This window comes from Pandoraea sp. LA3 (genome assembly GCF_022696215.1).
GTDB classification, from domain to species: domain Bacteria; phylum Pseudomonadota; class Gammaproteobacteria; order Burkholderiales; family Burkholderiaceae; genus Pandoraea; species Pandoraea capi.
The window spans coordinates 1-56,718 of the sequence record NZ_PTPY01000029.1 but is presented as its reverse complement, the minus strand read 5'-3'; the positions used below and the strand labels follow the sequence as shown (position 1 = coordinate 56,718).

Annotated in this window: 49 protein-coding genes, 1 tRNA gene and 1 pseudogene (1 of these 51 only partly in view); 32 read left to right on the top strand and 19 right to left on the bottom strand. The window is 64.5% G+C overall.

Annotated features, from left to right (window positions below; translation table 11 throughout):
* The 8 genes from C5N93_RS09705 to C5N93_RS09670 form a co-directional block, all read left to right on the top strand.
* Positions 1–186, top strand: partial view of a helix-turn-helix transcriptional regulator gene (locus tag C5N93_RS09705; RefSeq protein ID WP_242559103.1) — the final stretch only. The gene continues 597 nt to the left of window position 1, outside the view; 186 of the gene's 783 nt are visible here — the last part of the coding sequence; its start codon lies beyond the left edge, outside the window; it ends in the stop codon at positions 184–186.
* A 131-nt stretch (positions 187–317) separates the two neighbouring features.
* The gene (locus C5N93_RS09700; protein ID WP_069341495.1) at positions 318–782 is read left to right on the top strand and encodes a RidA family protein; all 465 of its coding nucleotides are present in this window, start codon (positions 318–320) and stop codon (positions 780–782) included.
* The gene (locus tag C5N93_RS09695; RefSeq protein ID WP_242559102.1) at positions 779–2,176 is read left to right on the top strand and encodes an adenylosuccinate synthetase; all 1,398 of its coding nucleotides are present in this window, start codon (positions 779–781) and stop codon (positions 2,174–2,176) included. Before C5N93_RS09700 ends, C5N93_RS09695 begins: the two co-directional genes overlap by 4 nt.
* Entirely contained in the window at positions 2,166–2,789 is a 624-nt protein-coding gene (locus C5N93_RS09690) for a pyridoxamine 5'-phosphate oxidase family protein (RefSeq protein ID WP_242559101.1), read from the top strand. The genes C5N93_RS09695 and C5N93_RS09690 overlap by 11 nt, the downstream gene beginning before the upstream one ends.
* Before the next feature lie 231 nt (positions 2,790–3,020).
* Complete coding sequence (locus C5N93_RS09685; RefSeq protein ID WP_242559100.1) at positions 3,021–4,394, top strand: MFS transporter; 1,374 nt, start codon at positions 3,021–3,023, stop codon at positions 4,392–4,394.
* Between the two features lie 94 nt (positions 4,395–4,488).
* The gene (locus C5N93_RS09680; RefSeq protein WP_242559099.1) at positions 4,489–5,511 is read left to right on the top strand and encodes an AraC family transcriptional regulator; all 1,023 of its coding nucleotides are present in this window, start codon (positions 4,489–4,491) and stop codon (positions 5,509–5,511) included.
* Between the two features lie 130 nt (positions 5,512–5,641).
* Positions 5,642–6,859 carry an FAD-dependent oxidoreductase gene (locus C5N93_RS09675; RefSeq protein ID WP_242559098.1) on the top strand — a complete coding sequence of 406 codons (1,218 nt, stop codon included), beginning with the start codon at positions 5,642–5,644 and terminating at the stop codon, positions 6,857–6,859.
* Between the two features lie 68 nt (positions 6,860–6,927).
* Positions 6,928–7,386: a YaiI/YqxD family protein gene (locus tag C5N93_RS09670; RefSeq protein ID WP_242559097.1), complete on the top strand. Its 459-nt coding sequence runs from the start codon at positions 6,928–6,930 to the stop codon at positions 7,384–7,386.
* A gap of 75 nt (positions 7,387–7,461) precedes the next feature.
* Here C5N93_RS09670 and C5N93_RS09665 read toward each other — a convergent pair whose 3' ends face one another.
* Complete coding sequence (locus C5N93_RS09665; protein WP_242559096.1) at positions 7,462–8,115, bottom strand: ankyrin repeat domain-containing protein; 654 nt, start codon at positions 8,113–8,115, stop codon at positions 7,462–7,464.
* A gap of 125 nt (positions 8,116–8,240) precedes the next feature.
* On the bottom strand, positions 8,241–9,113 hold the full coding sequence (locus C5N93_RS09660) for a LysR family transcriptional regulator (RefSeq protein WP_174980670.1): 873 nt from the start codon (positions 9,111–9,113) through the stop codon (positions 8,241–8,243).
* A gap of 314 nt (positions 9,114–9,427) precedes the next feature.
* Between C5N93_RS09660 and C5N93_RS09655 the strand changes: the two genes are divergently transcribed.
* Genes C5N93_RS09655 through C5N93_RS09645 form a run of 3 tightly spaced genes read left to right on the top strand, consistent with a single transcriptional unit; the run spans position 9,428 to position 15,281 of the window.
* Entirely contained in the window at positions 9,428–10,672 is a 1,245-nt protein-coding gene (locus tag C5N93_RS09655; RefSeq protein WP_242559095.1) for an efflux RND transporter periplasmic adaptor subunit, read from the top strand.
* A 2-nt stretch (positions 10,673–10,674) separates the two neighbouring features.
* Positions 10,675–13,821 (top strand): multidrug efflux RND transporter permease subunit, encoded by a 3,147-nt coding sequence (locus C5N93_RS09650; RefSeq protein ID WP_242559094.1) that lies wholly within the window; start codon positions 10,675–10,677, stop codon positions 13,819–13,821.
* 2 nt (positions 13,822–13,823) lie between these two features.
* Positions 13,824–15,281: an efflux transporter outer membrane subunit gene (locus tag C5N93_RS09645; protein ID WP_277990271.1), complete on the top strand. Its 1,458-nt coding sequence runs from the start codon at positions 13,824–13,826 to the stop codon at positions 15,279–15,281.
* Positions 15,282–15,390: 109 nt separating this feature from the next.
* Here the strand turns inward: C5N93_RS09645 and C5N93_RS09640 are convergent, their stop codons facing one another.
* Complete coding sequence (locus tag C5N93_RS09640) at positions 15,391–15,990, bottom strand: nitroreductase family protein (RefSeq protein ID WP_242559164.1); 600 nt, start codon at positions 15,988–15,990, stop codon at positions 15,391–15,393.
* Between the two features lie 190 nt (positions 15,991–16,180).
* Between C5N93_RS09640 and C5N93_RS09635 the strand changes: the two genes are divergently transcribed.
* Positions 16,181–17,134: a LysR family transcriptional regulator gene (locus C5N93_RS09635; protein WP_242559092.1), complete on the top strand. Its 954-nt coding sequence runs from the start codon at positions 16,181–16,183 to the stop codon at positions 17,132–17,134.
* Here C5N93_RS09635 and C5N93_RS09630 read toward each other — a convergent pair.
* Complete coding sequence (locus C5N93_RS09630) at positions 17,034–18,209, bottom strand: MFS transporter (RefSeq protein ID WP_242559091.1); 1,176 nt, start codon at positions 18,207–18,209, stop codon at positions 17,034–17,036. The genes C5N93_RS09635 and C5N93_RS09630 overlap by 101 nt on opposite strands.
* A 192-nt stretch (positions 18,210–18,401) precedes the next feature.
* Between C5N93_RS09630 and C5N93_RS09625 the strand changes: the two genes are divergently transcribed.
* The 3 genes from C5N93_RS09625 to C5N93_RS09615 all read left to right on the top strand — a co-directional run bounded on the left by C5N93_RS09625 (position 18,402) and on the right by C5N93_RS09615 (position 20,664).
* Positions 18,402–19,295, top strand: coding sequence for a LysR family transcriptional regulator (locus tag C5N93_RS09625; protein ID WP_242559090.1), 894 nt, complete (start codon positions 18,402–18,404; stop codon positions 19,293–19,295).
* Positions 19,296–19,443: 148 nt separating this feature from the next.
* A complete protein-coding gene (locus C5N93_RS09620) occupies positions 19,444–20,211 on the top strand; it encodes an autoinducer binding domain-containing protein (RefSeq protein ID WP_150719474.1) in 768 nt (255 codons plus the stop codon).
* Between the two features lie 189 nt (positions 20,212–20,400).
* A complete protein-coding gene (locus tag C5N93_RS09615; protein WP_242559089.1) occupies positions 20,401–20,664 on the top strand; it encodes a DUF4148 domain-containing protein in 264 nt (87 codons plus the stop codon).
* Between the two features lie 141 nt (positions 20,665–20,805).
* On the opposite strand, the gene C5N93_RS09610 is transcribed toward C5N93_RS09615, so the two are convergent.
* From C5N93_RS09610 to C5N93_RS09590, 5 genes are read right to left on the bottom strand one after another with little or no spacing between them, the layout of a single operon-like run.
* Positions 20,806–22,275, bottom strand: coding sequence for an efflux transporter outer membrane subunit (locus C5N93_RS09610; protein ID WP_242559163.1), 1,470 nt, complete (start codon positions 22,273–22,275; stop codon positions 20,806–20,808).
* 38 nt (positions 22,276–22,313) lie between these two features.
* Entirely contained in the window at positions 22,314–23,276 is a 963-nt protein-coding gene (locus C5N93_RS09605) for an HlyD family secretion protein (protein WP_242559088.1), read from the bottom strand.
* Positions 23,273–23,482: a DUF1656 domain-containing protein gene (locus tag C5N93_RS09600; protein ID WP_150719470.1), complete on the bottom strand. Its 210-nt coding sequence runs from the start codon at positions 23,480–23,482 to the stop codon at positions 23,273–23,275. The genes C5N93_RS09605 and C5N93_RS09600 overlap by 4 nt, the downstream gene beginning before the upstream one ends.
* Positions 23,479–25,479: an FUSC family protein gene (locus C5N93_RS09595; protein WP_242559087.1), complete on the bottom strand. Its 2,001-nt coding sequence runs from the start codon at positions 25,477–25,479 to the stop codon at positions 23,479–23,481. Before C5N93_RS09595 ends, C5N93_RS09600 begins: the two co-directional genes overlap by 4 nt.
* Positions 25,480–25,482: 3 nt before the next feature.
* Positions 25,483–25,956 carry a MarR family transcriptional regulator gene (locus C5N93_RS09590; protein ID WP_069341479.1) on the bottom strand — a complete coding sequence of 158 codons (474 nt, stop codon included), beginning with the start codon at positions 25,954–25,956 and terminating at the stop codon, positions 25,483–25,485.
* Between the two features lie 221 nt (positions 25,957–26,177).
* Here C5N93_RS09590 and C5N93_RS09585 point away from each other — a divergent pair, with 221 nt between their 5' ends.
* From C5N93_RS09585 to C5N93_RS09550, 8 genes are all read left to right on the top strand, one after another.
* The gene (locus C5N93_RS09585) at positions 26,178–27,347 is read left to right on the top strand and encodes an acyl-CoA dehydrogenase family protein (protein ID WP_242559086.1); all 1,170 of its coding nucleotides are present in this window, start codon (positions 26,178–26,180) and stop codon (positions 27,345–27,347) included.
* Positions 27,344–28,759, top strand: a complete 1,416-nt coding sequence (locus C5N93_RS09580) for an MFS transporter (protein WP_242559085.1) — start codon at positions 27,344–27,346, stop codon at positions 28,757–28,759. Before C5N93_RS09585 ends, C5N93_RS09580 begins: the two co-directional genes overlap by 4 nt.
* 393 nt (positions 28,760–29,152) lie before the next feature.
* The gene (gene nirB / locus C5N93_RS09575; RefSeq protein WP_242559084.1) at positions 29,153–31,624 is read left to right on the top strand and encodes a nitrite reductase large subunit NirB; all 2,472 of its coding nucleotides are present in this window, start codon (positions 29,153–29,155) and stop codon (positions 31,622–31,624) included.
* A 27-nt stretch (positions 31,625–31,651) separates the two neighbouring features.
* The gene (nirD, locus tag C5N93_RS09570) at positions 31,652–32,035 is read left to right on the top strand and encodes a nitrite reductase small subunit NirD (protein ID WP_242559083.1); all 384 of its coding nucleotides are present in this window, start codon (positions 31,652–31,654) and stop codon (positions 32,033–32,035) included.
* Between the two features lie 34 nt (positions 32,036–32,069).
* Positions 32,070–34,799: a nitrate reductase gene (locus C5N93_RS09565; RefSeq protein ID WP_242559082.1), complete on the top strand. Its 2,730-nt coding sequence runs from the start codon at positions 32,070–32,072 to the stop codon at positions 34,797–34,799.
* 81 nt (positions 34,800–34,880) lie between these two features.
* Positions 34,881–35,696: a uroporphyrinogen-III C-methyltransferase gene (gene cobA / locus C5N93_RS09560; RefSeq protein ID WP_242559081.1), complete on the top strand. Its 816-nt coding sequence runs from the start codon at positions 34,881–34,883 to the stop codon at positions 35,694–35,696.
* A 256-nt stretch (positions 35,697–35,952) separates the two neighbouring features.
* Positions 35,953–36,528: an ANTAR domain-containing protein gene (locus C5N93_RS09555; protein WP_069341472.1), complete on the top strand. Its 576-nt coding sequence runs from the start codon at positions 35,953–35,955 to the stop codon at positions 36,526–36,528.
* Positions 36,529–36,537: 9 nt separating this feature from the next.
* Positions 36,538–37,737, top strand: coding sequence for a CmpA/NrtA family ABC transporter substrate-binding protein (locus tag C5N93_RS09550; RefSeq protein WP_242559080.1), 1,200 nt, complete (start codon positions 36,538–36,540; stop codon positions 37,735–37,737).
* An 82-nt stretch (positions 37,738–37,819) separates the two neighbouring features.
* On the opposite strand, the gene C5N93_RS09545 is transcribed toward C5N93_RS09550, so the two are convergent.
* Entirely contained in the window at positions 37,820–38,182 is a 363-nt protein-coding gene (locus tag C5N93_RS09545) for a hypothetical protein (protein WP_242559079.1), read from the bottom strand.
* Positions 38,183–38,390: 208 nt separating this feature from the next.
* On the opposite strand from C5N93_RS09545, the gene C5N93_RS09540 reads away from it, so the two are divergent.
* Positions 38,391–38,789, top strand: a complete 399-nt coding sequence (locus C5N93_RS09540) for a GFA family protein (protein WP_242559078.1) — start codon at positions 38,391–38,393, stop codon at positions 38,787–38,789.
* A 48-nt stretch (positions 38,790–38,837) separates the two neighbouring features.
* On the opposite strand, the gene C5N93_RS09535 is transcribed toward C5N93_RS09540, so the two are convergent.
* On the bottom strand, positions 38,838–39,179 hold the full coding sequence (locus C5N93_RS09535; protein WP_069341465.1) for a zinc ribbon domain-containing protein YjdM: 342 nt from the start codon (positions 39,177–39,179) through the stop codon (positions 38,838–38,840).
* 203 nt (positions 39,180–39,382) lie between these two features.
* On the opposite strand from C5N93_RS09535, the gene C5N93_RS09530 reads away from it, so the two are divergent.
* Positions 39,383–39,787, top strand: a complete 405-nt coding sequence (locus tag C5N93_RS09530; RefSeq protein WP_242559077.1) for a hypothetical protein — start codon at positions 39,383–39,385, stop codon at positions 39,785–39,787.
* Positions 39,788–39,811: 24 nt separating this feature from the next.
* Here the strand turns inward: C5N93_RS09530 and C5N93_RS09525 are convergent, their stop codons facing one another.
* The 3 genes from C5N93_RS09525 to C5N93_RS09515 are packed head-to-tail and all read right to left on the bottom strand — an operon-like array spanning position 39,812 to position 41,437.
* Positions 39,812–40,333, bottom strand: coding sequence for a tail fiber protein (locus C5N93_RS09525; protein WP_242559076.1), 522 nt, complete (start codon positions 40,331–40,333; stop codon positions 39,812–39,814).
* 12 nt (positions 40,334–40,345) lie between these two features.
* On the bottom strand, positions 40,346–40,879 hold the full coding sequence (locus tag C5N93_RS09520) for a tail fiber protein (RefSeq protein WP_242559075.1): 534 nt from the start codon (positions 40,877–40,879) through the stop codon (positions 40,346–40,348).
* A 9-nt stretch (positions 40,880–40,888) separates the two neighbouring features.
* Positions 40,889–41,437, bottom strand: a complete 549-nt coding sequence (locus C5N93_RS09515; protein ID WP_301232250.1) for a tail fiber protein — start codon at positions 41,435–41,437, stop codon at positions 40,889–40,891.
* Positions 41,438–41,990: 553 nt separating this feature from the next.
* Between C5N93_RS09515 and C5N93_RS09510 the strand changes: the two genes are divergently transcribed.
* Positions 41,991–47,768: an IPT/TIG domain-containing protein gene (locus tag C5N93_RS09510; RefSeq protein ID WP_242559074.1), complete on the top strand. Its 5,778-nt coding sequence runs from the start codon at positions 41,991–41,993 to the stop codon at positions 47,766–47,768.
* A 111-nt stretch (positions 47,769–47,879) separates the two neighbouring features.
* Here C5N93_RS09510 and C5N93_RS09505 read toward each other — a convergent pair whose 3' ends face one another.
* Positions 47,880–48,395, bottom strand: a complete 516-nt coding sequence (locus C5N93_RS09505) for a PaaI family thioesterase (protein ID WP_242559073.1) — start codon at positions 48,393–48,395, stop codon at positions 47,880–47,882.
* 79 nt (positions 48,396–48,474) lie between these two features.
* Here C5N93_RS09505 and C5N93_RS09500 point away from each other — a divergent pair, with 79 nt between their 5' ends.
* The 3 genes from C5N93_RS09500 to C5N93_RS09490 all read left to right on the top strand — a co-directional run bounded on the left by C5N93_RS09500 (position 48,475) and on the right by C5N93_RS09490 (position 51,568).
* The gene (locus C5N93_RS09500) at positions 48,475–49,863 is read left to right on the top strand and encodes a PLP-dependent aminotransferase family protein (RefSeq protein WP_242559072.1); all 1,389 of its coding nucleotides are present in this window, start codon (positions 48,475–48,477) and stop codon (positions 49,861–49,863) included.
* Between the two features lie 87 nt (positions 49,864–49,950).
* A complete protein-coding gene (locus tag C5N93_RS09495; RefSeq protein ID WP_242559071.1) occupies positions 49,951–50,493 on the top strand; it encodes a phospholipase D family protein in 543 nt (180 codons plus the stop codon).
* 106 nt (positions 50,494–50,599) lie between these two features.
* On the top strand, positions 50,600–51,568 hold the full coding sequence (locus C5N93_RS09490) for a bifunctional helix-turn-helix transcriptional regulator/GNAT family N-acetyltransferase (protein WP_069341457.1): 969 nt from the start codon (positions 50,600–50,602) through the stop codon (positions 51,566–51,568).
* 101 nt (positions 51,569–51,669) lie between these two features.
* On the opposite strand, the pseudogene C5N93_RS09485 reads toward C5N93_RS09490, so the two are convergent.
* A pseudogene (locus C5N93_RS09485) lies at positions 51,670–51,882 on the bottom strand (cysteine hydrolase); the annotation flags it as partial.
* A 135-nt stretch (positions 51,883–52,017) separates the two neighbouring features.
* Between C5N93_RS09485 and C5N93_RS09480 the strand changes: the two are divergent.
* Both C5N93_RS09480 and C5N93_RS09475 read left to right on the top strand, forming a co-directional pair.
* On the top strand, positions 52,018–52,845 hold the full coding sequence (locus C5N93_RS09480) for an AraC family transcriptional regulator (protein WP_242559070.1): 828 nt from the start codon (positions 52,018–52,020) through the stop codon (positions 52,843–52,845).
* A gap of 82 nt (positions 52,846–52,927) precedes the next feature.
* Entirely contained in the window at positions 52,928–53,353 is a 426-nt protein-coding gene (locus C5N93_RS09475) for a cupin domain-containing protein (RefSeq protein ID WP_150719449.1), read from the top strand.
* Positions 53,354–53,529: 176 nt separating this feature from the next.
* On the opposite strand, the gene C5N93_RS09470 is transcribed toward C5N93_RS09475, so the two are convergent.
* Positions 53,530–53,606: transfer RNA gene (locus tag C5N93_RS09470), tRNA-Met, on the bottom strand.
* 180 nt (positions 53,607–53,786) lie between these two features.
* A complete protein-coding gene (locus C5N93_RS09465) occupies positions 53,787–54,515 on the bottom strand; it encodes a transporter (RefSeq protein WP_242559069.1) in 729 nt (242 codons plus the stop codon).
* 330 nt (positions 54,516–54,845) lie between these two features.
* Here C5N93_RS09465 and C5N93_RS09460 point away from each other — a divergent pair, with 330 nt between their 5' ends.
* Positions 54,846–55,304 carry a metal-dependent hydrolase gene (locus C5N93_RS09460; RefSeq protein WP_242559068.1) on the top strand — a complete coding sequence of 153 codons (459 nt, stop codon included), beginning with the start codon at positions 54,846–54,848 and terminating at the stop codon, positions 55,302–55,304.
* A gap of 23 nt (positions 55,305–55,327) precedes the next feature.
* Here the strand turns inward: C5N93_RS09460 and C5N93_RS09455 are convergent, their stop codons facing one another.
* Complete coding sequence (locus C5N93_RS09455; protein ID WP_242559067.1) at positions 55,328–56,338, bottom strand: serine/threonine protein kinase; 1,011 nt, start codon at positions 56,336–56,338, stop codon at positions 55,328–55,330.
* Between the last annotated feature and the right edge of the window lie 380 nt (positions 56,339–56,718).

Genomic DNA, 56,718 nt, shown 5'->3' with positions numbered 1-56,718 from the left:
ATGACGTTCACGCGCTGGCGTCAGCAGGCGAGGCTGCTCGTCGCGGTGCAGATGCTGAGCGCACAGCGTCCGGTGACGGACATTGCGTCGTCACTCGGGTACGACAGCACCAGCGCGTTCAGCGCCATGTTCCGCAAGGCGCTCGGCTGCACGCCGACCGAATTCTTCCGGCCGAAAGACACCTGATGCCGGCGGGGGCGCATCGCCGCTAGTTGGCGTGAGCGCGACATACGTTTGCGTCAGCCCGACAATTCGGGCGCATTCGATCCTCCAGAATGAATGTGCCGCCACGGTGGCGGTTTCATTGTGGAGATGACGTGAACATCTACGAACGTATCGCAGCCGCAGGGCTGGAATTACCCAACCTCAAGGTAACGCCCGCGGCTTTTCGTCCCTTCAAGGTCCACGGCAATACGCTCATCGTGTCGGGGCAGTTGCCCGTGCGCGCGGGCGTTCCCGTATGCACCGGCAAGGTACCCGCCGACGTGTCGGTCGACGACGCGCGGCATGCCGCACGGCTGTGCGTGCTGAACGTGCTGGGCTGGGCGCATCTGGCGACCAACGGGCAACTCGACCGCATCGAGAGTGTGTTGCGGGTCGGCGGTTTCGTGGCGACGTCGGAGGGGTTTGCCGATGCGCCGTCGATCATCAACGCGGCGTCGGAACTGCTCACGCAGATCTTCGGGGAAGCGGGTGAGCATGCCCGCATCGCGATCGGCGTGGCGAGTTTGCCCTTCAACGCGCCGGTCGAAGTCGAAGCGACTTTCTCTCTCGTCTCATGAACACGCGCGCCGGATATGCCGACGTCCTCGTCGGCCTGCAATACGGCGACGAGGGGAAGGCCAAGATCGTCGACCGGCTGGCGGCGGATTACGACATCGTCGCTCGCTTCAATGGCGGGGCCAATGCCGGGCACACCGTGTCGACGCCGACGGGGAGCGCCCGGCTCGCGCAGGTGCCCTCGGGGGTGTTCCACGCGCATACGCTGATGTACATCGGCTCGGGGTGCGTGGTCAGCCTCATCAAGCTGGCCGACGAACTCGACGCGCTGCGCAGTACCGGCGCTTCGCTGGACGGGCGGCTCCATGTGAGCGAGCATTGCGCGGTCGTCCAGCCGTGGCATCTCGACTACGACGCCAGACACGGTGCGCAGATCGGTACGACCGGCAACGGCATCGGGCCGTGCTACGCCGATCTGTCGCTGCGATGGCAGGGCGGCGTGCGAACGGTCGTGCAGCTTCGCGATCTGGTGGCGGACGAGGCGGGCGCATTCGAGCAGATGGCCCGCTACGCCGCGACGCATGACGACACACCCGCCGCGCGGGCGGCGACCGAGAGCGTCATCGCGAGCATGCGTGCGGCGTGGGCGAGGCTCAAGCCGAGCGTCGAAGTGGTGGATGCGCTGTGGATGACGCGGCATGTCCAGCGCGGAGCGCGTGTGCTTTTCGAGGGCGCGCAGTCGGTGATGCTGGACGTGACCGGCGGACAGCAGCCGTACGTGACGTCCAGCCACACCGCCCCGGCGTTTGCCTTCGTCGGCGGCGATCTGCCGGTGCGATATCACCGCAAGACCATCGGCGTGGCGAAGGCCATTGCGTCACGTGTCGGCGCCGGGCCGTTTCGCACCGAATTCGGTGCGCAGCGTTCGTCACGCTATTGCGCCGACGCCGCGCTGCGCGGCATCGGCCGGCGCGAGGAGCGGGACCGCTTCGACCCGCAGGCACTGCTCCGGTCCGAAGATGAATTCGATGTCGGCGTGGCGCTACGCATGCTGACGAACGAATACGGCACCGGGAGCGGGCGTCCGCGACGATTGGGACGGCTCGATGTCGCCGAGCTTGCCGAGGTCATCCAGCGCCACGGGGTGGACGAGTGGTATCTCAATAAGTGCGACTGCCTGTCGCTTTTCTCCGGCACACGCGACGCAGAGATTCCGGTGCTCATGCCGCAGAGCGAGGGTGAGGGCGGTGCGCATGCCGCCGCGATGTATCACTTCCCCGCGTTCGACGAACTTCCCGACGATGTGACCGACATCGCCCGCCTGCCATTGCCGCTTCAGGCGCTCGTCTCGGCCGTGCAGACGGCGACGGCCTGCCGCATCGCAGGCATCGGGATCGGCCCTCGCCGGGAGCAACTCCTCATTCTTTCAGAAGGGACTGTCAACGATGACGCCTGACTATCTAGACGCCGAAATGCGGCGCACCGATCTGGCATGGACCGATTGGCCGGCGATCGAAGCGTTCCTGCGCGACGAACTGATTTGTCGCGTGGCCGTGAACGACGCGCCGTTTCCCTATGTCGTGCCGCAAAGCTTCACCTTCGTCGGCGACGCGTTTCTCATCCACTGTTCGCGCTTCGGCAAATTCTCAGGGCTGCTGCGTGAGAACCCCCACGTCACCATCGTTGTTGACCGGCCGGTCGCGTTGCTCAAAGCGCCCAAGGGGCAGAACACCAGCCTGGAGTACTACAGCGTGATTGCCCGATGCGAGGCGACGACTCGCGAGGACACGCACGACGTCATCGCGCATCAGAACACGGCGCTGGGGAAGTTTCGTCCCGAGAAGGATTACACGCCCATCGAGCCGGGGGCGGCGAATCAGATTGTGGCCATTCGCTGTCGCATCGAAAGTCTCAGCGCCAAGAAGCGGATTCTCGCGGACGGCCAGTATTCGCCGCCGGGACAACCGCAGGCGCCTTATCTGCGATATCCGTTCGAGCGGGGCGCGGCGTTGTCCGGTCTGCCGGAAGGCGCGTTCGATCCGCAGCGTTTTCATCGCAAGCCGACGTGATGGGTGTCACGCGGCCCGCCCGCTCGCTTGTGCTGGTTCCTCGTCAGGGTGACACGTCGAAGCACCGGCAGGCCAGCGGACCGATCACCTCGCGCATCTTGGCGTAACTCCGATTGTCCACGACATTTTCCCGCGCGCCCCGCTAGTTTTGGCGCCCGATATTGATGCATCCGGTACCGATTCACGGTGCCGGCCTATTCAACGGGACAGGTCGAAACGGAGGAGCGGTGTATGAAAATGCATTCGATGGAAGTGGGCCGGATAACGGCGGCGCAGCGGTTGGAGCGCTTGCCCGTTTGCGGGTATCACCGATGGCTGTTTCTCGTGATTGCGTTGGCGTTTTTCTTCGACAACATCGATCTGGCCACGATGACGTTCGTCCTCGGTTCGATCAAGACGGAGTTCGCGCTCTCCAACGTGCAGGCCGGTCTGATCGGGAGTGCGAGTTTCGTCGGTATGGCAATCGGCGCGATCGGCTCGGGGATGGCCGCTGACCGTTTCGGACGCAAACCGGTGTTCCAGATCAGCATGGTGGTCTGGGGCGTCGGCAGCGTGCTTTGCGCCACAGCGTCCGGACCGGCGGAACTGGGCGCGTTTCGGCTGTTGCTGGGCATCGGAATGGGCATGGAACTGCCGCTGGCGCAAACGCTGCTCTCCGAGTTCATTCCGACGCACCGGCGCGGCAAGTATCTCGCGCTGATGGACGGCAACTGGCCGCTCGCTTTTATCTGCGCCGGGCTGCTGTCTTACGTCGTGCTCGCGCATCATGGCTGGCGCATGCTGTTCGCGCTGGAGGCGATCCCCGCCTTGTTTCTGTTCGTCATTCGCCGCTATGTGCCCGAATCGCCCCGCTGGCTGGAGTCGCAAGGGCGCTATGAAGCCGCCGATGCCGTGGTCGGTGCGGTGGAGGCGTCGGTCATGCGCCGCCTCCGGCTGACGTCGTTGCCGGAGGTGGCGCCCAATGCGCCGGAGAGCCAACGCGAAGCCCGTGGCCTGCGCGTGATCTGGTCCGACGGCTATCGCAGGCGCACGCTGGTGGTCGGCGCGTTGTGGTTCTTTGCCCTGCTCGGCTTTTACGGACTGAATACGTGGCTGGGGGCGCTTCAGCAGGCGGCGGGGATCGTGGTCACCCAGTCGGTGCTCTTCACGGTGTACATCTCGCTTGGCGGCATACCGGGGTTCCTGGTCGCGGCATGGTCCGTCGAGCGATTGGGCCGAAAGCTGACGTGCGTCGGCACGCTGGTTGGCGGGGCGTGCGCCACCTACGCCTTCGGTCAGGTGCTGCTCGCGGGGGCGCCGCAGTGGTCGATCTACGCGACCGGTGCGAGCATGCAGTTCTTCGCGTTCGGCATGTGGGCCGTGCTATATGCCTATACGCCGGAGTTGTTTCCCTCGCGGGCGCGCGCGACCGGGTGTGGCTACGCATCGTTCTGCGGCCGGGTTGGGGCGCTGCTGGGGCCGACGCTCGTCGGCGCCATCGTGACGTGGTCGACGAGCGATGCCGTGTTCCTCTTTGGCGCGATCTGCTTCGGCATTGCCGCCTTGTGTGTCTGGCGCTATGGCGTGGAGACGAAGGGCGTGCAACTGGAGACGGTATCGGGTTGAGTTGAGTTGAGTTGAGGCGCAGGCGGATGGGGGATGGCGGCGGCAGGTAGTGCAGGTTCACGTGAAGGGCTGCGCTAGAATCTCGCAGCCCCTCATGTGTGCCTCCGCTCATTTCCGTACCGACATGAATCCCGGACCTCGCGACGTCCTCAGTCAACTCCTCGCGGCATGCAAAGCCGAACGCGCCGTGACGGCGAGCTTCCGGCTTCACTCGCCGTGGGCCTTGCATTCCGCCGGTACGGAGGGGGCCTTGATTCGGGTGTGCACCGGGCAGGGGTACTGGATTCATCCCGATGGTGGTGAGCCGATACAGATCGGGCCGCGCGATATCGTCATGTTGCCGCGCGGCACGCCGCATACGGTGGCATCGATGCGCATGCCCGATCCGAACGAGGTCGTTGCGTTCGCCGATGTGCTGAGTGCGCATATGACCGGTCGGCACGGCGATCATCCGATTGAAATGACGTATGGCGACGTTGCCGAAGAAGTCGCGGGTGTCGAACCCACGCAGCTTTACACGTTGCATCTGTGGATGCCCGCGCTCGACGTCGGCAGTATTCAGACGGCATTGCCGCCGGTGATCGTGCTGCGCAGCGACGAACATGCCCTGGCGCACACGCTGGCCGTCACGATGGAGCTGCTGGTGCAGGACTCGCTGGCGCAGCTTCCGGGCTGGGAGTTGTCTGCGGCGCGCATGGGCGATCTGCTGCTCGTGCGGATACTGAGCGAGTTTCTGCGAGCGCCCGACGCCGCACAGCCAGGCCTTTCCGGCAAGTTGAGCGCGCTCGACGATCCCGGCATCGCACGGGCGATTGCCGCCATGCAGGAAGCCCCGCAACGCGACTGGACGATCCCCGGTCTCGCGGCTGTCGCCTATCTCTCGCGCACGGTCTTTACCGAGCGCTTTCGCGCGTTGATCGGCGTGCCGCCGATGCAGTATCTGAGCGCTTACCGGATGAACGTTGCGGCCGAGCGTCTGCGTCAGCCCCGTGCACGTATCGGCGATGTCGCGGAGTCTGTCGGCTACGCGTCCGAGAAGGCGTTTGCCAGAGCGTTCCAGCGCTGGATCGGCGTATCTCCCGCGCAATATCAGCGCGACGCTCGCGGCGATCGATAACGCCTCGCATGGCGAGGCCCCGGCACATCGCCGGACGATCGGTGCCCGAATCCGGCGTTCCGGAGGTTGAGCCTGCACGTGCCCGCGCGAATAATGCCGATCAAGTGATGACGAGATCGAAGGCGAAGGCATGAACGAGCGGAAAGCGGGCGCTGCGCAGGGCAAACAAGGGAAGCACGTGCTGATCGTGGGCGGCGGTATCGCCGGTTGTGCGTCGGCCATCGCGCTGGCGCAGACCGGCGTGCGCGTGACCCTGATCGAGAAGCAAGCCGAGTGGAAGTTTCAAAGCTCGGGCATCTTCATCTACAGCAACGGTCTGGCGGCGCTGTCGAGTCTTGGCGTCCTGCCCGACATTCTGGCGAGCGGCTTTGCCATCGCCGATGGACGCAACGTCTATCTCGATCAGCACGGCGAGCCTATCGTCGACACCTTCTATCCGTCGCGATATCCCGGTATCCCGCCGATCGTCGGCATTCGTCGCGCAGAGATGCATCGCGTTCTCGCCGCACGAATCGCCGCGCTGGACGTCGATATCCGGCTCGGCACGACGGCCGTGTCGATCGATCAACAGGCACCGGATTCGGTTTGCGTCGCGCTCTCGGACGGCTCGATCGGCGAGTACGACCTCGTGGTGGGCGCGGACGGCATTCGCTCGGAAGTCCGCCAGCTTGTCGCTGGCGCGATATCGCCCGTCTATACCGGGTTGGGCGTGTGGCGCAGCGTGCATGCGCGCCCCCGGGATCTCACTGCGAAGATCATGATGATGGGCGTGGGCAAGCGGCTCGGCATCATGCCGATCAGCGACGACCGTCTGTATGTGTTCGGCACGATGGCCGAGCCGTCGGGCGCATGGTACGACCGTGCCGAATGGCCGGCGTTGATGAAAGCCCGCTTCGCCGAGTTCGGCGGTCCGGCGCGACAGTTTCTCGACACGTTGTCGTCCGATTCCGAAGTGCTCTATACCGCCGTCGAAGAAGTCTCGATGCCGCTGCCATGGCATCGGGGGCGGGTGATCGTGATTGGCGACGCGGCGCACGCGTCCACGCCGTTCATGGGGCAGGGCGGGGCGATGGCGCTGGAAGATGCCGTGATGCTGGCGCAGCGGCTGGCGGAAGGGGAAAACATCGGGGACATCGAGGCCACGTTGCAGGCCTTCGGTCAGGCGCGTTATCCGCTGTGCAAGTTCGTGCAGGACGTGTCGCGTTCGGTGGGCGAAGCCGGGGCGCAGGAGCATGCGCACGCGCTCGCCTCGCGCAACGACACCCTGCGGCAGGACGCCCAGCAAAAGGTCGACAGTTTCTATGCGCGGATGGAGGCGCTGCGTGGCGAGGCGGCGTCCATGCCGTAGCCGGGGCATGCCGGGCACGGCTTGCCGTATGATGGTCGTCTCCCTCCGAGAGACCGAGACCCCCTGACATGCAAGTGCTAGTCGATGCGGACGCCTGCCCCGCCGCCGTCAAAGAGATTCTGTTTCGCGCCGCCCGACGCGAGTCGATTCCGGTGACGCTCGTCGCCAATCAGTTCCTGCGTACGCCGCCGTCGCCGTTCATCAAGGCGATTCAGGTGCCGTCGGGATTCGACGTGGCAGACGCGCGCATCGTCGAGATGGTCGAAGCGGGAGATCTGGTGATCACGGCGGACATTCCGCTGGCCGCCGGCGTGATCGAGAAAGGTGGTCATGCGCTCGATCCGCGCGGAAGCTGGTTCACGCCGGACAATATCAAGGAGCGTCTGTCGGTGCGCGACATGATGGACCAACTGCGCACCGCCGGCATCGAGACCGGTGGACCTGCTCCGTTCAGCCCGCGCGACAGCAAGGCGTTTGCCGGCGAACTGGATCGCTTTCTCGCGCGTCAGCGCAAGGCGTCGTCCTGACGTCGTTTTGCGTCGCGTTTCGTTGACGTCAGACGATCGACGACGAGCCGTGTCGTCTTCCGTCGAGTTTTGTGATTACGTCGCGCTTTGTGTGTTGCCTGCCACCTTGTCGCGCAACGCTTCGAGCATCGCGACGATATCGCTCGGCAGTCTGCGCTCGCGGGCGATGTCGACACAATCGCGGCCCCGGTCGTCGGCAATCGACGGATCGGCCCCGGCATCGATCAGCAGACGCAATGTCGCGAGCCGTTGCAGGCGCGCGGCGTAGAACATCGGCGTTTCACCGTGTGCGCGCAGGTTCAGCGACGGCGCGAAGGCGAGCAGTGAGCGGCACATGGCGTCGTCGTCGCGCCAGACTGCGGCCCACAGCGAATAGCTCGGATTGGCGCCGCGTCGCAACAGGAAGTCGACGAGCGGACGATTCTCGCCGCGTGCGACGGCATACCAGAGCGCCGTTGCCTGAAAGTCGCCTTCATCTTCATCCATGGGAACGACCTGCTCCAGCACGGCGCCAGCGTCGAGCAATGTCTCGACGGTCTTCAATCCATTGGGTTCGGCCAGCCCGCCGGCGCCCGACGGCCGCACCGCGCAGGCCAGATGCAATGCTGTGCGGCTTTTCGGATCGGTGGCGGCAATCAGCTCCGGCGCGTCTGCCAGCAATCCGGCGACCGCGTCGCAATGCCACTGCTTTGCTGCGTTGAACAAGGCGGTTTTCGAGGGTTTCGCCATCCCGGCTTCTCCTTGTCGGTGTTCTGCGCGACACCGCGCAGAAGACAACGTTGGGTCAGTCTATCGACGTCATGTGGCGGTTCGACATGCGGCGGGCACAACGGTTCTCGTACCTTGCCAGCGTGTCAGGCTTGATCGGCGCCCGCGCGCAACAACTCGGCGAAACGGGCCTCGCACCAGCGCATCACGTCGTTCGGTTCGCGTCCGAAACGCCACAGCATGCGCACGGGCAGTTGCGGCAGGCCGAGATCGTCGCAACGAAGCTCGTGCAGATCCTCGTACTCCGCAATATCGATGGGCAGCACTGCCCAGCCGAGTTTGTCGACGACCATGCTGGCGATGACGTACGAACTGTCTGCGCGCCAGATCGACGGGCTGAGTTGCAACGGCATGATGTCGTCCATCTGCAACAGAATCTGACGGTACTTCGCCAGATCGCCGCGCGTGACCTGATCGCGGTAGGCCAGCGGATGGTCGCCCGCGACGAAAACGCCCTGCACGGCCGAGCCGACGTACTTGTGGCCCAGCGCCGACGAGATCGCGCCGCGATCCACGTGAAAGCCGATATCCGCGCGCTGCTTCTCCACATACTCGGCGACTTCCGTCGACGTGCCGTTGAGCAGCGTCAGCTCCAGATAGGCGAACTGATAGGCGAGGTCGCGCACCAGCTCGCTCACGGCCTGATAGGGCAACGCCTCGTCGAGCGCGAGCGACAACTGCGGCTGCTCGCCGAACGCCAGGGCATTGGCACGATGGTTCAGCCCTTCGGCCTGCCGCAACAACTCCTTGGCTTCGAGCAGCATCACCTCGCCCTGATCGGTGAGACGTGCATTGCGGCGGCTGCGATCGAATAGTTCAAATCCCAAATCCGCTTCGAGCAGGGCGATCGCCGTGCTCACGGCCGACTGGGCTTTTCCCAAACGACGGGCGGCAGCGGATATCGAGCCTTCCTCCGCTGCCGCCACAAAGTAGCGCAATTGTTCAATTGTCCAGTTCATCCATTCATTTTATAGATAGGTTCCAACTTTTTCTAACACCATTTTCACGGCAGAATCGCGCTTCTCCAATCTAAAACGCCAGATTGAAACGCCAACATAGGCGAGGCGGCAGACGACCGGATCCCCGGTCCGGTGGTCTCAGGCATAGACTTCCTTCGCGCTACGCGCACCTGCCACCCACGGCGCCCCTGGAGAGATGCGGGCCCCCGGTTCCCCCCATCGCTGGCGCATGGCGCGCCAGCTCTCGCTCGACGCCGCGCACCGAACGCAGCATCGACACCGTCGACCGGATGTCGTCAATCACACGTGCTTACATGTCATCGAAAATCGATTACCGAACCCGTTTCGGACTACTGACTGGTGTGTCCGCCAGTCTGATCGCCAGCGTTCTCCTCCTTTCCGCGTGCTCGGACCGTGGCAAAAAAGAGACGGCGGACGCCACGCCGGAGGCCGTCGTGCGCACGGTCGAGCGTCGGGCCGAACCGCTCACGACCCAGCAACCGGGACGTCTGGAAGCCTATCGCAGCGCCGACGTGCGTGCGCGGGCGGGCGGCGTCGTCATGGAGCGGAAGTATCAGGAAGGCCAGAAGGTCACCAAGGGCGAGGTACTGTTCCGCATCGATCCTCAGCCACTGTCGGCCGCACTCGACGCTGCCCGTGGGGCGCTCGCCAAGGCGCAGGCCGAACATGATTCGGCACGCGACAAGATCGAGCGCTATCGCGGCTTACTCGAATCGCACGCCATCAGCGCTCGTGAAGACGCCGAGTCCCGCGCGGCCGAAGCGCGCACGCGCGCCGAAGTGCTGGCCGCCCGCGCGGAAGTGCGCAAGGCCGAACTCAACCTCGGTTACACGAACGTCGTCTCGCCGATCGCAGGGCGCGTTCGCCGCGCCGAAGTGACGGAAGGGGCGCTCGTCGGTCTGGACTCTCCCACGTTGCTCACGCGTGTCGAACAGATCGATCCGATCTACGTGAACTTCTCGCAGCCGGCCGCGGAGGTCTATGCGATGACGCGCGATCTGCGCGCGGGCAAGTTGCAGCGCGGCGAGTCGGGCGAAGGCGCGTCTGCGCCGCAGGTGCACGTGACGCTGCCCGACGGTCGCGAGTACACGCTGCCCGGCAAATTGCTCTTCACGGATCTGGCCGTCGACCCGGGCACCGACACCATCGCCATGCGCGCGCTGCTGCCGAACCCGGACGGCGTGCTGCTGCCCGGCGCGTTCGTGCAGGTGCGCATGCAGGGGGCGGTGAATCCCAACGTCGTGCGTGTGCCGCGCGAATCGCTCACCCGCACCGGCGAGGGCGCCATCGTGCGTGTGGTCGATGCGCAGGGCAAGGTGCATGACAAGAAGGTGCGCGCCGAAGCCATCGACGGTCGCGACTGGCTCGTGACGGATGGCCTCAAGGGCGGTGAACACGTGATCGTGCAGAACGTCGCGCAGTTCTCCGACGGCATGCAAGTCAAGACGAAATCGGACGCCACCGCATTGGCCGCGCAGACCACGAGTCAAGCCACTAGTCAGGCGGCCAGTCAAGCCACGAAAGCGGAGACGCACTAACCATGGCTCGTTTCTTTATCGATCGCCCGGTCTTTGCCTGGGTGATCTCCCTGTTGATCACGCTGATCGGCGTGCTCGCGATCCGGGCGCTGCCCGTCGCGCAGTACCCCGACATCGCACCGCCGATGGTCAGCGTGTGGAGCAGCTATCCCGGCGCGTCGGCAAAAGTCGTCGAAGACTCGGTCACCGCGATCATCGAACGTCAGATGAACGGTGCGCCGGGGCTGATGTATACCTCCGCCACCAGCGGCAACGGCGAGTCCTCGGTGAACCTGACGTTCCGTCAGGGCACGAGCCTCGATCTGGCGGCCGTGGAAGTGCAGAACCGTCTGAAGACGGTCGAGTCGCGCTTGCCGGAAGTCGTGCGTCGTTACGGCGTGAAGGTCGAGCGCGCGGCCGACAACATCCATATGGTCGTCACGCTGTCGTCGCGCAATCCAGCGGTGAACGAATTCGATCTGGGCGAGATTGCCGCGTCGCAGGTGATGAACCAGCTCAAGCGCGTGCCCGGCGTCGGTCAGGTGCAGTTCTGGGGCACGGAGAAGGCCATTCGCATCTGGCCCGACCCGGCTAAACTCGTCGCACTCGATCTCACCGCCACGGACATCGTCTCCAAGGTGCGCGCCTATAACGCGCGCGTGACCGTCGGTGACCTCGGTGCGGGGTCGACACCGGCGTCCGCCCCGATCAACGCCAACGTCGTGTCCGACAGCGCGTTGTCCACGCCGGAAGAGTTCGCCAACATTCCCTTGCGCGTGCGCTCGGACGGCTCTGCCATCCGGTTGGGCGATGTGGCGCGCGTGGAACTGGGCGCCTCGGACTACAACTACTCGGCGCGCGTCGACGGCTTGCCCGCCACGGCCATGGGCGTGAAGCTTGCCGCCGGGTCGAACGCCGTCGAAGTGATGAAGGCCGTGCGTCAGGTGATGGACGAGCAGGCGAAGCTGTTCCCGGCGGGTGTCGAGTATCAGATGCCCTACGAGACGGCGTCGTTCGTGAAGGTCTCGATCCAGAAAGTCGTGAAGACGCTGCTCGAAGCCATCGTGCTCGTGTTCCTGGTGATGTATCTATTCATGCAGAACTTGCGTGCAACGCTGATCCCGACGCTTGTCGTACCGGTCGCGTTGCTGGGCACGTTCGGCGTGCTGCTGGGGCTGGGCTATTCGGTCAATACGCTGACGATGTTCGGGATGGTGCTCGCCATCGGCATTCTGGTCGACGACGCCATCGTCGTCGTCGAGAACACCGAGCGGATCATGGTCGAGGAAGGCTTGTCGCCGTATGCGGCCACGGTCAAGGCGATGCAGCAGATCAGCGGGGCCATCGTGGGGATCACGGTGGTGCTGGTGACGGTCTTCGTGCCAATGGCGTTCTTCTCCGGCGCGGTGGGCAACATCTACCGTCAGTTCGCCGTCACGCTCGCCGTATCCATCGGCTTCTCGGCATTCCTTGCCCTCTCGCTCACCCCGGCGCTGTGCGCCACGTTGTTGCGCCCGGTCTCGCACGACCACCACGAGAAGCGCGGCTTCTTCGGCTGGTTCAACCGCACGTTCGCCGTGGGCACGGAGCGCTACACGCTCACCGTCGGCAAGACGTTGCGACGTCCGTGGCGCGCGCTGCTGGTCTATGGCCTCGTGCTGATCGCCGTGCCGCTGGCGTTCATGCGTCTGCCGTCAGCCTTCATTCCGGAGGAAGACACGGGCAGCTTCATGGTGATGGCCTCGGAGCCGCAGGGCGCCACGTTGCCCGAGGCGATGACCGCGCTCAAACGTATCGAGCGCTACCTGATGGAAAACGAGCCGGTCAAGCACGTGTTCGTGCTGGGCGGCTGGAACGAGTTCGGCGCAGGCCCGGGCGGCGGCATGCTGTACGTCACGCTCAAGGACTGGCACGAGCGCACGTCGAAGCACGATGGCGTGAATGCGATCGTCGAGCGCGTGAACGGCAAGTTCATGGGGCAACCCGATCGCATGATGATCGCGATGAACAGCCCGGCACTGCCGGAGCTTGGGTCGTCCAACGGCTTCAACCTGCGCTTGCAGGATCGGGCGGGTGTCGGCAAGGAGGTCTTCACGGCTGCGCGCGACGATCTGCTTCACAAAGCCGCGCAGGACCCGGTGCTCAAGAACGTGATCTTCGCGGGGCAGGGCGATGTGCCGCAGGTCGACGTGAGCATCGATCGTCGCAAGATGGAAGCGTTGAAGGTCAACATGGACGACGTGAACACCACGCTCGCGACGATGTTCGGCTCGGACTATGTCGGTGACTTCATGCTGGGCTCGGAGAATCGCCGCGTGCTCGTGCAGTCGGACGGACGCCAGCGGGTGTCGCCGGAAGACATCGGCAACCTGCGCGTGCGCAACGCCAATGGCGAGATGGTGCCGCTCTCGGCTTTCGTCTCGCTCAAATGGAAGCTCGGTTCGCCGCAGCTCAAGCGTTACAACGGCTATCCGTCGTTCACGATTCAGGGTGAAGCGGCGCCGGGCAAGAGCAGCGGCGAGGCCATGGCGCGCATGGAGCAACTGATGGCGGAGATGCCCGCGGGCATCGGGCACGAGTGGAGCGGGCAGTCGCTGGAAGAGCGCGACTCGGGCGCCCAGGCGCCGATCCTGTTCGCGTTGTCGGTGCTGGTGGTGTTCCTCGCGCTCGCGGCGCTCTACGAGAGCTGGGCGATTCCGGCGGCGGTCATCATGGTGGTGCCGCTCGGCGTGATCGGCGCGCTCGGGGCGGTGAGCCTGCTGGGCATGCCCAACGACATCTACTTCAAGGTGGGCCTGATCGCGACGATCGGTCTGTCGGCGAAGAACGCCATTCTGATCGTGGAAGTCGCCAACGACCTGACGAAGCAGGGCATGACATGGCTCGATGCGGCTGTGGAAGCGGCGCGTCTGCGTTTGCGTCCGATCGTGATGACGTCGCTCGCGTTCGGCTTCGGCGTGGTGCCGCTGGCCATCGCTTCGGGACCGGCGTCGGGCGCGCAGCGCGCGATCGGTGTCGCGGTGCTCGGCGGGATCGTGACGGCCACGGTGCTGGCGATCTTCCTCGTGCCGCTGTTCTTCCTGATCGTCGGACGCTTCGTGCGCCGTTCACACACTGACGGCAAGCCTGCGCAGGCAGACGCCGCGCCCGCCGTCGAGGGGAAAGTATGACGATGTTTCGACCCCGCCTTCGCGGGATGACCCTGGCCGCAGCCGGTCTGTTCGCGCTGCTGGCCGGGTGCACGATGGCGCCCACGTACGAGCGGCCGGCCGCGCCGATGCCCACGTCGTATGAGGCGGCGCCGGCGGGCGGCGACGTGCAGCTCGCGCTCGCCGCGCCGCTCACGGGCGACGCCGATTGGGCAGACGTCTTCACCGACCCGGAATTGCAGACGCTGATTCGTCGCGCGCTCGCGCAGAATCGCGACTTGCGTCTGGCGTCCTTGCGGGTGCAGGAAGCGCGTGCGCTGTACGGCATCGAAGGCGCCAATTTGTTGCCGAGCGTGCAGGCGGGAGGATCGTTCTCCCGTCAGCGCTATTCCGGCTCCGCCGGACAACCCGACGGCAGCAGCAATCCGCCGGGCGGCTACGTCGCCAACGATGTGCGCGCGACGCTCGGCGTGAGCGCGTTCGAACTCGATTTCTTCGGGCGTGTTCGCAGCCTGCGCGACGCCGCATTGCAGTCGTATCTCGCGAGCGAGGAGGCGCAGCGCGCGGCGCAGGTCAGTCTCGTGGCCGAAGTGGCGACGGCTTACATCGGACTTGTGGCCGCGAACGAGCAACGCGCTTACGCGGCCAAGGTGCTGGCTGCACGCGAAGCGGGCATGCAGGTGATTCGCCTGCGCGCCGAGCGGGGACTCGTCGACGGGCTCGATCTGAATACGGAGACGACGCAGGTCGAGGTGGCACGTGCGGCGTTCGCCGAGCGTGAGCGCCAGCGCAGCGAGATTTCGCACATCCTGCAAGTACTCACGGGCGACGTGGCGACACGACCGTCCGCGGAGGCGGCGCTCGACAGCGCCTTCGTCGTGCCGGTCGCGGCAGGGCTGCCGTCGTCGTTGCTGATGCGGCGTCCGGACATCCGGCAGGCGGAAGCGCAATTGCGCGGTGCGAATGCGAACATCGGCGCAGCACGCGCGGCGTTCTTCCCGTCGATCCGGCTGACGACGGACATCGGGACCGCCAGTTCACGCATTGCCGATCTGTTCAGTGCGGGCACGGGCGTCTGGTCGTTCCTGCCGCAGATCACCGTGCCGATCTTCGATGGCGGACGCAACATTCAGGGACTGAACCTGGCGAACGTGCGCAAGGAAATGGCGATCGTTTCGTACGAGCGTGCCATCCAGACTGCATTCACGGAAGTCAACGAAGCGCTCACGGCGCAGCAATGGCTCTCGCGCCAGCTCGATGCGCAAAAGCGGGTATCGGACGGAGAGCGCGAGCGGCTGAAGCTGGCCGAGCGTCGTTATGCGAACGGTGTGGCGAGCTATCTCGAACTGCTCGATGCGCAACGCAGCGACTTTCAGGCAGCGCAGCAGTTGATCGACGTCAAGCAGCGCGTGCTGGTCAATCACGTGGCGCTGTACCGTGCGCTGGGCGGCGGCTGGACGCCGAACGCCGACGAATCCTGAGCGAAGCCGGTTCGCCGGTCGTCAAACGAAAACCCCGCCGGGTCTCGCGATCCGGCGGGGTTTTGTCATGCAATGTCGCGGGTGAGGGCGCCGCGCAGGCGTCAGAACATCAGAACGCGAAGCGGCCTTCCGAGGCGATCTTCGCCAGCGGTTCGCGCGGGCTCGGCACTTCGCGAGCGCGCAAACCTTCCGGCAGTGCGTTGACGTCGCCGCCGGGACGGCCGATCGCGACGGCCGCTTCGATCTTGTACTTGGACGGCAGATCGAGTTCGTTGCGGATCTTGTCGTGCTCGATGCCGGCCAGACCGTGCGCGGCCCAACCCGAGTTCGACGCTTGCAGCGCGAGGTAACCCCATGCGGCGCCGGCGTCGAAGCTATGCGTCGGGGCGGGCACTTCCTTGTCGCTGCCCGGGGGCGTGAGCGTCGACTTCGAGATCACGAGCACGATGGCGGCAGCGTGTTTGGCCCACGTCTGGTTGAATTCGTTGAGGAAGCCGACGAACTGTTCCCAGTGCGGCGTGCCACGGCGTGCGTAGACGAAGCGCCACGGTTGCGCGTTGTAGGCCGAGGGCGCCCAGCGGGCGGCTTCGAACAGCGCCAGCAGGTCGGCTTCGGGAATCGTTTCGTCCTTGAACGCGCGCGGCGACCAGCGGGCCACGAATTGCGGGTCGATCGGATGGTCGGCTTGACGCGTGTTGAGGGTGTTGATATCGGTCATGCGAATGTCTCGTCGGCAAAAATACGGGAGAGAGTGCTGCGGCACGTCGGCGTCAGGCCGACGGTCATGCGGTAATTGCGCCCGGGCGAGCCTGAGCGGGTCGCTAGGATACCGCGCGCGTCGTCCGATCCCAACCAATATCGCCGCATGTCCTTATCACCGGGCGCTATCATCCCGTCTCATGAACACGCTCAAAAACATGCGGATCTTCGTGCGCGTGGCCGACGGCGCAAGCTTTGCCGGCGCGGCGCGCGCGCTCGACATGACCACGCCACAGGTCTCGAAAGCCATCTCCGAGCTGGAGGCGCATCTGCGCACGCGGCTGCTCCATCGCACCACGCGCCGGCTGGCGCTCACCGATGCAGGCAAGCGCTACCTCGCGCGGTGCCGCGACATCATCGCGCTGGTCGACGTCTCGGAAGCCGAGGCGGGGGCGACCAACGCAGCGCCGAGCGGCAAGCTCCGTCTGCACGCGCCGGCCAGTTTCGGGCAGGTCTTCGTCGTGCCGGCGCTGGCGCGATTCATGGAGCAGTATCCGGAGGTCGAGGTCGATCTGCTGCTGTCCTCGCGCGTGCCGGACCTGCTGGAAGAGAACATCGACGTCTCGCTGCGTCTGGCGGCGTCGCAACTGCCCGATTCGGGACTCGTCTCGACACGGATCTGCCGCATGGCGTCGGTGCTGTGCGCCGCCCCGCAATACCTCTCTGAGCACGGGGCGCCCCGGTCGCTCGACGAATTGGCGCGGCACACGCGGGTCCGCCTGAACGCGCCGCACTACACCGTCGAACACTGGCTTTTCGACGGTCCGGACGGCACCGTGAAGCTGCCGATCCCGGCGGGGCGTCTGCGCGTGAATACGGCGGATTCGCTGGCAGCGGCGCTCGTGAGCGGCTGCGGCGTGGGGCCGGTGCCGTTGCTCTCCGCGGTCCCGGCACTGCGCAACGGGTCGCTGGTGCGCGTGCTGCCCGAGTATGAATTGCAGGGGACGAACGTCTACGCGGTGTACGCGTCGCGCCTGTATCTCGACGCGAAGGTCAAGACATGGATCGAGTTTCTTCGAACGTTCGTGACGCAGGCGCTTGCGGCGCCCGACGCCGCAGCGATAGCGCTGCCGCCCCGATCAGCAGACCGATGACCAGCGACACCCAGAGCACCGCGGTGTCGCCCCAGTGTTCTCGTGCGAGGGAATATCCCCACGGGGCCACGGCCGAGACCGCGAACGCCGGCGCGAGCAAGGTACCCAGGGCGCGGGCATAAGCGTCATGGGAGAAGAGTTCGAGCGGCAGGCTGGCGCGTAGCAGCGTCGCCAGTCCGTTGAGCGCACCATAGCCGAAGATGAAGACACCGGCCGCGAGCGGCGACGACAGTCCGGCCAGCCCCAGCGCGAAGCACAGCGGCAAGCCGATGCCGACCACGACGTTGAGCTTGACTGCGCTCGCCTGCCGGGGCTGAAGCCACTCCAGCGTTCGCGCACAGACCTGGCCGACGCCCCACAGCGCGGCGAGTCCGACCGGCAACCCGCGCGTGCTCAGCACCGAAGTCAGGTGCGCAGCCAGGCCCGACGAAAGGATCGAGACCATCGCCATGATCGCGCCGTAGAGCAGGGCGGAGGCCCACGGCAGCGGTGCGCGTGCCTTGCGGGTCTCGTCCGCCGCCGGGATTCTGGGCGGCGTTGGCGGCAGGCTGCGCAGCAAGGCCCACGCGATGAGGCCGATCACGCCGTAGACGAAGACACCGGTGCGCCATCCCCACGTGTCGCCAAGCCAGTTGCCCAGCGGCCAGAAGACGGTCGTCGCCAACCCGCCGATGAGCGTGATCTGTGTCATCGGACGCCGTGCGGCTGCACCGTACAGCGCGGCGAGTGTGGCGAAGGCGGCATCGTACAGCGAGAGCCGCATACCGATCCCGAGCAGACACCACGCGGCATAGAACTGGGCGAGGGTGCTGCCGGTGGCGAGCGCGACGCAGCCGACGGTACAAATGAGCGTGCCGACACACATGACGCGGCGCCCGCCGAACCGTTCGAGCCAGCGCCCGGACAACGGCGAGACGGCGGCCATCACCAGCATGGCGAGCGACGGCCCCGCGAACACCCATGTCTGCGCCCAGCCCATGTCGCGCGCGATGCGCCACGCGAACGCGCCGGGCAGATAGAAGTTCACACCCCAGTTGATGAGTTGCGCAAGGCCGAGCCGGATGACGATGGGCATGACGTGAAGCGGGCAGGAGCGCGCCGAAGGGGAAGTCGAAGGGGGGACGGTAGTGGCGCTGTATTGGTGCTGTATTGACGATAGCGAGAGACGAACCGATACAGGACATCCGTCCAATAGCCGAATGGTGCGCCAGCGCCATCTCTTGGTAAAGTCTTGGCATCTTATCCGTTTCATAAGGAAAACTTTGAGATGCGGCGCCTGAATCTGGATCAGCTTCATACGTTTTCAGAAGTCATCGACGCCGGCAGTTTCTCTGCGGCTGCCGCACGCCTCGATTTGTCGCAGCCCGCCGTGAGTCTTCAGGTTCGCCAGTTGGAACAGCGCTTGAACGTCAGACTCATCGAGCGCGTCGGCAAACGTCTGAAGCCGACGTCGGCGGGACAGACATTGCTCGAACACGCGCGGCGTATCGACGCTGCCGTCGAAGACGCCATGCAGGCGCTGTCGAGTCATGCGCTGGGGGTGGCCGGCGAGGTGGCGATCGGCACGGGCGCGACGGCGTGCATCCACTTGCTGCCGCCGATGCTGCGCGCAATGCGCAAGCGCCATCCGTTACTCGATATTCGTGTGAGTACCGGCAACACCGACGACGTTGTCGCGGCCGTGACCGAAAACCGTCTCGACATCGGGCTTGTGACTTTGCCCGCTGCCGGACGCAGTCTGCACATCACCCCGGTACTGCAAGACGAGTTTGTCGCGATCGCGCCGGCAAGCGACAACGAGTGGGCTCAGGAAGTGACGCCGCACGCGCTCGCCGCAGCGCCGATGGTGGCGTTCGAATCCGGCAGCAGCACGCGACTATTGATCGATGAGTGGTTTTTGCAAGCGGGAATTCGTATGCGCCCGGTGATGGCGCTCGGGAGTATCGAGGCGATCAAGGAAATGGTCGCGGCAGGATTGGGTTATAGCATCGTGCCGCGAATGTCGGTCAGCGCGGGTCATCATCGACGCGGATTGCGTATATCCACGCTGACACCGGCCTTATCGAGAACGCTGGCGATCGTGGTGCGTCAGGATAAACCGCTGACGCCAGGATTGCGAAAAGTCCTGTCGGCATTGGAGTCATTGGGCTGCGCGGTATGAAATTCGATGAGAAAATGATTGGCACTCCACGCCATATAGTGGGGTTGTTTTATTGGGCAAAATTACTCCCCGCAAAACGCAAAGCTCAGACTACAATGCGCGAATATCGGCAATCCACCGGCAATTATTAGAGAACGTGCAATTCGCAATGCATCACAATCTTTATCGGTATGAAGGGCTGCTGGGTGCCCGGTCGGTCGAGGCGCTGGACGCCGAGTTTCAGAAACTGACGCAAACGCTGGAATACGACGCACTGTTCTATGCCCCGTTATTGCCCCGTCGCGAACGAGAGGCTGCGGCGTTTCAGATGGACGATCAGCTCATTTCCGCGCAGGGAATGCCGAGCCGCCATATCTTCACGACGTTTCCGCCCGCCTGGATCGAGCGTTATCAGAGTGCGGGCTATGCGGAAGTCGATCCGGTGCTCGTCGCGGCGAATCTGTCGCCGTTACCGATTCTCTGGCGCACCTTTCTCACACAGAAGCGGCCTCACCCGATCTTCGCGGATGCGCGCGCTCACGGGCTCGGCAGTGGTGTCTCGATTCCCATTTACGGGGCTGCCGGCGAGCGGGCGATTTTCAGTGCCGCGACGGCGAAGTCGCCGGAAGAATCGGCGGAACTTGAATCGCGCATGGTCGGTGAAATCTATCTCACGGCGCTTTACTTTCATCAGGCGATTCAGCAACTCGACATGCAGTGGGTCGCGAGCCGCAGCAATGGCAAACTCAGTCCGCGTGAGATCGAAAGTCTATTGTGGGCGGCACGCGGCAAGACGGCGTGGGAAATCGGGTTGATTCTGAAGATATCGGAACACACGGTGACGTTTCACATCAATAACGCCAAACGCAAGCTCGGTGCGGTCAATCGACATCAGGCAATTGCAGCGGCAATCAGCACCGGTTTGATTTCTCCCTGACATTTCCGTCATTTTCGAGACATTTTGGGATCGTGTTTGGCTGATTTCACACTTTTTCCGAAACAGTGTGTTGTTGCTTTGCGGCTGGTTGATTCGTAAGGGAAAACTATAATTTACTCATGGTGCGAACTGATTGGTTAGCAGTTTTCGCCTCCATGAGTGAAATACGAACGATAAAAGGAGTTTTCCATGAAGAAGAACCTGTTGACCGCCGTTGCGCTGGTGAGTCTTTCCCTCGCTGCCGGCTCGGCCATGGCTGCCGATCAGTCCAGCGGCGTGACCCGCGAACATGTGCGCGCCGAACTGCAAGCGGCCCGCGAACTCGGTCTCTCGCCGGTGACGGAATTCAACTTCCCGTACACCTACGAGCAGTCGGTGCAACTGCAAAAGCGTACGGCCGAAATCGAAGCGGCACAGCACAATGGTGCACCGCAAGCTCCGATGGCCAACTGAGACGTTTCAGTCAGTGAGAAGCCCGTCGACGAGGTTGTCGACACGCTTACCGAGCAGTTGAGTCGTATCTGAGTAGTCCCCCGATTCGCCGACGGCCCGCCTGACTCGACATCGAGTCCCGCCCGCGCCGCGCGAATCGTCTCAATGACGCAGCGATGCGTCACTCTCCACAGCCCCGCCCGAGGATTCGTTCCCGACGGGGCTTGTGTGTTTCTGCCATCCCCCACCCAGCGCCAGGAACAGATTGACCTGATCCATGGCGACTTGCGTTTCCGATGCCGCCAGCGCCGCTTCGGCGCTCGCATGCGTGCGCTCGGCGTCAAGGCTCGTGAGGTACGGCGCGCGACCGGCGCGATACAGCTTGTGATTCTGCTCGGCCGCATCGCGTGATTTGTCGCGGGCGTCGCGCAGGGCGTCGTCGCGCTGCAATTCGCGGGTGTAAGCGGAGAGCGACGTCCTGGCTTCCTGCACGGCTTTGAGTACAACACCGTCGAAATGCGCAAGCGCAGCATCGGCGCCTGCTTCCATGCCCTTGATGTGCGAACGCACGCCGTTGGTCGGTAGCGACCACGAGATCATCGGGCCGACCGTCCACTGTTCCGTGCGGCCCTGTCCGAAGTGTTCGAGCACACCGTTTGCCCCGATCGATGCGCCGAAGCGGATCGACGGATACAGGTCCGCCGTCGCCACCCCGATCCTGGCGGTGGCCGACGCGAGTTCGCGTTCTGCCTGACGTACGTCCGGGCGGCGCTTGAGCAGCGCGGTGCCGTCACCGACGGGCAGCGCCTGCGTGAGTTGCGGAATGCGGCGGCATTGAGCGACGCGTGCGTCGAGCGTGCCGGGCACCTTGCCCAGCATGACGGCCAGCCGGTAGGTTGCGGCTTCGCTCTGCGCCTGGAAGTGCGGCAGTGCCGCGCGCAGCGTGTCGGCTTGCGCCTGCGCGCGCAGCAGGTCGGTCGGCTGATCGCGTCCGGCGTCCACGAGCTTGCGGGTGATGGCGACGCTGCGCTCCTGCAACCGCAACTGCTCATTGGCGATGTCGTATTCGTGGTTCGCCGCGCAACCTTGCACGTACGCCCGCACGGTCTCGGCCGCCACGCTCACACGCGCGACGTCGAGTGCAGCCTGACTCGCTTCGGCGGCGGCCAGCGCGGCTTCGTCGGCTCGCGCGAGTTTGCCGAAGAAGTCGATCTGATAGGAGATGCCGAGCGTTGCGACGGCAATGTTCACCACCGGCAGCTTCTCTTCCTTGAGCAGGCTCTCGCCCGAGATCTGCGCGCGGGCCGCTTCGGCCTCCACGCCCCCCTGTGGCAGATTCTCGGATTCCACTTCGTGATACATCGCCACCGCACGCTGCACGTTCGCCAGCGCCACGCGCACATTCGTGTTGGCCGTCAGCGCCTCGCTCACGAGCGTGTCGAGCTGCGGATCGTCATAGAGCTTCCACCAATCGTCGGGTACCGCGTCGATGGAGACGGCGCGTTGCGACGCATCCGCGAGCGGACCGTTCGCGTCGGGCGAGCGCATCACCGAATGCTCTGGCAGATGGTAGTCCGGCCCGACGGTCGTGCAACCGGCGACGAGCGCGGCCGCAGTCGCCACGGCACTCATCAACGCAAAACGTGTTCGGGTTTTGACTTGCACGGACTTCACTGGCGGGCCTCCGCATGTGCAGCCGGCGTCCCGTTCTGAGAGGCGGCGGCGAGCGAGGCCGTCGACGCCTGTTTTGGCTGGGCAGACTTGTCCTGCGTTTGCACGACAGTGACCGTCGCCGTACGACCGGCGACGAGGCGCATGTCCTTGGGCACGTCGTCGAGCGCGATACGCACCGGAATGCGCTGCGCCAGACGGACCCAGTTGAACGTCGGATTGATGTTCGGGAGCATCGATGCGCCGCTGGTGCGGTCACGGTCCTCGATCCCGGCGACGATGCTTTGCACGTGGCCGTGCAGCACATGACGCTCGCCCATCAGGCGAATCTCCACCTTGTCGCCGATGTGGATGCCGCGCATCTTGGTCTCTTCGAAATAGCCTTCGACGTGCAGCGAGTTCGCATCGACCATGGAGAGCACCGGACGTCCGGTGCTCACGTAATCGCCAACGCGCGGCAGGCGGTCGTTCAGATAACCGTCGGCGGGCGCGAGTACGCGAGTGCGTTCGAGGTTGAGCTTCGCGAGACGCACGGCGGCGTCGGCCTGAGCCACGGCCGCCTCACCGGATTCGACCCTGGCCTGACCGGCTTCGACGACTTCCTTCGCGACCACTTCCGTCAGTTGATGATTGCGGGCATTCTCACGACGCGCCTGCGCCAGCGTGGCGCGTTGCGCGGCGGCGTTGGCTTCGGCCTGCTGCAAGGCGAGCGTATAGCGGTCGCGATCGATGACGAACAGCAGATCGCCGCGATGCACTTGCTGGTTGTCCTTCACGTCGACATCGGTGATGAGACCGGAGACGTCGGGCGCGACCTGCACGATATCGGCGCGAATGCGGCCGTCGCGCGTCCACGGGGCGACGGTGTAGTAATCCCACAGATGCAGCAGCACGAAGATCGCGACGCAGGAGACGGCAAGCGTCAGGACGACGGGGCCGAGGGAGCGAAGTTTCAGTTTCATGATTGGCAGGCGCGCGCGAGGGCGACGATGCCGCCCAGCGCGATGATGTACACAGCAAGATTGAATAACGAACGGTGCCAGACGAGCTTGTAGAAGCCGATGCGTGCGAGCACGAAGCGTAATGCGCCCGTCAGCACGAATGCCACGACCATCAGGGCCAGCAGCGTCGGCACGAAGACGCCGTAGATGTCGATCTCGCCGCTCATTGGGCACTCCCGGTAGTGGTGGCGGGGAACAGCGCGACGTGGATGTCCATGAGCGAGGCACGCGCGCTGCGCGAGGCCTGATCGCTATGGGCGACCAGCGAGCGCACGGCGCCCAGCAGTTTGTCTTGCAGCGAGCTGTCCGGCTGGCTCACCTGTTCGTCGAGTCGCGACTGATAGAAGCGCGCCACGTCGGTGAGCGCCGCTTCGACCGCACTGCGCTGCAAGGGATTCAGATGCGGCAGCTCGCGCTGCAAGGCGAGTGCCGAGAGTTCGACGCGTACTTCGGTGAAGCCGTCGCTCGACGTCTCGCTCTCGCTCGCGGCCAGACGCGGCACCAGTTGCCCGAGCCGGTCGAGCAGGCGCGCACGCAGCCGGTTGTGCTCGCTCACCGAACGGCCCATGGCGTTCTTCGCGATGTCGCGCCAGCTCGAATGAATCAGGCGGCGCATGGCCACGCGCGTGCCGAACGGTCGCGTTTGCAGCGTCCACAACAGCGCGAACAGCACACCGGCCAGCCCTGCGATATTGCTGTTGAAGAACGCCGGGAAGTCGGCGCTGTAGCCGCCCTGAATGCCGACGAAGCTCGCGGTGTTCACGGCCACGAGCATCGCCACCATCGTGAAGCGCGGTTGCGGGATGAACGTGCCGAGCAACAGGTAGGGCACGGCGAAGAGGGCGACCAGCAGGCCGAAATCGTGGGCGTTCGTCAGGATGAAGAACACGTAGACGGCGGCGAGGACCACGCACACGGCCGTCGCCCAGAAGAACGAGCGGATGAACGGTGCGGGTTCGTCCATGGCGGCGAAGAAGCAGCAGGCGACGGCCCCGAGCGAGACACCGGCAGCGCCGTCGTTCCAGCCCGTGTAGATCCATGCCAGTCCCATGATGAACGTGCACAGCGCCGCGGAGATCGTCGAGAACAACAGCAGCCCGTGGTCGTAATGGCGTGCGCCGCCGAGTTCCCAGTAGGGGAAGGCGGGCGTCCAATCGGGCGCGTCGCCCTGCTGACTGAAACGGCGTTGCAGCGACGCGCAGTCCTGCCACAACTGCACGAGCGAGCGCAGACGGTCTTCGGTCGCCGCGACGAGCGCGCCGTACCAGTCCGACGCCTCGCCGGCCGACTGTGGCGGTTTGAGCAGATGGGCCGGGGCGGGCGAGGGCGCACCGCGCCGCAGCCAGGCGACCACTTCGGCCATCTTGGCCTCCAGCGCTTCGGGCGCGCCCTTCGGATGCAGACGCAACGTCTGCACGAGCGATGCCACCGTCGAGAGGACCGGCATCATCATCGTCATGCGTCCGCGCAATTCCTGCGCGTCGCGTACGCGCTCGGAGGTGTCGGCGTCATAAGACAACTGGCTGATCAACTGGTCGAGCGCCAGAATGTCGGCCGCCATGCGGTGACGGCTCATGTGGCGCGTGGCCTTGCCTTCGGGATCGGCCGACAGCATGTCGGTGGTCCAGCGAGCGGCGTCGGTGAGCCAGCGCGTGGAGCGGTCGTGCAGCACTTTCGCGACGCTCGTCGGCAGAATCACGGCGCCCACGACACTCGCGCAGACGATGCCCAGAATGATCTCTTCGGAGCGCGCGATGGCGATGTCGAAGATACCGGAGGGTGTGTTCACCGCCGGGAGTGCGATCAGCGGCAACGTGTACGAGGCGAGCAGGAAGACGTAGCTGCGCGGCGAACGATGCAGCAACGAGATGTAGAGCAACGTGCCGGTCCACAGCCCGACGGCGGCCATCAGCAGTTCCGGCGTATCGACGAGGGCGGGGACGAACGCAATCGAGGCCGCCGCGCCCAGCAGCGTGCCGAGCACGCGATAGAGCGCCTTGGAGCGCGTGGCGCCCGTCAGCGGGTGCGACACGATATAGACCGTCGCCATGGCCCAGTAGGGGCGAGGCAGGCCGAGCGCGAGCGCGATGTAGAGCGCCAGCATCGAGGCGACGAACGCCTTGATCGAAAAAATCCAGTCGCGTGAAGATGGCCAGGTAAGCACGGTTTACTTCTTGGGGAGCGCCATGGCGAGGATGGACCCATCGGGGTCGGCCGCGCGGTTGAGCGTTTCAAACACGCGCAACACCGCCTCGAAGTCTTCTCGGGGGATGTCGGCGAATACCTTGGCGCGCAGTTGGCTGAGTTCGCGTTCGAGCTTCTCGGCGAGCGCTTCGCCGGCGTCGGTCAGCTTCAGTGCGTTGGCGCGCCGGTCGCTGGCATCGACTTCACGCACGACCAGACCGGCGGCGCACAGTTGATCGAGCAGACGCACGAGCGACGCGCCTTCCAGCCCGACGTATTCGGCCAGCTCGACCTGACGCACACCCTGGCCGAGACGGCGGATGAACAGCAAGGGGCCTGCGCTCGCCGCGGAAATACCGTATTCGACGATCGCGCCCTGCGACAACTGGCGCCACTGTTTGCCCGCCAGCAGCAGATGGCTGGTGAAGACGAAGCGGAGCGTTTCTAGGGAGGTCATGGAGAAAGATTATATGTTAACTAATAATTAGGATGCTAGTTAATAGCCTGTTGCGCCAGACGTGGAAATGGTGGGAAGCCTTACCCTCGGAAAGGCGTGGACAGGCACGCGGGACGTGCCTTTGCGCGATTTGCGCAGGTAAGATAGCGGCACTCACGGCGCTATTTCGTGGTCGCGCCGGCCGGCAGACAAGTGTTACGACATATTTCAAGGGACGCCCCATGACATCGAAGGGACTGGATAGCGAATCGTTCGAATTGCTGCTCGCGGCGGTGCAACGGTTCATCCGCGAGCGGCTGGTGCCCGCCGAGAACGACGTGGAGGCGCAGGACGACGTGCCGCAGACCCTCGTCGACGAGATGAAGGAGATGGGCCTGTTCGGGCTTTCGATTCCCGAGGCATTCGGCGGCATCGGTCTGTCGATGGCGCAGGAGGTGCGCGTGGCGTACGAGTTCGGGCAGACGTCGCTGGCGTTCCGCTCGGTCTTCGGCACCAACGTGGGCATCGGCTCGCAGGGCATTCTGATGGACGGCACCGACGCGCAGAAGCACGATCTGCTGCCGCGCGTGGCGAGTGGTGAGCTGATCATGTCGTTTGCGCTGACCGAGCCGGACGCCGGATCGGACCCTGCGGCGCTGAAGACACGCGCGGTGCTCGACGGCGACACTTATGTGATCGACGGCGTGAAGCGCTTCATCACCAACGCGCCGCGCGCAGGGGCTTTTACGCTGATGGCGCGCACCGGCGGCGAGGGCGCGGGCGGCATCTCGGCGTTCATCGTGCCCGCCGATACGCCGGGCCTGTCGCTCGGTAAGCCGGACAAGAAGATGGGCCAGCGCGGCACCAAGACCTGCGACGTGGTGTTGCAGGGCGCGCGGGTGCCTGCCGCGAACATCATCGGCGGGGTGGCGGGCAAGGGCTTCAAGACCGCCATGAAGGTGCTCGATCGCGGTCGTCTGCATGTGGCGGCGCTCGCGTGCGGCATGGCACAGCGCATTCTGGACGAATCGGTGGCCTATGCGCGCGAGCGCAAGCAGTTCGGTCAGCGCATCGGCGACTTCCAGCTGGTGCAGGCGATGCTCGCCGACAGTCAGGCCGAACTCTATGCCGGATGGTCGATGGTGCAGGACTGCGCGGTGCGCTATGACGCCAAACCCGCCGGTACGCGCGACGCTGATGTGAGCACGCGCGCGTCGTGCGCCAAGCTGTTCTGCACGGAGATGGTCGGGCGTGTGGCCGATCGCGGCGTGCAGGTGCACGGTGGCGCGGGCTACATCAACGAGTACAAGGTCGAGCGCTTCTATCGCGACGTGCGCCTGCTGCGTCTGTATGAAGGCACGACCCAGATCCAGCAACTCATCATCGGCCGCGCCCTGATGCAGGACGAATGAACGTGCAGACGCCCGCGCAGAAAGTGTCACCGACGGCATTGCCGTTGCTCGTCGCCTCGACGTTCTTCATGGAGAACCTCGACGCGACCATCATCACGACGTCGATTCCCGCCATGGCGCGGGACTTCGGCGTCGCTCCCTCGCAGCTCTCGATCGGCCTGTCGGCTTATCTCGTCGCACTCGCAGCATTCATTCCGGCGAGCGGCTGGCTCGCGGACCGGCTGGGGCCGCGTCGCGTGTTCCCGGCGGCAATCGCGCTTTTCACGCTCGCGTCGGTGCTGTGCGCGATGAGCACGAGTCTCGACATGTTCACCGTGTGTCGTGTGCTGCAAGGGCTCGCCGGCGCCATGATGGTCCCGGTCGGCCGTCTGGTCGTGCTGCGCAGCACGCCGAAGCCGGCGCTGGTGCGCGCCATCGCGACGATCACCTGGCCGGGTCTCGCCGCCCCGGTGCTCGGTCCGGCGCTCGGCGGCTTCATCTCGTCGACATGGAGCTGGCACTGGATCTTTCTCATCAACGTTCCGTTAGGCATGGCGGCCTTCGCGGCGGCGTTATGGCTGGTGAAGCCGTCGCCGGGGCAGCGCAAGCCGTTCGATCTGGCGGGATTCGTCGCGAGCGGCGTCGGGGCCAGCCTGCTGATGTTCGGTGTCGAACTCGCGAGCCGCACCCCGGCGGACTGGCCGGCCGTGATCGGTTGCCTGGTCATCGGCGGCCTGGCGATGGCGTGGTCGATCCGCCACTTCGGCCGCACGTCGCATCCGCTTCTCAATCTGGGGGCGATGCGGGTGCAGACGTTTGCGGTCACCGTGTGGGGCGGCTCGATGTTTCGGATCGCCATCGGCAGCGCGCCGTTTCTACTGCCGCTGATGTTCCAGCTGGCGTTCGGCATGAGCGCCGTGACGTCCGGGTTGCTGATGCTCGCGCTGTTCGCGGGTAACCTCGGCATCAAACCGGCGACCACGCCGATCATGCGCCGCTTCGGTTTCCGCAGGGTGTTGCTGGGCAACGGGTGGCTCGTGGTCGTGGGCTTTGCCCTGTGCGCGATGCTTTCGGCAACGACGCCGCTGTGGATCATTGCGCTGGTGCTGCTCTTCGGCGGCATCTGTCGCTCGGTGCAGTTCACCACGCTGGCGACGCTGGCCTATGCCGACGTGCCGCCGGCCGACATGAGCGGCGCCAGCACGCTGTCCTCGGCGCTTCAGCAAATGACGACCGGCATGGGCATCGCGCTCGGTGCGCTCGTGCTCAAGATCACCGAGGTCGCCGGTGTCACGCCGTTCAGCACCGCGAGTTTTCGCTGGACGTTCGTCGTCATGGCCGGGATCGCGCTGCTCGCCATGATCGACGGCGCGCGTCTGCCGGCCGACGCCGGCGCGCAGGTGAGCGGGCATCAGCCGTCACCGTCGAGATGAGGTGACGACCAAGGTGCCGACGCACCGCATGTAGGCATCATGATGGTGCGCACGGGGCAGGCGCCCCGTGTCGTGCACTGCTGCGGTGCAGCAGATGACGCTCAAGAATCGGACACTTCCCATAGACAACTTCATGTCTTCTCCTTGTCCGGCAACGCTTTGCCGATAGTCCCGTTCCTGCTGGCACGCTTGTTGCGTTAGCCATAACGCTAGCGGCAAAGGCGTCGCCGGCAACGAATTCTGGTGCGGCGTCGGGCGGGACAGCCTGCGACGTACCCACAGGACAACGGCGTCCCTCCGTGCTTCGGCGCGGACGGACGCCGTTTTGTTTTTCGGGGCTGTACTTCGGGACCGGGTTCCGGAGCATGAAGCGCGGCAACAGGAGAAGACAACATGGGCAAACCTCGTCTGGTCGTCATCGGCAACGGCATGGCCGGTATCCGCACGCTCGAAGAGCTGCTTGAGATCGCACCGAATCAGTACGACATCACCGTATTCGGCGCGGAGCCGCATCCGAACTACAACCGCATCCTGCTCTCGCCGGTGCTCGCGGGCGAGCAGTCGTTCAAGGACATCGTGCTCAATCCGCTCGACTGGTATGCGGAAAAGGGCATCACGCTGCATCTGGGCAAGGAAGTCACGCAGATCGACCGGCCGCGTCGCGTCGTGCGCTGTGCCGACGGCACCGAAGCGCCGTACGACCGCCTGCTGATCGCCACCGGCTCCAGCCCGTTCATCCTGCCTGTGCCGGGCAAGGATCTCGATGGCGTGATCAGCTACCGCGACATTCGCGACACCGAAATCATGATCGAGACGGCGCGCGTGAAGCGTCGTGCGGTCGTGATCGGCGGCGGTCTGCTCGGTCTGGAAGCGGCCAACGGTCTGAAGTTGCGCGGCATGGACGTCACCGTCGTGCACCTCGCCGACACGCTGCTCGAACGTCAGCTCGACAACACCGCTGGCAAGCTGCTGCAACAGTCGCTCGAAGCGCGCGGTCTCGCGTTCCGCCTGTCGCATCAGACATCGGAAATTCTCGGCGACGAGACGGGCTGCGTGCGCGGGGTGAAGTTCGGCAACGGTGAAGCGATCGACGCAGATCTGGTGGTGATGGCTGCCGGTATCCGTCCGAACACGACGCTGGCCGAAGCGGCCGGTCTGCATTGCGCGCGCGGTATCGTGGTCTCGGACACGCTGCAAACCTACGACCCGCGCATCTACGCCGTGGGCGAGTGCGTGAGCCATCGCGGTGTGGCGTACGGTCTCGTCGCGCCGCTGTTCGAGCAGGCCAAGGTCTGTGCGAATCACCTGGCGCTCATGGGCATCGGCAGCTATCGCGGCTCGGTGCTCTCGACGAAGCTCAAGGTCACCGGCATCGATCTGTTCTCGGCCGGCGACTTTCTCGGTGGCGAAGGCACGGAAGAAATCGTGCTGTCGGACCCGGCGAGCGGTGTCTACAAGAAGCTCGTGATTCGCGACGACAAGCTCGTCGGCGCCTGTCTCTATGGCGACACGACCGACGGTGCGTGGTACTTCAAGCTGCTGCGCGAAGGGCGCGTGCTGGGCGAGTTGCGCAGCAGCATCATGTTCGGCGAGACGAGCGTGGGCGACGTCGGCACGCAAGGCCAGAGCCGGGCCTCCGCCATGGCCGACAGCGACGAAGTGTGCGGTTGCAACGGCGTGTGCAAGGGCACCATCGTCAAGGCGATCACCGAGAAGGGTCTGTTCACGCTCGACGAAGTGAAGAAGCACACCAAGGCGGCGAGTTCGTGCGGGTCCTGCGCAGGCCTGTGTGAGCAGATTCTGATGAGCACGCTGGGCACGACGTACGACGCGACACCGAAGGAAAAGGCGGTGTGCGGCTGTACCGATCTGTCGCACGCGGACGTTCGCCGCGCCGTGCGCGAGCACCGTCTCACCACGCATCGCGCTGCCTTCGACTTCCTTGAATGGCGTACGCCGAACGGCTGCGCCACGTGCCGTCCCGCACTGAACTACTACATGCTCAGCACGTGGCCCAAGGAGGCGGTGGACGATCCGCAAAGCCGCTTCGTCAACGAACGCGTGCACGCCAACATCCAGAAGGACAACACGTTCTCCGTCATTCCGCAGATGAAGGGCGGCGTGACGAATGCGAGCGAATTGCGCCGCATCGCCGACGTGGCCGACAAGTATCAGATTCCGATGGTGAAGGTCACGGGTGGTCAGCGCATCGACTTGCTCGGCGTGAAGAAGGACGACCTCGTGAATGTCTGGCGCGATCTGGGCATGCCGTCGGGGCACGCGTACGGCAAGTCGATCCGTACCGTGAAGACATGCGTGGGCAGCGAGTTCTGCCGCTTCGGCACGCAGAACAGCACGCAGATGGGCATCGATCTGGAAACGATGCTCGCGAACATGTGGTCGCCGCACAAGGTGAAGCTGGCCGTATCGGGCTGCCCGCGCAACTGCGCCGAAGCCGGTATCAAGGACGTGGGCGTGATCGCCGTCGACTCGGGCTGGGAGCTGTACGTGGGCGGCAACGGCGGTATCAAGACCGAAGTGGCGCAGTTCCTCGTCAAGGTGAAGACGGCCGAAGAGGTCAAGGAGTACACCGGCGCGTTCCTTCAGTTGTATCGCGAAGAGGCCTACTACCTCGACCGCACGGTGCATTACCTCGACCGTGTCGGCCTCGATTACGTGAAGCAACGCGTGGTGGCCGATGCGGCCAATCGTCGGGCGTTGTACGAGCGTCTGCTGTTCTCGCTCGACGGTCTGCCCGATCCGTGGCAAGCCCGCATCAACGGCACGCAGGCCAACGAGTACCGTCCGCTGACGGTCTCCGGCGTGCCCGCCGACGCGCTGTCCACCGAAACCACGACTGCCTGACTGCTTGATTGCCTTGAAGGGGCTGCCATGACTGAACAATCCCGGCCGATCTGGCTGCATGTGTGTGATGTGAATGCGATTCCGCGTCTGGGCACGCGTGTGCTCACGCATCCGAGCGGCGATATCGCGCTGTTTCGCACCGAGAGCGATAACGTCTTCGCGCTGCGCGACAAGTGTCCGCACAAGGGCGGCGCGCTGTCGCAGGGCATCGTGCACGGCGAGAAGGTGACGTGTCCGTTGCACGCCTGGAACATCGATCTGAACACCGGCGAGGCCTGCGCGCCGGACGTGGGTTGCGCGCAGCGCTTTCCCGTGCGCATCGACGCCGGTGAGGTCTATCTGGCGTTCGACGAGACGGTGCAGGCCGACGTGAGTGATGTGAACAACGTGACCCACACGGTCGCGGCCTGACCGTCCCCGACACGAACGACTGCCGGAGCCCCCCATGACAACCATCACGCAAACCACCTGCTGCTACTGCGGCGTCGGTTGCGGCATGCTCGTCGAGAGCGACGGCGAGCGCATCGTCGGTGTGCAGGGCGATCCGGCGCATCCGGCGAACTACGGGCGGCTGTGCAGCAAGGGCATGACGCTGCCGCTCACCGCACAGTCGCTCGCCGGACGCGTGCTGATGCCCGAGATGCGCACTTCGCGCGAGGCTGAGCGCGCGCCTGCCACGTGGGACACTGCGCTGGCGACGGTGGCGTCGCGTTTTGCCGACGTCATCGACCGTCACGGCCCCGATGCCGTGGCGTTCTACGTTTCCGGACAGTTGCTCACCGAGGACTACTACGTCTTCAACAAGCTCGCGAAAGGGCTGGTGCGCACCAACAACATCGATACGAATTCGCGGCTGTGCATGTCCAGCGCCGTGAGCGCGTACAAGATGGCGCTCGGCGCAGACGGTCCGCCCACGTGCTACGACGATCTCGAAGCCGCCCGCACGGTGATCTTCGCAGGCAGCAACATGGCGTATGCGCATCCGGTGTTGTTCCGACGTCTGGAAGCTGCGAAGGCCGCCGATCCGTCGATTCGCTGGATCGTCGTCGACCCGCGTCGCACCGACACGGCGGCGTTGGCCGACCTGCACCTGCCGATCGTGCCGGGAACCGACGTCGCGCTCTTTCACGGCATGCTGCATCACCTCATCTGGGAGGGGCGCATCGACCGCCGTTACATCGATGCGCATACCGACGGGTTCGACGCGCTCAAGCAAACGCTGCGAGCCTATCCGCCGCAACTTGTCGCGGATATCTGCGGTATCGAGGAGTCGGCGCTGCGTCAGGCGGCTGACTGGTTCGGCGAGAGTCCGGCGGCGCTGTCGCTCTATTGCATGGGGCTGAACCAGTCGAGTCACGGCACGGAAAAGAACCTCGCGCTCATCCATCTACATCTCGCGACGGGGCAGATCGGACGCCCGGGCGCCGGTCCCTTCTCGCTGACCGGGCAACCCAATGCGATGGGCGGCCGCGAAGTCGGGGGCCTCGCGACCATGCTCGCCGCACATCGCGACATCGGCAATGCGGCGCATCGGGCCGAGGTCGAGCAACTCTGGGGCGTGCAAGGCCTGTCGGACAAGCCGGGGCTGCCTGCTGTGGAGATGTTCGACGCGGTTCGCGACGGGCGTATCAAGGCGATCTGGATTGCGTGCACGAACCCCGTGCATTCGATGCCGGACAGTGCGCGTGTGCGCGAAGCGCTCGCGACGGCGGAGTTCGTCGTCGTGCAGGAAGCGTTTCATCAGACGGATACCGTGCCGTATGCCGACGTGCTGTTGCCCGCCGCCAGTTGGGGCGAGAAAGCGGGCACGGTCACGAACTCGGAGCGCCGCATTTCCCGCGTACGCGCTGCGGTGCCGGCGCCGGGCGACGCGCGTCCGGACTGGTGGATCGCAAGCGAAGTGGCGCGGCGACTTGCCGTGAAGCTCGGTGTGCCGTCCGAGCCGTTTGCGTTTTCGTCCATCGAGACGATCTTCGACGAGCATCGCGCGCTGACCGTCGGCCGCGATCTCGACATCGGCGGTATCGACTACGCCTTGCTGGCGGCGCGTGGGCCGCAACAGTGGCCGTTCCCGGCAGGGGCTGCGCACGGGGCGGCGCGTCGTTATGAAGATGGCGTGTTCGCCACGGCGGACGGTCGCGCGAAGTTTCACGCGTTCGAGTACCGGCCGGTGGCCGAGCCGATCAACGCGCGGCATCCGCTGCGTCTCATTACCGGCCGTCTGCGGGACCAGTGGCACGGCATGAGCCGCACGGGACGCGTGGGGCAGTTGTTCGAGCATGCGCCCGAGCCGGCGCTGACGATGCATCCGGCGGATGCTGCGCGTCGCAGTCTGCGGGCGGGCGACTTCGTGCGACTGTCGAGCCGTCGTGGCGAGCGCGTGCTGCTGCTGACGGTGAGCGACGACGTGGCGTCCGGTTCGGTCTTCGTGCCGATGCATTGGAGCGGTCAGTTTCTCGGCGGCGGAGGCGTGAACGACACCACGACCGGCGCCGTCGACAAGTATTCGAAACAGCCGGAACTGAAGCATGCGGCGGTGCGTGTCGACCCGCTCACGCTGCCGTGGCGCGTGGCGGCCGTGCGTCGCGGCGACGCGCTGCAACTGCACGCGGCGGTGCAGCCGTTGCTGGCGCAGCGGCGCTTCGCAACGGTGCGTCTGGAGGGCGACGACCGTATCGTCGTGTCGGCTGCCGACGACCGTCCCGACGCCGAATGGCTGGAGCGTTTGCATACGGCGCTCGGCTTGCCGCGCGACGAATCGCTGCTGGAGTATCGCGACGCACGCCGGGCGATGACCAAGCGCGTGGCCTGGCGCGGGACGCTGATCGACGGCGTGCTGGTGGCGGGCAGCGAGGCGGACGTCGCCGGCTCGACGTCGCTGTTGGCGCGGGTGCGCGAGACCTCGCCGTGGACGCGCGCGCGACACGCCGTGTTCGTGGCTGACAGCGGCCCGACGGCGCCGCGCGACCGGACGGTCTGTCAGTGCAAGTCGGTCACGGCGTCGAGCATTGGCGCGGCCATCGAGGCAGGCGCGGATGTTGCGCAACTCAAGGCGAAACTCGGTTGCGGCACCGTCTGCGGGTCATGCGTGCCGGAGTTGCAGCGCATGTGTGCCGCATCAAGCGGGGCGACACCCAAGGTATCGGTCCCGTCCGTGGCGGCGAGCGCTGCATGACGGTACGCCAGCGGGACGTTGCCAACATCGAAGACATCGACACCAAGCAGGAATCACGACAGGAATCACGGGAGAACGATCATGAAGCACGGCAAAGTCACACTGCTCAGCGCGGGGCCCGGGGCACTCGATCTGCTGACGTTGCGCGCGGCACGCGTGCTGGGCGAAGCCGACGTGTTGCTCGTCGACGATCTGGCGAATCCCGAGATCGCCACGCTCGCCCCGCAGGCGCGCGTGATTGCCGTGGGCAAGCGGGGCGGTTGTCGCTCCACGCCGCAGGCGTTTATCGAGCGCATGATGTGTCGCTTCGCGAAGTGCGGCGCGCATGTGGTGCGGGTCAAGGGCGGCGACGCGCTGATGTTCGGCCGAGCGGGCGAGGAGATGGCGGCGCTGCGTCGCGCGGGGGTGCCGGTCGAGATCGTCAACGGGGTGTCTTCGGCGTTCGCGGCGGCGGCCGGTCTCGGCATGTCGCTCACGCATCGCGATCACTGCGCGGGCGTGACCTTCGTCACCGCGCATCGGCAGGACGGCAGTGCCCCCAACTGGGCGGCGCTCGCGGCATCGGGCACCACGCTGGCGATCTACATGGGGCTGCACCGGGTCGAGGAACTGAGCGCGACGCTGCTGGCGCATCTCGATGCCGCCACGCCGGCGGGCGCGGTGCAGTGGGCGGGCACGCCGCAAGAGCGTCGGATGGTGACGTCGCTCGGTCGACTGGCGGCGGACGTGCGCGCCGGGGGCTTCGCCAGCCCCACGATTCTGCTCGTGGGCGGCGCGGTCGCTGAAGCCGCTGCGATGCCCGGCGTGGCGGATGTGCCTGATGGAGCGGATGCGGCGGCGATGCTCACGCGAGAGGGTCGTCGCGACACGGCGCACGTCATCCCCCGTGCTGCGTGAAGCGTTGTATCGTCAGTGCCTATACTGAACGCGGAGCCGCTTGGGTGTCCGCGACCGAATGAGATGCCACCGTCAGGCCGCACAGTCGTGGCCTGACGAGGGTGTCGACGTGATCTTCTCACCGACTGGCCGACTGTGTCGGCCCTCACGAAACTTGCCGAAAACACTGGACGCCGGGGACATCGATCCACCGGCCGCCTCCTCCCGCAAGACTGCTGGTTCTGCGCCTCCCGCCAAAGGGCCGGCGGCGCAGGGCATGCTGCGCGTGTTGCTCGTCACCGATACGGACAAGCCGATCGGCGAGTTGCGCGCGGCGCTCGCCCGTCTGGGATGCGAGATGCTGGCCGAGGTCGCCAAGCCGCAGGCGTTGCCGCGTGTGGTGGAGAGCGAGCGGCCGGACGTGGTCATCATCGACACCGAATCGCCTTCGCGGGACACGCTGGAGCAACTGGCGGTGATGAATGCGGCGGCGCCACGGCCGGTGCTGATGTTCTCCGCCGACGACAACCAGTCGCTCATTCGCGCGGCGGTCGACGCCGGGGTGACGGCGTACTCCGTGGAAGGGCTGGCGGCCGACCGGCTCGCGCCGATTCTCGAAGTCGCGCTCGCGCGCTTCGCGCATGAGGAGAAGCTGCGGGCACGGCTGGCGAAAGCCGAGAGCGAGTTGGCCGACCGCAAGCTGATCGACCGCGCCAAGCGTCTGCTCATGGACCGGCGCAGGATTTCCGAGCAGGAGGCGTATGCCATCCTGCGCAAACGGGCGATGGATCAGGGCGAGAAGCTCGTCGAAGTGGCGCGCCAGCTCGTCTCGATAGCCGAATTACTGGGATAGACACTGCTCATGTCGACATCATCGAAGTTGGCTTCCGACGTGCTGCCGTCCGACGAGATATCGGGCGGGGTACCGGAGAAGCGTCATTTGCGCGTGGGGTTCGTCGCGCTGTCGGACGCGGCGCCGCTGGTCGTGGCAAAGCGTCTGGAACTGGGCCACGAGCATGGGCTGACGCTGGAGTTGAGCCGTGAGGCGTCGTGGGCAGCCATCCGCGACAAGCTCATCACCGGTGAGCTGGATGCGGCGCATTCGCTCTACGGGCTGGTGTATGGCGTGCAACTGGGCATTGGCGGCCCGCGCGAGGACATGGCCGTGCTCATGGTGCTCAACCGCAACGGCCAGGCGGTGACGGTGACGCCGTCGCTGGCCGATGCGATCGCCGAGACCGGGGATCTGCGCCGGGCGCTGGCGTCGCTCGGGCGCAAGCCGGTCTTCGCGCAGACGTTCCCGACGGGCACCCACGCGATGTTCATGAACTACTGGTTCGCGGCGCAGGGTATCGACCCGCTCACGGACATCACCAGTATCGTGATTCCGCCGGCGCACATGGTGGCGGCGATGGAGGAGGGCGGGCTGGACGGCTTCTGTTGCGGCGAGCCATGGCACGCCGTGGCGCAGGCACGCGGGTTGGGACGCACGGTCACGGTGTCGAGCGACATCTGGCCGAATCATCCGGAAAAGGTGCTCGCCTGCCGGCGGGACTTCGTCACTCGCTATCCGAACACGGCGCAGGCGCTGGTGCGAACGCTGCTGAGCGCCTGCCGGTGGCTGGACATGCCGGGGCACCGGGCGGAGGCGGCGGGGTGGCTGGCGGAGCCGGCGTGGGTGGGCGCGCCGCGCGACCTGATCGCCGCGCGTTTGCTGGGCGATTTCGGACGCCTGTCCGGTCGGCACGCGTTGCTGCCGGTGAGTTTCTTCGACGAGGGCGCGGTGAATTATCCGCATCCGTCGGACGGGATGTGGTTCGTCTCGCAGTATCGTCGCTGGGGGATGGTCGGCGAGGCGGCGGTTGCCGGGGCGGCGCGCACGGCGGCGGCGGTCAATCAGACGGCGTTGTTCGAGGCTGCCGCGCGGGCGGACGGGGTGCCAGTGGTGGCGCAGTTTGCGGCGCAGACGCTATGTGACGGCCGGGTGTGGGATGCCACCGTGGCTGCGGATCTGGCGGCCTACGTCGATGGGTTCGCGATTCGGGCGAAGTCGGCGGATTAGCGCTAATCGGTCGGCGACGCGCAGACGGCAGAGCGCTGACGGCGCCCGGCGAGCGCCGGACCGCCGTGGGGGGAGCGTCGAATTACTGGGCGAAGGCGTCGCAATCGGCGCCGCCGCGAGCGAGGCAGGCGCGCAGCGCGCGTTCGCGATGACGGTGATGCATGTTCAGGTGGTAGACGAGGGCGAGCAGCACGACCTGCCGCGACACGTTCGCGAAGACCGGTTCGAGGCCGGCGGCGCGAGCGAGTTCGCGGCGCAGAACGGGGTGCAGGCAGGCGAGGGCGAGGATCGCGAAGGACCCGGGCACTGCGAGAAACGCGGCTAACGCTATCTTCTTTTTCATGGCCGTCGATGTGTGGTTGGGCGTCATGGCGACGCCTCTGGCGGAGACGGTTGGGGTTCTGAAATCGGAAACCGGCGCACCTGTGTGCGCCGGTTTCGTCATTTTGGCGGGCGTCTCCTCCCGTCTCACTGCATGTGTGACAGTGTAGGGATCTGTCGCAATCCGATAAACGCACGAAACTGAAAGCCTCTGTTGCGCAAAGTGGAGGGAATCGCCGGGGCGGGGACGTTAGCCAGCGTCGGGCGTAGACTTCCGGAGATCGACGCGAGCGGCGTCGTCCCCCCTTTTCAGCGTTTCGAGGAGTCTGCCGATGTCTGTGCTTCAGGGAAGTTGTCTGTGCGGGACCGTCAAGTTCGAGATTCGCGGGCCGATGGTCAAGTTCAGCCATTGCCATTGCAGTCAATGCCGGAAGGGACACGGCGCGGCCTTTGCGAGCTATGGCCGCACGAGGCGCACGGACCTTCACATTCTGGCGGGCCGGGAGAGCATCAAGGCGTATGCGTCGTCAGAGCGGGCGCGGCGCGAATTCTGTGCGCACTGCGGTGCGTCGCTGTTCTGGTCGGGCAATAGCGACGAGCTGGCCGAATGGATTGCCGTGGCGCTCGGGACCATCGATACCCCTTTTACCGCGCCGGGGCAAAAGCATCTTCATGTGGCGTCGAAAGCGTCCTGGTACGCGATCGATGATCATTTGCCGCAGTTTGATTGAGGCGGGACAGCCGGCGACGTACCCCCGGCCATCCGCCTGGGGCGGGGCTTACACCTTCTTGACGAACTCCGTCTTCAGGCTCATCGCGCCGAAGCCGTCGATCTTGCAGTCGATGTCGTGATCGCTGTCCACGAGGCGGATGTTCTTCACCTTGGTGCCCATCTTGATCGTGCCGCCGGAGCCTTTGAGCTTCAGGTCCTTGATGACGGTCACGGTATCGCCGTTTTGCAGAATTGCGCCGGTGGCGTCGCGATAGACACGCTCGGTCGGCTCAGCCGCGGCGTCCGCCTGCGTTGACCATTCATTGCCGCATTCCGGGCAAATGCACACTCCCGCATCTTCGTAGGTGAATTCGGAGTTGCATTTCGGGCAAGGGGGCAATGCGCTCATGGGATTTCCTGGAGTGAAGGCGTTAAGAGCGCGAGAGTATAGCGTCCGTTAAGTCGGAACCGTTTGCCCTGGCTCAAATGCGGAGGTCGGCGCAGCCTTCGCCGTCGAAATCCCTAATGGATCGGGGGCATCACACGGGCGATACTGGTTTGGTCGATAATGGGCGCCACGCCCGTTCCCCCAACCCTTGCGCTGTCCCTGTCATGGCTGCGGAGATCCAGATCCTCATTCGTACGGAGTGCCCGCCCGGTGCCTGCACCTGTGAGCGCGAGGTCCTGTTGCAGGACCCGAATGGCGACCGGCGCATTCTGATGCTCACGCAGGCCGAGGAGAAGCGACTGGTGGCCCGCATCGAGGCGGCGACGAGCTATGCCGATCTCAGGCACCTTGCGAAACGGATCTACGAGCAACTGGGCATCCAGTTGCAGATCGGTCCCGGCTCGAACGAAGTCCGCACGGTGAGCGGCTTCGATATCCATCTGGAAGAACGCCCGGGCCTGTGTCGCAAAACCCGGGCGTCCATTCCTGCGGCCGTGCGCCGATGTCTCAAGGAGCGTCCGGAAATCGCCTACGAAATCCTGAACGCCCACGATCTGTTCGGCAACTGAACATCACGACCATCCGCATCGATCTTACGGACGCGGCGGAAACTCCCCGTATTGCACCGCGATGCAGAAATTCATCGGCAGGAACGGCTGCATGTTGTTATGCGAGCCACCGGTGCCGACGACGCTAATCGCCTGCGGTGAGAGCGAGACGGGCGACTGCAACGCCGTGGCTTCGAGATAGGTATTGTTGCCCCCCGCGAAGAATCGCATCGGCAGACGGTCGCCCGGCGTCAGCGACGACGGTCGCCCACCGTTCACATAGGCCGTATGCGTGTGCATCGGGACCTGTGTGTCGTCCAGCGTCACGGTCTCGCTACCCTGACGCTTGTACATATCGGTCGGCGCCGTCATGCCTTGTGCGATCTGGCCGCGCAGATCGGGGACCGCGAACGTGAGTTTGCCGTCACCGCCATACAGATTGCCGATCACCGCGAACAGTGTCGGAAACGTGCGGATCTGGAGTAACGAACCGTCGCAGAATGCCCAGCCGTTCGGTGCAAAGTTGCAGGCGAAGATGCGCACTTCGCCAATATAGTATTCATCCATGGTTTGCTCGGGTCAGCCTTGCGACGGATAAACGCCTTCGACCGCAATGATGTAATTCATCGTCACGGTTGGCATGATGTTGGCGTGCGCAGCAGGGGCCGCGCTGCCGGAGGGCGCGATGGCCTGGGGAGATAACGCCGCTTTGCCCGTGGGGTTACGGGCGCCGTTGTCGTAAAAGTTCTCCTGAGTCACCGCGAGCAGGAGATCGCTGGCGGGCGTCGCCGATGTCGCATCGCTCGACGTCGCATTGATCACGTGCGTGTGTCCCGGCATTTCCTCCGGCTTGAGCGTGACGCTCGCGCTGCCGATCTTTTGACCGATCGTGCGCGGGGTCAATCCAGGCGCCTGGCCCATGCCGATCGGCACCTGAGCACGCAGGTCCGGCAGCGCAAAGTCCGTTTGCCCATTGCCGCCGTAGGTCATGCCGATCAGGGAGTAGAGCACTTCGAAGTCGGAAATGTTGACCTTCTGTCCATTGCAAAGCATCCAGCCGACGGGCGCGTAGGTGCCGGCGAACAGGCGAATTTCGCCAATGTACGGTGTCATGTCGAACTCCTAGCTGCGCGAAGGGTAGATGCCGTTGACGCAGATCATGTAGTTCATGACCAGCGACGGCTGCATGTTGTTGTGGCCCAGAGCGTCGCTTGTCGTGCCGCAGGCTTCCGGGGATTCGGCCGACAGCGTGCTCGACGTGACCGGACCGTAGAGCAACGGACCGTCGGTCGTTTGGCCGTCCTTCACATTCACGCTCTTGGCGAGCACCCGGTTCTTGTCCGGTCCCGCCACCGGTTGCGTGGCGCCGATCGCGGCAGTGTGGAATTCATGTGTGTGCGCCGGAATCTGTTGCGCAGTCAGAGTGACGGTCTCCGTACCGTTCGGAACCCCTTGTTCATATTTGCCGGGCTGCCGGTGCATCGCGACGCGCCCACGCAAGTCCGGTAGCCGGAACGTCGTTCGGCCGTCTCCTCCGTATTGCACGCCAAGCAACGAATACAGCGCCTGATTGACATTAACGTTCATGTAGCGCCCGTCGCACGGCAACCAATCGCGTGGAGACATGGCGAACGAGAACAATCGTATTTCCCCGAGATATGCTTCTTCCACTGGTCTTTCCTCGTTAAGTGGCGACGCCACGATCTTTGATTTCTTATTGGCGCGAATTGTGCCATCTCAAACCAAACTTTCAAATTTATTTTGAAGTCCTTTGGTTTTTCAAATTTTATAAAACGATCGTTTGAAGTAGGGTTGTCGGTGATTTGAACGCCGATATTTATAAGGATTAACCCTAATAAAGGTTGATTGCAGAGAGGATGGGAAGAACATTGCTTGACGGAGATTTCATGGTTCTTTTAACCTTCGCCAACAAAGCAAAGCTGGTTGGTTAGTACAAAAAAGCATTAATAAAAAATACCGAAAAATATGGTAGGCAAATGCTGCTGGCTATTTCGGTGGTTGAGGTGGTGAAAATAACAATGGAGTTCCGGCCGATCGTTCGGTTGGGGTTCGGGGGCCATAGACATGAAGCGCGAGTGCTTACGGGGTAGTTCCGCAACGATGCGGCAGTTGGGTAGCCAGACATTCATCGACCCGCCACGGTCACTGCCACGCCAGATGCGCGTGGAAACTTCCTGAGTTTTCCTTTTCGTTCGTTTCGTCGATGTCGCTGATGCGCCGCGATTGCGCGCGTGCGGCTCCCGTTGTCGACGCAGGTGCGGTCGCGCGCGTGACGTGCGACACGGTCGGTGGTCTGTTCTCGCTTTTGCCCGTTCTCGTCATGTTCCCAGGTATGAATGCCCCCAGCGCGGCCTCGCGCATCTCTTATATGCGCTCAGGTCTGTGTGCCGTCTGGTTCCATTGGTTGCGCGCGCTCGTCGCGCTGGTGCTGTTTGGCTTTGCGTCGTCAGCCATGGCTGCGGTGTGCTACACGTGGAATGCGGGGCCGGCCGGTGCAAGTTCTTACACGCTGTCGACACAAACCACGGCAGGGTTCCAGAACTGCGACCCTTTTTACGGGAACTTCGATGACGGCGGCATTTATTCGGACGCGAGTCAGGGGACGTCCGATATTCCTTCGTCAACCGGGGACGGTTCCAAGCTAAAGATCGATACCAACGCTGTCCCCGAGGACGTCGTGGTTTTCACGCCGAGCCCGACGACGACGCAGACGCAATGGACTTTCACGCTGTATGGCAGCAATGGAAGTTCCAGAGAGCTTGTCATCAACCGTGAGCGCGGTATTCCGGCAATCTCGGGCATTTCGCCTTCCGTTCGACCTTCTGCCACAGGTGGTTCGGTCACCCTCACCGGTACCAACTTCGTCAACAACGCAACGGTGACGTTCGGCGGAACGGCTGCTACCGGGGTGACGGTCGTCAGCCCCACGCAGATCAATGTGACGGCGCCGGCGCACGCCGCCGGCGCCGTTGATGTCGTCTTGACCACCTCCGGCGGTTCGTCAACGGCGACCGGCGCGTTTACCTATCTCCCGACACCCGTCGTGACGTCCGTGTCGCCAACGCAAGGATCGACGGGCGGTGGCAATAGCGTGACGATCAACGGCACCGATCTCGGCGGGGCGACTGGCGTGACCATCGGCGGCAATGCGGCGGCGATCACCGGGAACACCGGGTCGCAGATCACGGTGACCGCGCCGGCGGGAACTGCGGGAATGGTCGACGTTCTGGTGACGACGGGCGGCGGCACGAGCGCCGTCAGCGCGTCGGCTAAGTACACCTATATCAATTCGCCTACCGTGGCATCGGTGACGCAGAACGAGGGGCCGCTTGGCGGCGGCAACACGGTCACCATCACGGGCACTAACTTCGTGGTCGGTTCGACCACCGTCAGCTTCGGCAGTACCCCGGCGACGGGCGTCGTCGTGAACAGCACCACTTCGCTCACGGCCACCGTTCCGGCAGGCGCGGCGGGCACCGTCGACGTTTCCGTCACGACCGCTGCGGGGACCAGCGCGACCGTGCCGGGCGACCGCTATACCTATCTCGCGACGCCGACGCTGTCGGCCGTCTCTCCGAGCGCCGGGCCCACTGGCGGTTCGACGTCGGTGGCATTGACGGGCTCGGGATTCACCTCGGGCATGACCGTGACGTTCGGCGGCACGTCGGCATCCGGCCTCGTCGTGAACAGTGCGACGTCGGCGAGTGTCAACGCGCCGGCGCACGCTGCGGGCAGTGTCGATGTCGTGGTGAGCACGGGGGGCGGCAGTGTTACGCTCCCTTCCAGCTACAAATACGTGGCCGCGCCGACGGTGACCGGCATCCTCCCGCCCACGGGCTCTGCGTCGGGCGGCACGGCCGTGACGATCAACGGCACCAACCTGAGCGATGTCACGGACGTCAAGTTCGGCGCGACGAGCGTTGCGTTCACGGTCACCGGCCCCGGCTCGATTACCACGACGTCACCCGGCGGGACCGGGACCGTGGATGTCACGGTGACGTCGCCGGGCGGCACCAGCGCCACGAGCGCGGCCGATCAGTTCACGTATATCCCGGGGCCGACGGTCTCGTCGATCTCACCCACGACCGGTCCTGCAGCGGGCGGCACCAGCGTGACGATCACCGGTGCGAACTTCACCGCCGGCTCGACGGTGGCGTTCGGTTCCGCAGCGGCAACGAGTGTCACCTTCGTGAACTCGACCACGCTCAACGCCACGGCCCCCGCTGGGACCGGCACGGCCGATGTCCGTGTGACGACCGCCAACGGCACCTCGCCAATCGTGGCGGGCGACGTATTCACCTACATCGCGGCACCCACCATTACCTCCATCTCGCCGACAAGTGGTCCGGGGGCTGGCGGCACGACCGTGACGATTAACGGTACAGGCTTCACGGGCGCGACGGCGGTGACTTTCGGGGGAACAGCAGCCACGACGTTCAATGTGACCAGCAGCACTTCGATGACCGCGCAAGCGCCCGCAGGGACGGGCACGGTCGACATTCGTGTGACGACGCCGGGCGGCACGACCGCAACGAGCGCTGCCGACCAGTTCACCTACGTCGGTGCGCCGAGCGTGACGTCGATTTCGCCGACCGCCGGCCCGACGGCCGGGGGCACGACCGTGACCATCAACGGCACGAACCTGTCCAACGTGTCGGGCGTGAAGTTCGGCGCAACCAACGCGATTTCGTTCAGCCCCGGTACGGGGACGCAACTCACCGCTATCTCGCCGGCTGGCGCGGCCGGTGTGCTGGATGTGACGGTCACCACGCCGGGCGGAACGAGCACTACGGGCGCTGGCGATCGGTTCACGTATGTCGCTGCGCCGACGGCCGCGCCTGTCTCGGTGTCGGTGCCGTTCAACAGCGCTGCCGTACCCGTCAACGTCGACCTGTCGAGCGGCGCGAGCGCCGTGACGCTGGTGAGCGTCGGCACAGGTCCGTCGCACGGACAGGCAACCGTCAGCAGCAACACCTCGCTGACCTACCGGCCCACGGCGGGGTACTCGGGCACCGACTCGTTTACGTACACGCTGACGAACGTCGGCGGCACGTCCACCGCCGGTACGGTGTCTGTCACCGTCGGAACGCCGACCATCACATACTCGCCGCCGTCCACGTTGCAGGCGAGCGTGGGCGCGTCGTATTCGTCGACGGCACTCGCTGTCGCCAGCGGCGGCTCGACACCGTATAGCTATTCCATCACCACCGGACACCTGCCGCAGGGCCTGACACTCGATTCGAGCGGCACCCTGCATGGCACGCCGACTTCCGTCGATGTACAGGACATCACGGTGACGGCTACCGATAACACGACGCCCGGCGGTCCTTACTCGGCGACGAGCGGCACGATCCGGATCACCACGGTCGCGCCGACGATTGCGTTCAGCACCACGTCGCTGACGGCGGTGCCCAGCGGCACGGCATATAACCAGTTGGTCACGGCATCGGGCGGGACCGCTCCCTATACCTACTCGATCGTCGGAGGGAGTCTGCCGCCGGGTGTCACGCTGAACACCGCGACGGGGGCGATCACGGGCGATCTGAAGAATGTCGGCGGCTTCACGTTCACGCTGCAAGCGAAGGATGCGAATCAGTTCCCCGCGCAGGTCGTACTGACCCTTCAGGTCACGGCACCGGTGCTGGCGGTCACCACGACCGCGCTGACCGATGCCGCCGTCGGAACGACTTACACCCAGACGCTCACCGCCTCCGGCGGCGTTACGCCCTACACCTTCACGGCGACAGGATTGCCGGCTGGTCTGAGCGTGGCGGGCAGCGCGATCTCCGGCACGCCGACACAGACGGGGACGTTCACGGTGGTGGTCCGCATGACGGACAGCACGGCAGGGGTTGGCGCGCCGTACTTCGTCGACAAGTCGCTGTCGCTGACGGTGAATGCGTCGCCGATGACGCTCTCGCCGTCGACGCTGACCACGCCGATTGCCGGACAAGGCTATACGCAGACGCTATCGGCTTCGGGGGGCACGGCGCCGTATCGCTACACCGTCACGAGCGGGACGTTGCCGGCAGGGCTGACGCTCGATCCGGCCACGGGGATTCTTAGCGGCACGCCCACGTCGACCGGCGCCAGCAACTTCACCGTCACCGCAACGGATTCCAGCACCGGACCCGGCACGCCGCTCACGGTAGCGAAGGCGTTCGCGTTCAACATCACCGGTCAGGTCGCTTCGGCCCCGGCGGTGCAGACACAAACGCTGTCGAACGCACCGCTGCGCATTCGTGCGACGGCCAATGCCGTGGGCGCACCGTTCACGCGCATTGCCATCGCCACGCCGCCGCAAAGTGGCACGGCGGTCGTGGAGGGCGAGGACATCGTCTACACGCCGACGGCGAACACCAACGGTGACGTGACCTTTACGTATACGCTGACGAATGCCGTGGGCACGTCTGCGCCGATCAGCGTGACGGTGTCGGTGAAGGCCGTGCCGGTCACGGCGGCCTCGCTGGAAGCCTCGGTGGCGGCGAACGCGACGGCCGATCTGGACATCACGTCGGGCGCGACCGGTGGCCCATTCACCGGGGCCAACGTCGTGTCGATTTCGCCGACGAATGCAGGAACCGTCACGATCATTTCGACCCCGGCGGCGGCCGGCGTGGCGCGCGCTGCCGCGCCGACGGGTAACACCTACACCTTGCGCTTCGTGCCTGCTGCGGCGTTTGCCGGCATGGCGGTGATCACGTACACGATCTCGAACGCAAATGCGACATCCGCGCCGGGCACGGTGAAGGTCACCGTCGCGCCGCGTAAGGACCCGAGCACGGACCCGGACGTCACCGGCCTCATCGGTGCGCAGGTCGAAGCGGCACGGCGCTTCGCCACGACGCAGATCGGCAACTACAACCAGCGTCTCGAAGCGTTGCACGGCAAGGGACGCGCGCCGTCCAGCAATGGACTGAACGTGGTGCTGCCGTCTTCGGATCGCGGCAGCAGCCGGGATCTGTCGCGCTGTCAGGACATCGCAGGCATTACCGATCGCGACGCCTGTCTGCGCGGCGAAGTCAGCCCGACGGCACTGAGCAAGGCCAGGAGTCTCGACGTGCGCGACAAGAGCGTGGGGGCGAGCGGTGTGGCGACCGGCGAGTCGGGCGACGGTCCGAACCTGCCCGGCGTCGGCGCGGGAGACGATCAGCGCTTCGCCTACTGGACGGCCGGGACGGTGGACTTCGGTTTCGCCAACACGGCGGCCCAGCGCTCGGGCTTCAAGTTCACGACCGGCGGCGTGACGATGGGGGCGGACTATCGCTTCTCGGACCAGTTCTCGCTCGGCGCGGGCGTGGGCTACGGTCATGACGCCACGGATATCGGCAGTTCAGGCACGCGAAGCACGGGCGACAGCTACAGCGGCGCGATCTACGCGAGCTTCCGTCCGTTGCCGACGTTGTTCGTCGACGCCGTCGCGGGCTACGGCACGCTCAGTTTCGACTCGCGCCGCTGGGTCGTCGATGCGAACGACTTCGCCACCGGCAAGCGCAACGGGCAGCAGTTCTTCGGCTCGTTGTCGGCAGGTTACGAATACCGTACCGACGATTGGCTGTTCTCTCCGTACGGACGACTGACGGCGTCGCGTTCCACGCTCGATCAGTACAGCGAATCGGGCGCGGGATTGAATGCGCTCACGTACTTCAAGCAAAACGTCAACACGCTGTCGGGCACGCTCGGTGTGCGTGCGGGCTTCGCGAAAGCGACGCGCATCGGCACCTTCTCACCGTATGTTCGCGTGGAGTTGCAGCACGATTTCAACGGTCAGAGCCTTGCCGGGCTGGCCTATGCGGATATCGCGTCGAGCGGGCCGGTGTACTTCGTGCCGGGCAGTCCGTATGGCAGCGATCGCGTGCAAGTCGGGGCGGGGACGAAACTGCGTACCGGTGTGCTCGTCTTCGGGCTGGACTACAGCGTGACGACCGGCATGGGCGGCTTGCAGCAGGGCGTGCGGTTGACGTTCGCCGCGCCGTTCTGACGCGGTGATCGTCACTGGCTGAACTTCGGGCACTTGCGCGTCGACATGACAATGGCCCGCCGGTCGAAAGATCGGCGGGCCATTGGCTTATTGGGCGACGCAAATTGTCCGCTATCGTCCCTTCGCGTGGTCGCCGCGCAGCGTCATCACGGCGCTGTCGATGCTCGCCACGATCTTCCCGTCGTCGCGCTTGATGTCGCACTGGTAGTGCGAGACGGTGCGTCCCCGGTGGGTCGCCCAGGCATGGGCGAGGAGCCGTGAGTCCCAGACCGGGCGCAGAAACCTGGCCTTGAGATCGATCGTGGTGAACGTCTCGCCGTCGGTCATCAGGGTGGAATGGGCGGTGCCGATGGCGGCGTCCGCCAGTTCGCACAACATGCCGCCGTGCACGGTGCCCTGCTGATTGCCGTGCAGTTCCGCCCGGGCATGCAGTTCGATGACAGCAGACGCTTCACCGATCTCCACGATACGAAAGCCGAGGAATTGCGAGATCGCTGTCGGGTAACGCATGTGGATCGTCTCGTCGCCGCGCAGTGTGCCGTCGAGCTGACGTCGCAGGTAGTGCAGTACCGGGAGGGATTCGGCGGGGGCCCGAGGCTGGGAAGGCTGGGATGGCAGGGAAGACATGACGGTCTCGGTTGGGGTTGGCTCTACGCAGTGTCACCGTCTACAATCGGACAATCAAGAAATTGTCCTACGTACAGTGATGACTGACGCATCCTCCCCGTCTCCCGTTGCCCGGCTCGTCGAACGCTTGTCCGACGATATTCGCTGTGGCGTGCTGCCACCGGGCATGGCGTTGCCGACGCATCGCAAACTCGCTCTCCAGTACGGCATTGCCATCGCGTCGGCCACCAAGGTCTACGCGAAGCTGCGTGAGCTGGGGCTGGTCGTCGGCGAGGTCGGGCGAGGGACGTTCGTGCGCGATCGACCGATGCAGCGAGAGTGGGATGTCGACGACGAGGCGCGGCTGAGTTCGAGCGCGGTGGATCTGTCGTTCAATCATCCGTCGTGGCCGGAGCAGAGCGAGTTGTTGCGCGCGACGCTGCGCGAACTGGCGACGGCGGGGGATCTCAGCGCGCTCATGCGTCAACAGCCGCCGGGGGGGCGTCAGCACGAGCGGGAGATCGTCGCCGCGTATTTGCGCGACGTTCGTGGCATCAAGGCGGAAAGCGAGCGGGTTTTTCTCGTCGGCGGTGCGCAGCAGGGGCTTGACGTGGTGGTGCGGGCGGCGCTACGGCCCGGCGATGCGGTGGCCGTCGATGCGCTGACGTACCCGGGATTCAGGATGACGGCGTCGCTCGGGGGACTGGCGATGAAACCCGTGCCTTATCTCAGTGGGACGAATGGCAGTCATGGTGGTAACGGTGGTCTGGGCGGCCCGGATCTGGCGGCGCTGGACGCACTTTGCCGTCGGCATGCGATCCGCGCGATCTATACCATGCCTACGCTGCACAATCCGCTCGGCTGGGTGTTGAGCGAGGCGCAGCGCCGAGCACTGGTCGAGATTGCGAGGCGTCACGATTGCCTGATCGTCGAGGATGCCACGTATGCCTATCTGGTGGACGATGCGCCGCCGCCCATCGTGACGCTGGCACCGGAGCGTACGTTTCATGTGTCCAGCGTCTCGAAGAGCGTGGCGACGGGGATGCGATTCGGCTATGTCGTCGCGCCGAAAGCCCATGCAGCGGACGTCAAGCGAGTGATTCGCGCGACTTACTGGAGCCTGCCGAGCATCGTGACGGCGATCGCGACGCGGTGGCTGGCGAGCGGAGACGTCGAGCGTCAGGAGCAACGGCAGCGCGAGCGCGCGAGGCAGCGGCAGGCGATTGCGCGTGAGGTGCTGCGTGGCATGACCGTTGTTGCGCATCCGTCGTCGTTGTTCCTCTGGTTGCCGCTGCCGGAAGGCTTGCGCATGGATCAGGTGGCTTCGGCGCTTGCCGCGAGCGGCATCGCCGTGTCGAAGGCGCAGGCCTATGCCACGACACGGCATGCGCCACATGCGCTGCGTCTGGGACTCAGTTCGATGTCCGATGCGCAAGTCGGGCCGGTGCTGGCCGAGGTTCGTGCGGTCATCGACCGTCTGCCGTTATGAAGTTTCTGGTGTTTTTTCGATGCCCTCGGGGCATCGCGGAGCGTAATCAGGACGTAATCAGGACGTAATCAGGATGAAATCAACGAGATGAAGTCAATGCGTAGCGTGATCTGGGCGGTCGTGATCGGGGCGTTGCCGTTGGCGCTCGTATCACCGGTGTCGTACGCACAGCCGGAGGTTCAGGTCGGCTTCTCGCCGGAAGGGACGGCGCGGGCGCTGGTGCTGGAGACCCTCGGCAGCGCCAGGCAGAGCATTCAGATGCTGGCGTATTCGTTTCAGGCGCCCGACATCATGGAGGCGCTGGTGGCCGCGAAGCGTCGTGGCGTCGACGTGCGGGTGGTCGTCGACAAAAAACGCAATGAAGGGAAGACGAGCCGGGCGGCCATGGATTGGGTGACGCGTCAGGGTGTCGAGGTTCGCACCAACGACCGGTTTCACATCCATCACGACAAGACGATCATCGTGGACGGGGCGACGGTGGAGACGGGGTCGTTCAACTTCGCCAAATCGGCGGAGACGGAGAATTCGGAGAACGTCGTCGTGATTCGCGGTATGCCGGACGTGGCGCGGCAATACGTCGAACACTGGCAATCGCGATGGGATTCGGGGCAAGCGTACGTCGCAAAGTGATACGCGCAGCCACTTGAGATGTCCGACTTGCATAAGTTGCGATGTGCAACTATATTGGTTGCGTATCGCAACTTATGCGGTGTTTTCAACTTAAGTGAGGCGTCTCATGGACATCGTCGATCTTCCCGGTAAACCCCGCGACGCGGAGATTCTTGAGCTTCGCGACTTCTCCCGTCGGCTGGTTCGCGAGCTCGGCTTCATGCGCAACACGCTCGCCGATAGCGACCTCGCACCGTCGGCCGTTCACGCCATCATCGAAATCGGCGCCACGCCCGGGATCAGCGCCAAGGATCTCGGCAATATTCTGCGTCTCGACAAATCGAACACCAGTCGTCAGGTCGCGAAGCTGGAGGCCGGCGGGCTTGTGCGACGCGCGACCGCAAGCGACGACGCGCGCGCCTCAGAACTCTATCTGACCGACGCCGGGCAGAAGTTGCGCAGCAAGATCGATCGCTTTGCGACGGATCAGGTGTCGAGCGCGCTTCGACGCATCGTGCCCTCGGACCAGGCGGCGCTGGTCCGCTCGCTCGCGTTGTACGCCGACGCGCTCGCGCAGGACAACTCGGCCAAACGCGACGCGGACGCCGACATCGCCACGCAGATCACCGAGGGCTATCAGCCGGGGTGCATCGGTGACATCGCGAGTCTTCACGCGCGCTATTACGCGGCGCATTGGGGCTTCGGCGCGTTCTTCGAGAAGAAGGTGGCGACAGGGCTGGCCGAGTTTGCCGGCGCGTTGCCCTCGGACGGCAAGGCGCTGTGGCTCTACGTCGAGAACGGACGAACGCTGGCGTCGCTCGCCATCGACGGCAATCTCGAGACGGGGGTGGCTCACTTGCGCTGGTTCATCGTCGACGACGTGCTGCGCGGCACGGGCGTGGGGCGACGTCTGATGTCGAACGCCATGGCATTCGTCGATGCGCGTTTTCGCGAGACCTATCTGTGGACGTTCAAAGGCCTGGACGCGGCGCGCCATCTGTACGAGTCGAATGGTTTCCGTCTCACGGAGGAGTTCGAGGGGGATCAGTGGGGCAGCAAGGTCACCGAGCAGCGGTTCACGCGTACGAAAGGCTGACGAAAGGCTGAGGCGTCGGGGAGACGACGAAAGCAATGGCGGGAGTGAGACAGGGCGCGCGCATGACAACGCAGACGACACCGATGCCAGGGCCGTGACGCTTATTCTTCGCGGGTTCGACGAAGCAACGGCAGCATGTCTGCGAGCGTAAGCACCGTGGACCGGGAATCGAAGGCCGTGGCGAACAGGCGGTCGTGTGCAACGGTGTCCGGATCGAAACAGCAGTCTTTCACGGTGAAAAGACGGTAGTCGGCGTCGCTCGCGTAGGCAATCGTCGAGAGCATGACGCCAGTCGACGCGATGCCCGCCATGAGTCATGCGTTGTGCGAGGTCGTGACCGGGCTGATGCGTCGGGCAGGGCTGATGGCCTCGCCGTTCGTCTGTAAAATCAGGCGCTAAGTTGCGCGTCACGCCGACGCGAACCCCATTCACTCTTTTGGTGACTCGCGATGGCCCGAAACACCGCATCCAAACGTCCGGACTGGGTCATTCGTGCCCAGCCGACAGAGGGTGTCGAGCGCATCGAGGCCTGGTTTCATGGCAAAGCGTATGCCATGCATCGCCACGATACGTACGCGATCGGTCGTACGATTGCCGGGGTGCAGAGCTTCAGCTATCGACGTAGTCGGCGCGACAGCATGCCGGGTAACACGATCGTGTTGCATCCCGACGAAGCACATGACGGCCAGGCAGGCACCGACGAGGGCTTCCGCTATCGCATGATTTACGTGGATCCCGCACTTTTTCAGAACGTATTGGGTGGCAGCGGATTACCGTTTCTCGAAGGCGGGGTAACGACCGACCCCCGTATCGCGGCCGCAACGGAAGTCTTGCTCCAGCACGTCGACCATACCGTCGAGCCACTTGAGCAGAATGACGCGCTGGCCGAGCTGGCGCATGCGCTAGCCGCTGTCGCGGGTGCGCCGCGCGCGCGAGGGAAGGGGGATTATTCTGCGGCCTGTCGTGCGCGCGATTATCTGCGCGCGAACTTCACGCGCGTGGTCACGCTCCCGGAACTGGAGGTGGCCACAGGCCGGGACCGCTGGAGTCTTTGTCACGATTTTCGGGCGTTCTACGGGACGAGCCCGTATCGCTATCTCACTATGCGCCGACTCGATGCGGTGCGACGCATGATGCTCTGCGGCGTTTCGCTTGTGAGCGCGGCAGCAGACGCTGGCTTTGCCGATCAAAGCCACATGACGCGTCACTTTCTGAAGACCTTCGGCGTCACGCCGGGACGCTGGCTCCAGATCATGGCCAACGTGCGTCGCGGTTGAAACACTCCCCCAAGATCGTTCAATACAGCGCTCCGGCGACTACGTATTCTCGGAAGGACATCTACACCGAACGGAGAGAACGATGTCTGCATCACCGAATCCCGGCACTGCACCTACCGCACGCGGACAATGCGAGGCGATTGACCTGACTGGCAAGATCGCATTGATCGACGGCCACTGGCAGCCGCGTGTGGTCGCGGAAATGAACGATTACCAGTTCAAGGTCGTGAAGATAGAAGGCGAATTTGTCTGGCACCAACACAGTGACACGGATGAGACGTTCGTTGTGCTGGACGGCGAATTGAGGATCGACTTTCGCGGCGGCCCTTCGGGCGATGGCTCGATCGTGTTGCGTGCCGGACAGATGGCTGTCGTTCCGAAAGGGATCGAGCACAAGCCCTGCGCACAAGGCGAAGTGAAACTGCTGCTGGTCGAACCACGAGGGGTGCTCAATACCGGGGACGGCGCAACCAATGAGCGCACGGTGCAGAACGATCAGTGGATTTAAGGCCCCGCTGCCGAAACATGGGCGAGAGGATGTCTGAAGGGAATCTGTCGGTAGCGCGATTGACTTGCTGCCGAAGGAGAATGTGAGGCTGGAAATGAAAATGGCCGGCTTGGTAGCCGGCCAATCTTCACTTTTCACTCGTACGCCCGACTTGCTGAGCGACAGTGAATCAAATTTGGTTGCGGGGACAGGATTTGAACCTGTGACCTTCGGGTTATGAGCCCGACGAGCTGCCAGACTGCTCCACCCCGCGTCTGAGGAGATGAATAGTACGGGTATTCCACGCATTGGTCAAGCATTTATGACATTAAATTTAATGCGCTCCCGAAATTCATGCGTGACGTGTGCGTTTTTTAGGTGTCCTGCGCGTGGTCCGACGCGTTGCGTACACCGTCATTGTCCTGTCTATTCATATAGATAGAGATCTCCGACGTCACCAGCGAATCGTGACCCCAGCCTGAACCGAATGGGAGAGCGATGCCGGATTCAGGCCGCGCTTGTAGCCGACGTCGAGGTCCAGATCCTTCGTGGGGCTGTAGATGGTGCCGATCAGGGCATAGGCGGGTTTCGTCTGTGTCGTGCTGTCGGGGTTCGTGGCGAGTCCGATGTCGCCAACGAGTCGCAGGGTATCCGTCACGCTGAAGAGTACGGCCGTGGATACGTTCCACAGGCTCTGACGGTTCCCGATGCTGTTGTTATTCCATGTGTAGCCGGCGTTGGCGAGCAGCGTCCATCGGTCGACGTTGTATTGCATGAGCAGGTTCGCTCCCGTCGTGGCGCGCCCGTTGCCGAGCCCACGGTCCTGACTCGCGGTCGGGAGCGTGATGAACGGCTTGATACCGATGCTCCACTGCTCACCTTCGAGAAAACGCCATTTGGCTTGCAGTTGCAGATCCGTGAAGCCGCTCGTCCAGCCGTCGCCATCGGGACGTGAGCGTTGATACGGCGCCTGAATGGCGATGTCGAGCGTCGGCAGTACACCGTACGTCAACGTGTTGGTCCACTGCTGCTGGCGCGACGTCGGCTGCGTGAGCCATTCGCTATTGAGTTCGAGCTGCCAGTTGCCGGTGTCCTGCGTGCCGGTGTCGTCCGTCACGAGAGGATTCGTGGCATGGGCACTGAGTGGTGCGATCGCGGCGGCGAGGATCAGAAACTTCTTCATCGAAAACTCCTGCGGGGACCCTGGTTTTGTTGGCTTGAGTTCGCCTGGGGGCGGGCGCCGGTGATCGGACGGCAATCGGGCCGGATTTGATGGGTCGAGCGGATCGTAAATTCCGGATATGACACCGTCAATCGAATCGCAACGAAATTTGGCGGGAAGTGTCGTATTTACCGCTGTGGCGGGGAGGTCTGTTGCAACGGCATTGCGTGTCGACGCCCGATGTGGTGGCACAGGTGTGTTTTGTGCAAGCCTCGCTCGGTATGCGGTGATAGACTTCGGCCCCCTTTTTGCGCAGATGCGAAGCCATTTGCGCGTGTCGACAAGTCTTTCATGCAAGCCAGAAGTCATCTCATATTCGGTATCGGCGCCACGTGGCTGATGCATCGCACCGGTTGGGCCGCGAGTGTTCATGCATGGCCGTTGACGCTCGTCGGCGCGTTACTGCCCGATATCGATCATCCGAAAAGTCTGTTGGGGCGTCGTGTGGCGCCGTTGTCGCTGGCGATCTCCGGATTGTTTGGCCACCGCGGCATGACGCATTCGCTACTGATGCCGGCGCTCGCGATCGTCGCGTGTCTTTACGGATGGGGATATGTCCCGGCGTGGATGCTCGCGCTCTGTGCCGGCTACTTGTCGCATCTGCTGGCCGATTGGCTGACGCCCTCGGGCGTGCCGCTGTGCTGGCCGCTTCGGACACGCTTTCGCTCACCGCTCTATGTCACGACGGGGTCCGCCGCCGAGTGGTGCGTGGCGGCGGCGCTCGCGTTCGCCATGTGGCGATGGTGGTGAGTGGGTTCGAGGTGAGCGGCCTGTCAGCGCCAGGTCAGCGGAGGTTCGTCCATCAACGCCACTTGCTCGCGTAGCTCCAGAATGCGGTCCTGCCAGTAGCGCTGCGTGTTGAACCACGGGAACGCGGCAGGGAATGCGGGGTCGTCCCAACGGCGTGCGAGCCACGCGCTGTAGTGCAACAGGCGCAGCGTGCGTAGGGCTTCCGTCAGATGCAACTCGCGCGGGTTGAAGTCGGCGAAGTCTTCGTAGCCGGAGAGTACTTCGTCCAGCTGGACAGTCATCTCGGCGCGGGTGCCCGAGAGCAGCATCCATAGGTCTTGCATCGCGGGCGCCATGCAGGTGTCGTCGAAGTCGACGAAGTGCGGGCCGGCGTCGGTCCACAAGACGTTGCCGCCATGACAGTCGCCGTGCACGCGCAGGCGTTTGACGTCTCCCGCACGTTCGTAGGCGCGAGCGATGCCGTCGAGCGCCAGATCGACGATGCTGCGCCAGGCGTCACGCAGATCGGATGGGATGAATCCGTTCGTCCACAGATAGTCGACGGGCGCGCGGCCGTAGGTGTCGATATCCAGCGTGAGGCGATGGCGGAACGGTTGCGTCGCGCCATGTGCGTGGATGCGTCCGAGGAAGCGGCCGAGCCAGTTGAGGGTGTCGGGGTCCTGAAGCTCTGGGGCACGACCGCCGCGACGGGGGAATAGCGCGAAGCGGAAGCCCTCGAAGTGATGTAGGGTCCGGCCACCGATCTCCATGGGGGCGACGACAGGGATTTCGTTTTGCGCGAGCGACTGTGTGAAGGCGTGCTCTTCGAGGATGGCGTCGTCCGTCCAGCGTTGAGGACGGTAAAACTTGGCGATCAGCGGGGGACCGTCCTCCATCCCTATCTGATAGACGCGATTCTCGTAGCTATTGAGGGCGAGCAGACGCCCGTCGCTATAACTCCCGAGTTGCTCGACAGCGGTAATGACGGTGTCGGGGAGCAGGGCGGCGAACGGATGGGCGTGCCCGGAGGCGTCGTTGGGAAGGTCGGTGTTCATGGACGCTATTGTGCCCAAAGGCGATGGCGTCGGTGTGGCGTTCTTCTTTCTCCTATATAGGGACGAGGCAGTGAAGAGACGTGGCGTCGCGTGGTCGAATCGAAGGAAAATGCGTGGTCTTCAAAATAGTTTCACAAAGTGCTTGCGCGTCTTCAAGAAGGTCATTAATATCTCGTCTCTCGCAACGACAGCGACGCAGCGAAAGCAGCGACGAGGTTGAAGCGACGGGCCGCAAAGCCCGGTGGTTAGTGGTTTTGGAGCTTGTGAGTCGCTGCGGCGACGAACGAAAAGAGCGAAAAAAACTGTTGACGACGACGAGAAGCTGCGACATAATCTCACTTCTCTGCTGCTGATGCAGCGACGCAGAAAACGAAGCGACG

Excerpts from the sequence above, each read along its gene's own strand:
- C5N93_RS09500 (WP_242559072.1), top strand. The coding sequence starts at position 48,475 with ATGACTGACGCATCCTCCCCGTCTCCCGTTGCCCGGCTCGTCGAACGC.
- C5N93_RS09605 (WP_242559088.1), bottom strand. The coding sequence starts at position 23,276 with ATGAAACTGAAACTTCGCTCCCTCGGCCCCGTCGTCCTGACGCTTGCC.
- nirB (WP_242559084.1), top strand. The coding sequence starts at position 29,153 with ATGGGCAAACCTCGTCTGGTCGTCATCGGCAACGGCATGGCCGGTATC.
- C5N93_RS09685 (WP_242559100.1), top strand. The coding sequence starts at position 3,021 with ATGAAAATGCATTCGATGGAAGTGGGCCGGATAACGGCGGCGCAGCGG.
- C5N93_RS09540 (WP_242559078.1), top strand. The coding sequence starts at position 38,391 with ATGTCTGTGCTTCAGGGAAGTTGTCTGTGCGGGACCGTCAAGTTCGAG.
- C5N93_RS09585 (WP_242559086.1), top strand. The coding sequence starts at position 26,178 with ATGACATCGAAGGGACTGGATAGCGAATCGTTCGAATTGCTGCTCGCG.
- C5N93_RS09475 (WP_150719449.1), top strand. The coding sequence starts at position 52,928 with ATGTCTGCATCACCGAATCCCGGCACTGCACCTACCGCACGCGGACAA.
- C5N93_RS09610 (WP_242559163.1), bottom strand. The coding sequence starts at position 22,275 with ATGAGTGCCGTGGCGACTGCGGCCGCGCTCGTCGCCGGTTGCACGACC.
- C5N93_RS09510 (WP_242559074.1), top strand. The coding sequence starts at position 41,991 with ATGTCGCTGATGCGCCGCGATTGCGCGCGTGCGGCTCCCGTTGTCGAC.
- C5N93_RS09565 (WP_242559082.1), top strand. The coding sequence starts at position 32,070 with ATGACAACCATCACGCAAACCACCTGCTGCTACTGCGGCGTCGGTTGC.
- C5N93_RS09675 (WP_242559098.1), top strand. The coding sequence starts at position 5,642 with ATGAACGAGCGGAAAGCGGGCGCTGCGCAGGGCAAACAAGGGAAGCAC.
- C5N93_RS09670 (WP_242559097.1), top strand. The coding sequence starts at position 6,928 with ATGCAAGTGCTAGTCGATGCGGACGCCTGCCCCGCCGCCGTCAAAGAG.
- C5N93_RS09455 (WP_242559067.1), bottom strand. The coding sequence starts at position 56,338 with ATGAACACCGACCTTCCCAACGACGCCTCCGGGCACGCCCATCCGTTC.
- C5N93_RS09600 (WP_150719470.1), bottom strand. The coding sequence starts at position 23,482 with ATGAGCGGCGAGATCGACATCTACGGCGTCTTCGTGCCGACGCTGCTG.
- C5N93_RS09690 (WP_242559101.1), top strand. The coding sequence starts at position 2,166 with ATGACGCCTGACTATCTAGACGCCGAAATGCGGCGCACCGATCTGGCA.
- C5N93_RS09665 (WP_242559096.1), bottom strand. The coding sequence starts at position 8,115 with ATGGCGAAACCCTCGAAAACCGCCTTGTTCAACGCAGCAAAGCAGTGG.
- C5N93_RS09680 (WP_242559099.1), top strand. The coding sequence starts at position 4,489 with ATGTGTGCCTCCGCTCATTTCCGTACCGACATGAATCCCGGACCTCGC.
- C5N93_RS09465 (WP_242559069.1), bottom strand. The coding sequence starts at position 54,515 with ATGAAGAAGTTTCTGATCCTCGCCGCCGCGATCGCACCACTCAGTGCC.
- C5N93_RS09525 (WP_242559076.1), bottom strand. The coding sequence starts at position 40,333 with ATGGATGAATACTATATTGGCGAAGTGCGCATCTTCGCCTGCAACTTT.
- C5N93_RS09625 (WP_242559090.1), top strand. The coding sequence starts at position 18,402 with ATGCGGCGCCTGAATCTGGATCAGCTTCATACGTTTTCAGAAGTCATC.
- C5N93_RS09615 (WP_242559089.1), top strand. The coding sequence starts at position 20,401 with ATGAAGAAGAACCTGTTGACCGCCGTTGCGCTGGTGAGTCTTTCCCTC.
- C5N93_RS09495 (WP_242559071.1), top strand. The coding sequence starts at position 49,951 with ATGAAGTCAATGCGTAGCGTGATCTGGGCGGTCGTGATCGGGGCGTTG.
- cobA (WP_242559081.1), top strand. The coding sequence starts at position 34,881 with ATGAAGCACGGCAAAGTCACACTGCTCAGCGCGGGGCCCGGGGCACTC.
- C5N93_RS09490 (WP_069341457.1), top strand. The coding sequence starts at position 50,600 with ATGGACATCGTCGATCTTCCCGGTAAACCCCGCGACGCGGAGATTCTT.
- C5N93_RS09480 (WP_242559070.1), top strand. The coding sequence starts at position 52,018 with ATGGCCCGAAACACCGCATCCAAACGTCCGGACTGGGTCATTCGTGCC.
- C5N93_RS09635 (WP_242559092.1), top strand. The coding sequence starts at position 16,181 with ATGAACACGCTCAAAAACATGCGGATCTTCGTGCGCGTGGCCGACGGC.
- C5N93_RS09535 (WP_069341465.1), bottom strand. The coding sequence starts at position 39,179 with ATGAGCGCATTGCCCCCTTGCCCGAAATGCAACTCCGAATTCACCTAC.
- C5N93_RS09505 (WP_242559073.1), bottom strand. The coding sequence starts at position 48,395 with ATGTCTTCCCTGCCATCCCAGCCTTCCCAGCCTCGGGCCCCCGCCGAA.
- C5N93_RS09550 (WP_242559080.1), top strand. The coding sequence starts at position 36,538 with ATGTCGACATCATCGAAGTTGGCTTCCGACGTGCTGCCGTCCGACGAG.
- C5N93_RS09460 (WP_242559068.1), top strand. The coding sequence starts at position 54,846 with ATGCAAGCCAGAAGTCATCTCATATTCGGTATCGGCGCCACGTGGCTG.
- C5N93_RS09695 (WP_242559102.1), top strand. The coding sequence starts at position 779 with ATGAACACGCGCGCCGGATATGCCGACGTCCTCGTCGGCCTGCAATAC.
- C5N93_RS09555 (WP_069341472.1), top strand. The coding sequence starts at position 35,953 with ATGCTGCGCGTGTTGCTCGTCACCGATACGGACAAGCCGATCGGCGAG.
- C5N93_RS09650 (WP_242559094.1), top strand. The coding sequence starts at position 10,675 with ATGGCTCGTTTCTTTATCGATCGCCCGGTCTTTGCCTGGGTGATCTCC.
- C5N93_RS09590 (WP_069341479.1), bottom strand. The coding sequence starts at position 25,956 with ATGACCTCCCTAGAAACGCTCCGCTTCGTCTTCACCAGCCATCTGCTG.
- C5N93_RS09530 (WP_242559077.1), top strand. The coding sequence starts at position 39,383 with ATGGCTGCGGAGATCCAGATCCTCATTCGTACGGAGTGCCCGCCCGGT.
- C5N93_RS09580 (WP_242559085.1), top strand. The coding sequence starts at position 27,344 with ATGAACGTGCAGACGCCCGCGCAGAAAGTGTCACCGACGGCATTGCCG.
- C5N93_RS09620 (WP_150719474.1), top strand. The coding sequence starts at position 19,444 with ATGCATCACAATCTTTATCGGTATGAAGGGCTGCTGGGTGCCCGGTCG.
- C5N93_RS09520 (WP_242559075.1), bottom strand. The coding sequence starts at position 40,879 with ATGACACCGTACATTGGCGAAATTCGCCTGTTCGCCGGCACCTACGCG.
- C5N93_RS09660 (WP_174980670.1), bottom strand. The coding sequence starts at position 9,113 with ATGAACTGGACAATTGAACAATTGCGCTACTTTGTGGCGGCAGCGGAG.
- nirD (WP_242559083.1), top strand. The coding sequence starts at position 31,652 with ATGACTGAACAATCCCGGCCGATCTGGCTGCATGTGTGTGATGTGAAT.
- C5N93_RS09545 (WP_242559079.1), bottom strand. The coding sequence starts at position 38,182 with ATGACGAAACCGGCGCACACAGGTGCGCCGGTTTCCGATTTCAGAACC.
- C5N93_RS09630 (WP_242559091.1), bottom strand. The coding sequence starts at position 18,209 with ATGCCCATCGTCATCCGGCTCGGCCTTGCGCAACTCATCAACTGGGGT.
- C5N93_RS09655 (WP_242559095.1), top strand. The coding sequence starts at position 9,428 with ATGTCATCGAAAATCGATTACCGAACCCGTTTCGGACTACTGACTGGT.
- C5N93_RS09645 (WP_277990271.1), top strand. The coding sequence starts at position 13,824 with ATGTTTCGACCCCGCCTTCGCGGGATGACCCTGGCCGCAGCCGGTCTG.